General features: G+C 52.9%; 37 protein-coding genes and 4 pseudogenes. 23 read left to right on the plus strand and 18 right to left on the minus strand.

Annotated elements, in window-relative coordinates:
- The 7 genes and pseudogenes from HPC37_RS08075 to nudE form a co-directional block, all read right to left on the minus strand.
- A pseudogene (locus tag HPC37_RS08075) lies at positions 1-308 on the minus strand (hypothetical protein); the annotation flags it as partial.
- Between the two features lie 15 nt (positions 309-323).
- Positions 324-596, minus strand: coding sequence for a hypothetical protein (locus HPC37_RS08080; protein ID WP_208122650.1), 273 nt, complete (start codon positions 594-596; stop codon positions 324-326).
- A gap of 251 nt (positions 597-847) precedes the next feature.
- Positions 848-2,316: pseudogene (gene gnd / locus HPC37_RS08085) on the minus strand (decarboxylating NADP(+)-dependent phosphogluconate dehydrogenase).
- Between the two features lie 4 nt (positions 2,317-2,320).
- Positions 2,321-3,031 carry a 6-phosphogluconolactonase gene (gene pgl, locus HPC37_RS08090; protein WP_208122651.1) on the minus strand — a complete coding sequence of 237 codons (711 nt, stop codon included), beginning with the start codon at positions 3,029-3,031 and terminating at the stop codon, positions 2,321-2,323.
- 1 nt (position 3,032) lies between these two features.
- Positions 3,033-4,532: a glucose-6-phosphate dehydrogenase gene (gene zwf, locus HPC37_RS08095; RefSeq protein ID WP_208122652.1), complete on the minus strand. Its 1,500-nt coding sequence runs from the start codon at positions 4,530-4,532 to the stop codon at positions 3,033-3,035.
- A gap of 126 nt (positions 4,533-4,658) precedes the next feature.
- Positions 4,659-5,474, minus strand: a complete 816-nt coding sequence (gene cysQ, locus HPC37_RS08100; protein WP_208122653.1) for a 3'(2'),5'-bisphosphate nucleotidase CysQ — start codon at positions 5,472-5,474, stop codon at positions 4,659-4,661.
- The gene (gene nudE / locus HPC37_RS08105; protein WP_208122654.1) at positions 5,462-6,025 is read right to left on the minus strand and encodes an ADP compounds hydrolase NudE; all 564 of its coding nucleotides are present in this window, start codon (positions 6,023-6,025) and stop codon (positions 5,462-5,464) included. Before nudE ends, cysQ begins: the two co-directional genes overlap by 13 nt.
- Before the next feature lie 78 nt (positions 6,026-6,103).
- Here nudE and yrfG point away from each other — a divergent pair, with 78 nt between their 5' ends.
- The 10 genes from yrfG to ygfZ all read left to right on the plus strand — a co-directional run bounded on the left by yrfG (position 6,104) and on the right by ygfZ (position 15,415).
- Entirely contained in the window at positions 6,104-6,766 is a 663-nt protein-coding gene (yrfG, locus tag HPC37_RS08110) for a GMP/IMP nucleotidase (RefSeq protein ID WP_208122655.1), read from the plus strand.
- A gap of 71 nt (positions 6,767-6,837) precedes the next feature.
- Complete coding sequence (gene pstS, locus HPC37_RS08115) at positions 6,838-7,884, plus strand: phosphate ABC transporter substrate-binding protein PstS (RefSeq protein WP_208122656.1); 1,047 nt, start codon at positions 6,838-6,840, stop codon at positions 7,882-7,884.
- A 45-nt stretch (positions 7,885-7,929) separates the two neighbouring features.
- Complete coding sequence (gene pstC / locus HPC37_RS08120; protein WP_208122657.1) at positions 7,930-8,883, plus strand: phosphate ABC transporter permease PstC; 954 nt, start codon at positions 7,930-7,932, stop codon at positions 8,881-8,883.
- Positions 8,880-9,740, plus strand: coding sequence for a phosphate ABC transporter permease PstA (pstA, locus tag HPC37_RS08125; RefSeq protein WP_208122658.1), 861 nt, complete (start codon positions 8,880-8,882; stop codon positions 9,738-9,740). The genes pstC and pstA overlap by 4 nt, the downstream gene beginning before the upstream one ends.
- 12 nt (positions 9,741-9,752) lie before the next feature.
- The gene (gene pstB, locus HPC37_RS08130; protein ID WP_208122659.1) at positions 9,753-10,517 is read left to right on the plus strand and encodes a phosphate ABC transporter ATP-binding protein PstB; all 765 of its coding nucleotides are present in this window, start codon (positions 9,753-9,755) and stop codon (positions 10,515-10,517) included.
- Between the two features lie 9 nt (positions 10,518-10,526).
- Positions 10,527-11,210, plus strand: coding sequence for a phosphate signaling complex protein PhoU (gene phoU / locus HPC37_RS08135; RefSeq protein WP_208122660.1), 684 nt, complete (start codon positions 10,527-10,529; stop codon positions 11,208-11,210).
- Between the two features lie 47 nt (positions 11,211-11,257).
- Entirely contained in the window at positions 11,258-11,650 is a 393-nt protein-coding gene (hslR, locus tag HPC37_RS08140) for a ribosome-associated heat shock protein Hsp15 (protein ID WP_208122661.1), read from the plus strand.
- Positions 11,651-11,708: 58 nt separating this feature from the next.
- Positions 11,709-12,578, plus strand: a complete 870-nt coding sequence (hslO, locus tag HPC37_RS08145) for an Hsp33 family molecular chaperone HslO (RefSeq protein ID WP_208122662.1) — start codon at positions 11,709-11,711, stop codon at positions 12,576-12,578.
- 157 nt (positions 12,579-12,735) lie between these two features.
- Positions 12,736-14,367, plus strand: a complete 1,632-nt coding sequence (gene pckA / locus HPC37_RS08150) for a phosphoenolpyruvate carboxykinase (ATP) (RefSeq protein WP_208122663.1) — start codon at positions 12,736-12,738, stop codon at positions 14,365-14,367.
- 106 nt (positions 14,368-14,473) lie between these two features.
- A complete protein-coding gene (gene ygfZ / locus HPC37_RS08155) occupies positions 14,474-15,415 on the plus strand; it encodes a tRNA-modifying protein YgfZ (protein ID WP_208122664.1) in 942 nt (313 codons plus the stop codon).
- 55 nt (positions 15,416-15,470) lie between these two features.
- Here the strand turns inward: ygfZ and proS are convergent, their stop codons facing one another.
- The 5 genes from proS to HPC37_RS08180 form a co-directional block, all read right to left on the minus strand.
- Complete coding sequence (gene proS / locus HPC37_RS08160) at positions 15,471-17,192, minus strand: proline--tRNA ligase (protein WP_208122665.1); 1,722 nt, start codon at positions 17,190-17,192, stop codon at positions 15,471-15,473.
- An 87-nt stretch (positions 17,193-17,279) separates the two neighbouring features.
- Positions 17,280-18,743 (minus strand): surface lipoprotein assembly modifier, encoded by a 1,464-nt coding sequence (locus HPC37_RS08165; RefSeq protein ID WP_208122666.1) that lies wholly within the window; start codon positions 18,741-18,743, stop codon positions 17,280-17,282.
- Between the two features lie 79 nt (positions 18,744-18,822).
- Positions 18,823-19,719 carry a transferrin-binding protein-like solute binding protein gene (locus HPC37_RS08170; protein WP_208122667.1) on the minus strand — a complete coding sequence of 299 codons (897 nt, stop codon included), beginning with the start codon at positions 19,717-19,719 and terminating at the stop codon, positions 18,823-18,825.
- A gap of 303 nt (positions 19,720-20,022) precedes the next feature.
- Positions 20,023-22,191: a DNA helicase II gene (gene uvrD, locus HPC37_RS08175; RefSeq protein WP_208122668.1), complete on the minus strand. Its 2,169-nt coding sequence runs from the start codon at positions 22,189-22,191 to the stop codon at positions 20,023-20,025.
- A 100-nt stretch (positions 22,192-22,291) separates the two neighbouring features.
- The gene (locus HPC37_RS08180) at positions 22,292-23,011 is read right to left on the minus strand and encodes a tRNA1(Val) (adenine(37)-N6)-methyltransferase (protein WP_208122669.1); all 720 of its coding nucleotides are present in this window, start codon (positions 23,009-23,011) and stop codon (positions 22,292-22,294) included.
- A 74-nt stretch (positions 23,012-23,085) separates the two neighbouring features.
- On the opposite strand from HPC37_RS08180, the pseudogene srmB reads away from it, so the two are divergent.
- The 9 genes and pseudogenes from srmB to ftsX all read left to right on the plus strand — a co-directional run bounded on the left by srmB (position 23,086) and on the right by ftsX (position 32,103).
- Positions 23,086-24,391: pseudogene (gene srmB / locus HPC37_RS08185) on the plus strand (ATP-dependent RNA helicase SrmB).
- A 202-nt stretch (positions 24,392-24,593) separates the two neighbouring features.
- Positions 24,594-25,292 (plus strand): transferrin-binding protein-like solute binding protein, encoded by a 699-nt coding sequence (locus HPC37_RS08190; RefSeq protein ID WP_208122670.1) that lies wholly within the window; start codon positions 24,594-24,596, stop codon positions 25,290-25,292.
- 173 nt (positions 25,293-25,465) lie between these two features.
- Positions 25,466-26,470 (plus strand): ABC transporter substrate-binding protein, encoded by a 1,005-nt coding sequence (locus tag HPC37_RS08195; protein ID WP_208122684.1) that lies wholly within the window; start codon positions 25,466-25,468, stop codon positions 26,468-26,470.
- Positions 26,445-27,464 (plus strand): FecCD family ABC transporter permease, encoded by a 1,020-nt coding sequence (locus HPC37_RS08200; protein ID WP_208122671.1) that lies wholly within the window; start codon positions 26,445-26,447, stop codon positions 27,462-27,464. The genes HPC37_RS08195 and HPC37_RS08200 overlap by 26 nt, the downstream gene beginning before the upstream one ends.
- The gene (locus HPC37_RS08205) at positions 27,457-28,245 is read left to right on the plus strand and encodes an ABC transporter ATP-binding protein (protein ID WP_208122672.1); all 789 of its coding nucleotides are present in this window, start codon (positions 27,457-27,459) and stop codon (positions 28,243-28,245) included. The genes HPC37_RS08200 and HPC37_RS08205 overlap by 8 nt, the downstream gene beginning before the upstream one ends.
- Positions 28,223-28,951, plus strand: a complete 729-nt coding sequence (locus HPC37_RS08210; protein ID WP_208122673.1) for a substrate-binding domain-containing protein — start codon at positions 28,223-28,225, stop codon at positions 28,949-28,951. The genes HPC37_RS08205 and HPC37_RS08210 overlap by 23 nt, the downstream gene beginning before the upstream one ends.
- Positions 28,952-29,035: 84 nt before the next feature.
- Entirely contained in the window at positions 29,036-30,496 is a 1,461-nt protein-coding gene (gene ftsY / locus HPC37_RS08215) for a signal recognition particle-docking protein FtsY (protein ID WP_208122674.1), read from the plus strand.
- A gap of 8 nt (positions 30,497-30,504) precedes the next feature.
- Positions 30,505-31,164 carry a cell division ATP-binding protein FtsE gene (ftsE, locus tag HPC37_RS08220; RefSeq protein WP_208120881.1) on the plus strand — a complete coding sequence of 220 codons (660 nt, stop codon included), beginning with the start codon at positions 30,505-30,507 and terminating at the stop codon, positions 31,162-31,164.
- A gap of 9 nt (positions 31,165-31,173) precedes the next feature.
- Positions 31,174-32,103 (plus strand): permease-like cell division protein FtsX, encoded by a 930-nt coding sequence (gene ftsX, locus HPC37_RS08225; RefSeq protein WP_208122675.1) that lies wholly within the window; start codon positions 31,174-31,176, stop codon positions 32,101-32,103.
- Between the two features lie 7 nt (positions 32,104-32,110).
- On the opposite strand, the gene HPC37_RS08230 is transcribed toward ftsX, so the two are convergent.
- The 3 genes from HPC37_RS08230 to HPC37_RS08240 are packed head-to-tail and all read right to left on the minus strand — an operon-like array spanning position 32,111 to position 35,532.
- A complete protein-coding gene (locus tag HPC37_RS08230) occupies positions 32,111-33,250 on the minus strand; it encodes a glycerate kinase (RefSeq protein WP_208122676.1) in 1,140 nt (379 codons plus the stop codon).
- 9 nt (positions 33,251-33,259) lie between these two features.
- The gene (locus tag HPC37_RS08235; protein ID WP_208122677.1) at positions 33,260-34,069 is read right to left on the minus strand and encodes a Cof-type HAD-IIB family hydrolase; all 810 of its coding nucleotides are present in this window, start codon (positions 34,067-34,069) and stop codon (positions 33,260-33,262) included.
- 53 nt (positions 34,070-34,122) lie between these two features.
- On the minus strand, positions 34,123-35,532 hold the full coding sequence (locus tag HPC37_RS08240; protein ID WP_208122678.1) for a glycoside hydrolase family 1 protein: 1,410 nt from the start codon (positions 35,530-35,532) through the stop codon (positions 34,123-34,125).
- A 190-nt stretch (positions 35,533-35,722) separates the two neighbouring features.
- Between HPC37_RS08240 and HPC37_RS08245 the strand changes: the two genes are divergently transcribed.
- Entirely contained in the window at positions 35,723-37,684 is a 1,962-nt protein-coding gene (locus HPC37_RS08245) for a bifunctional 2',3'-cyclic-nucleotide 2'-phosphodiesterase/3'-nucleotidase (RefSeq protein ID WP_208122679.1), read from the plus strand.
- A 19-nt stretch (positions 37,685-37,703) separates the two neighbouring features.
- Here the strand turns inward: HPC37_RS08245 and narQ are convergent, their stop codons facing one another.
- The 3 genes and pseudogenes from narQ to lptM form a co-directional block, all read right to left on the minus strand.
- On the minus strand, positions 37,704-39,404 hold the full coding sequence (gene narQ, locus HPC37_RS08250) for a nitrate/nitrite two-component system sensor histidine kinase NarQ (protein WP_208122680.1): 1,701 nt from the start codon (positions 39,402-39,404) through the stop codon (positions 37,704-37,706).
- Positions 39,405-40,657 (minus strand): annotated as a pseudogene (gene lysA / locus HPC37_RS08255) (diaminopimelate decarboxylase). It lies immediately after the preceding gene.
- Positions 40,658-40,665: 8 nt separating this feature from the next.
- Entirely contained in the window at positions 40,666-40,800 is a 135-nt protein-coding gene (gene lptM / locus HPC37_RS08260) for an LPS translocon maturation chaperone LptM (protein ID WP_208122681.1), read from the minus strand.
- Positions 40,801-40,921: 121 nt separating this feature from the next.
- Here lptM and cyaY point away from each other — a divergent pair, with 121 nt between their 5' ends.
- From cyaY to recQ, 3 genes are read left to right on the plus strand one after another with little or no spacing between them, the layout of a single operon-like run.
- Entirely contained in the window at positions 40,922-41,230 is a 309-nt protein-coding gene (gene cyaY, locus HPC37_RS08265) for an iron donor protein CyaY (RefSeq protein WP_208122685.1), read from the plus strand.
- Between the two features lie 7 nt (positions 41,231-41,237).
- A complete protein-coding gene (gene pldA, locus HPC37_RS08270; protein ID WP_208122682.1) occupies positions 41,238-42,092 on the plus strand; it encodes a phospholipase A in 855 nt (284 codons plus the stop codon).
- Positions 42,079-43,911 carry a DNA helicase RecQ gene (gene recQ, locus HPC37_RS08275; protein WP_208122683.1) on the plus strand — a complete coding sequence of 611 codons (1,833 nt, stop codon included), beginning with the start codon at positions 42,079-42,081 and terminating at the stop codon, positions 43,909-43,911. The genes pldA and recQ overlap by 14 nt, the downstream gene beginning before the upstream one ends.
- Positions 43,912-44,410: the final 499 nt, after the last annotated feature.

Below are 44,410 nucleotides of genomic sequence, written 5' to 3' on the forward strand. Positions count from 1 at the left end.
TCAGCCATCAAAATTGTATAATTTGATCTTCCAAGTGCATCTACAAAACTCACACTTAGGATAAGATCTCTCATGTGTTTATCTATCTCTTTAGTCACTAATTTATTCATAAGTTTATTGGCATCAGCATAAGTTAGCCCTTGTAGTTGGGGATACTGACATCCTAGACGACCAAAATAAAGTTTTAACGCCTGCTCTATTTCTTGATCGGTTGCCTTATATTTCGGCGTCGGAGAATAATTCATAAAATTCGAGCCACAGCCAGTTAATAGCAGCGTAGTTAAACCTAATATGATTGCCTTTTTCATCATTTTGTCCTCGCATTAATTAAAGTGAAACATTTGCTCTTCAGTATCCAACACAGCCTCTTTACCTACTTGTATAAGTGGAAATTTATTTCTAGGCAGCCTCAAATCAGGATCCCATAAAATAGGATCATCTCGTTCACGCATTTTTGTTATACAAGCATCAACTTCTGCTTGTTGCTGTGGGTTGATTGCTCTAACTTTATCAAAGCAATGCTTATTTGAGATTTCGCCATTAACTGCATTAAATTTATTTTCATAAACATCCACTGTAACCTTTATCATAGCCATAGCGTACTCCAATAAAGAATTGATTGTTTTCCAAGGTTTGTTTGTTTTATCTGTAAAGATAAAACAACAAGGAGTATACTCCTTCGATTTAATAAATTTATTTATATATTAATGAGATAAAATACATTAAGGCGAAAACATAAGATATGTTTGAAGGATTTAATGATACTTTTGTCAATAGCACAGAGATAGAAACGAGAAGATAATAAAAAAGTGCGGTATTGACCGCACTTTATATTTTGCGTTAACAACTACACATCATACGTAGTTGATGCAGTGTCGCCGCCTTTGCCTGTCCAGTTGGTGTGGAAGAACTGGCCGCGTGGTTGGTCGACGCGCTCATAGGTGTGGGCGCCGAAGTAGTCGCGTTGGGCTTGCAGCAAATTGGCTGGCAATTGTGCGCTGGTGTAGCCGTCTAAGAACGTGATAGCGGAGGCCATGCACGGCATTGGCAAACCGATTTCCACCGCTTTGGCCACCACTTTACGCCAAGCGCTCAGTGAATTTTCAAGAATGTTTTTGAAATACTCATCCGCGCCGAGGAACTGCAAATCTGGGTTTTTGGCATAGGCATCGCGGATGTTGCCCAAAAATGCGCTGCGGATAATGCAGCCTTCACGCCATAAAAGTGCGGTTTGACCGTAGTCTAAATCCCACTCAAATTGCTCTGAGGCCTCACGAATGAGCATAAAGCCTTGGGCGTAAGAGATGATCTTTGACGCCAGCAGCGCTTGGCGCACCGCGTCGATCCATTGCGCTTTGTTGCCGTCCACGTGGCCGAGTTGTTTGTTGAACAATTTTTGGTTTTCAACGCGTTGTTGCTTGAATGAAGACACGCAACGGGCGAACACCGCTTCGGTGATCAGCGTCAACGGGATGCCTAAATCCAAGGCGTTGATGCCAGTCCATTTGCCGGTGCCTTTTTGGCCGGCGGTGTCGAGGATTTTTTCCACCAGTGGCTCGCCGTTATCGTCACGGTAGCCGAGAATGTCGGTGGTGATGTCGATAAGGTAGCTATCTAGCTCGGTGGATTTCCAGCTGCCGAACACGTCGTGGAGCTCATCATAGCTCAAGCCTAAACCTTCGTGCAGGAATTGGTAGGCTTCGCAAATCAGCTGCATATCGCCGTACTCAATGCCGTTGTGCACCATTTTGACAAAGTGGCCGGCGCCGTTTTTGCCCACCCAGTCACAGCATGGCTCGCCTTCTTGGTTTTGGCGGAAATGGCTTGCAAAATCGGTTTGACATAAGGCCACGCCTCTGGGTTGCCACCTGGCATGATAGACGGCCCAAAGCGCGCGCCCTCTTCACCGCCAGAGACACCTGCGCCAATAAAACGGATGCCTTTTTCGGCCAAGTCTTTCGTGCGGCGGGTGGTATCTGGGTAGTTGGAGTTGCCGCCATCAATGATGATGTCGCCTTCGTCTAAATACGGCAACAAACTGTCGATAAATTTATCCACCACTTCGCCGGCGCGCACCATCAGCATGATTTTGCGCGGTTTTTCCAGTTTGTCGGCGAGGTCTTGCAGTGAATACGCGCCGATAATGTTGGTGCCTTTAGCAGCACCGTTTAAAAAATCGTCCACTTTGCTGGTGGTGCGGTTGTAGGCGACGACCTTAAAGCCGTGGTCGTTCATGTTTAAAATCAGGTTTTGCCCCATCACGGCAAGGCCAATTACGCCAATATCACCTTTCATACTATTATCCTTTTGTGTCATTAAATTAATTGAGTTGGAACGCCGCATCAGCGTCTAAATACCATTCGGTTGTGCCATTTTTCGCTTTGATTCGCGCCGCCGGGTAGGGCAGCTCGCTGCCTTCGCTTTGCTGAATTTCATGCAGCAAATCCGCCTTGCTCGCACCTGTCACCAAGTAGGTGATGCGTTTGGCGTTTTCAATCAAAGGCGCGGATTTTGACACCCGCCATTGTTGGCTTTGCGGCTGTTTGGCCACAATCGCCAGCTCTTGGGTGTCAAAGTCCACCTGCAGCGGGAAGAGTGAAGCGGTGTGCCCGTCGGTGCCCATGCCGAGAATAATCCAGTCAAATTGCGGCATACCGTTGGCGCTTGGCACTTTTTCTTGCATTTCTTGCGCAAAGCGCTTGGCCTCAAGCTCTGGGTCATCTTCACCGTGAATGCGGTGAATGTTGCCGGCTGGGATGATGATGCTGTCAAGCAGCAGGCGTTTCACCTCACCGTAGTTGCTCTCTTCATCGTCTGGCGCCACGCAGCGCTCATCGCCCCACCAAAAGTGCAAATTCGCCCAGTTGATGCTGTCGCGATAGTCGCTGGCGAGCGTTTTAAACAGCAGTTTCGGGGTGCTGCCGCCAGAGAGTGAAATATTCACCACGCGCCCTTCTTGGCTGTAGGCTTGCAGCTCTTGTGCGATTTTTTCAACCGCACTTTGTGCATTTTCAAATTTAATGTATTTCATATTACAACTCACAATATTCTGTATCGGTTAAGTTTTTGCATGGAAAGCGCCAGGCGCGGCCTTTCACTTCCATCATCTCATCGGCCTCTTTCGGCCCCCAAGTGCCACAGGCGTAGCCATAAAGTTTCGGGTTGCCTGCTTTGTAGTCTAAAATCGGTTGCACAAACTTCCAGCAGGAGCGCACCGCGTCACTGCGTGAGAACAAGGTAGCATCACCTTGCAGCGAGTCGAGCAGCAAGCGTTCATAAGGCCCGATGATATCAGCATCAGCCAAATCTTCGTAGTGGAAGTCCATCGACACCTGTTTGGCGTGAAAGCCAGCACCGGGCTCTTTGAGGCCAAATTTCATCACAATGCCTTCGTTTGGCTGAATGCGGATGATCAATTTGTTCTCAGGCGCAGTTTGGCTGAACACCGGGTGCGGTGTTTTCTTAAAGTGAATCACAATTTCGGTCACGCGCGTTGGCAGGCGTTTGCCAGTGCGGACATAAAACGGCACGCCGCTCCAACGCCAATTATCGATTTTCAGTTTCAACGCCATGTAGGTTTCGGTGCGTGAGTCTTCTGCCACGCCCTTTTCCTCACGGTAGCCTTTTTGGTATTCGCCGCGCACTTTCGCACCAGTGTATTGGCCGAGCACCAAGTTTTTGTCTAAATCAGCTTCGCTTAATGGGTGCAGGCTTTGCAGCACTTTTTGCACCTCATTACGCATTGACTCAGCGTCGATAATCGCTGGGCTTTCCATCGCGATCAGCGCCAGCACTTGCAGCAGGTGGTTTTGGAACATATCCCGCATCGCACCTGCGCCATCGTAATAGCCGCCGCGCTCTTCCACGCCGATGGCTTCCGCGCCTGTGATTTCCACATAATCAATGTAGTTGCGGTTCCACAATGGCTCAAACAAGCCGTTGGAAAAACGCAGCACCAAAATATTTTGCACCGTTTCTTTGCCCAAGTAGTGGTCGATGCGGTAAATTTGCGACTCGTCAAAATTTTGGTGCAGGCTTTCATCAAGCTCAATCGCTGATTGCAAATCATAGCCAAACGGTTTTTCCACCACCAGCCGTTTCCAGCCGTGCTCTTGCGAATTGAGCCCATGTTTGGCCAAACATTGCGGGATCACGGGGTACAAACTCGGCGGGGTGGAGAGGTAAAACAGCGTGTTGCCGCCCGTGTTGTGCGCTTTTTCGAGCTCCTCCAACCGCACTTTGACTTTGTTGTATTCGTCTTCTTTGGCGGTGTCGATCGGCTCGTAATAAACGTGGGCGAAATAGTCGTCGGCTTCTTGCTCGCTGCACTGTTTGCGCTCAACGAGCAGGCCTTTTAATTTGTCGCGAAATTCTTGGTCGCTGTATTGTGTGCGGCTCACACCAAGGATGGCGAAATCGTCCGACAAGCGGCCACTTTTATAGAGGTCATAAAGCGCGGGGATCAGTTTGCGGTGGGTTAAGTCACCAGAGGCACCAAAAATCACGATGGTGCTGTTTTCAGGTTTTTTCATTGTAGTTAAATCCTTAAAATATCAAAGTGCGGTTTGCGCTTATTATGGGGCTGTTTGCGTATGAATACTTATTTTGCAGTCTAAAAAATAACAGCGTAAAGTGTCAATCCCCTCTCGCCTATTGCTTTAATCGGCCGCAAAGCGCAACACCGCGCGCCAGTCGCTGCTTGCCGAGCAGCGCATGACAAAATCAGGGTTGATTAAGCTCTCGCGCTGGTTGTAGCTTAACGCCTGGCCGCGCAAATCGCAAATGTCGCCACCCATTTCGCGCAAAATGCACTCCAGCGCGGCGGTGTCCCACTCGCCGGTTTTGCCCACGCGCATGTAGCACTCGCTTTCGCCGGTGGCGACCATCACGCCTTTGATGCCGCTTGAGCCACAGCGTTGAATCTCAACCTTGGCATTGGGCTGTAAATACGGCTGCAAGCGCGCCACATCACTTGTGTTGCCAATCACCAACCGCACTTTTTGCCCCGCACTCAACGGCCGAGGTGAAAGTGCGGTCAACACATCACCACACAGGCGATAAGCGCCCGCGTTTTCCATCGCGTAAACCACCTGATCACTTATCGGTGAATAAACCACGCCCAGCCGCGGCTGGTTGTGTTGCACCAAGGCGATCAGCACCGAAAATTGGCCTGTTTTATCCAAAAATTGCTGGGTGCCGTCGAGCGGGTCCACCAGCCAATATTGCGCCCACGCGCGCCGCTTAGCAAACGGGATGTCGCAATTTTCCTCTGAAAGCACCGGCACATCAGGCGTTAAACGAGACAGTGCAGCGCATAAAAATTCGCTCACCGCCAAATCCGCCGCGGTCACGGGCGTGTTGTCGGCTTTGATTTGCTCGGGCAAATCCTGCTGATAAAACGCCCTGAGCATGCCACCGGCTTGCTTGGCGATGGAAATCACGCTGGCGAGCAGTTGGTCGTTCAAACTTTGCATGGCGCCTCCTTGAGGTAGTCGCGCAGCAGGTAAAGTGCGGTCAAATTGCGCGCCTCGTTGAAGTCCTCGCGGGCAATCAACGCGTCGAGTTGCGCCAGTGGCACGCGCACCAATTCCAGCGGTTGCGGCTCGTCGCCGGCCAAGCGTGAGGGGGTGAGATCGCGCGCCAAAAAGATGTGCATCGGGCTGTTCATATAACCTGGGTTGGTGCTGAGCGTGCGCAAAAATTGCACGATGGCTGGCTTATAGCCGATTTCTTCTTGCAGCTCACGCACCGCACTTTGCTTGGGCGTTTCGCCCTCATCAATCCGCCCTTTAACAAAGCCCAGCTCGTAGCGCTCGGTGCCGACAGAATATTCATTAACCAGCAATAAATCGTCGCCGTCAATGGCCACCACCGTGACCGCCCCCCGCTGGCTTGGTCGCAGGCGCTCGTAGGTGGTGCACACGCCATTGGCGAAGCGCAAATCCACCGCTTGCACGCAAAACAGCCGCGTTTTCGCCAGTTCTCGCACGTCAAGAATGGCTGGGTTTGGGTACTTGTTGGCCATAACGCCCCCTTATTTTACAAAGTGCTAGCATAACGATACCATAGCAGGCAATAAAAACAATAAAAGAGACGCATTCCCATGTTGAAAAAGCTAAATTGGGCCGCCATCGACACCGTGATTTTTGACCTCGACGGCACGCTGATTGACCTCGCGCTGGATTATGAATTTTGGAAAACGATTGTGCCACAAGCCTACAGCGCCACCCACGCGGTGGCTGATGCCGCCGCCGAGCAGCTGCTTAGCGCGCACTACGCGCGGATTGAGCACTCGATGCAGTGGTATGATGTGGACTACTGGGCCGACACGCTGCAGCTGCCGATTCGCGAGATGCTGCATACGCACGTGCAAAACATCAAAGTGCGGTCGAACACGCAAAAACTACTCACGGCGTTAAAGCGCGCGGGCAAGCAGCTGATGTTGCTGACCGACTCGCACCCTTACAGCCTGCAAGAAAAGCTCGCCCAGTGTGATTTGGCGCCGTTTTTCGACATCATGGTGTCCTCCCATGAGTTCCAACACCCGAAAATGACCGATGCCTTATGGCGTGAGCTGATAGCGACCTATGGGATAATCCCTGACCGCACTTTGTTGATTGATGACATGCAACCAGTGCTCGATTGCGCGCGCGCCAACGGCATTGGCCACACGCTGGCCATTCGCACGCCTAACTCTTTAGCGGGCGAAAAGCACTTTGACGGCCATGAGAGCATCAGCGATTTTGCTCAATTGCTTGAGGATTAGGCTGTCATAATTCTGTCATATTTCTCCGTTAGAATGAGCTCAACAAAAAGTGCATTCGAAAGGAGAACATTATGCAAAAATCACACGTTATCCGCCGCAGCCTGTTGGCCGCAAGCCTTGGTGCGTTCGCCCTCGCCACACCGGCGCTCGCCCAAGACATCACCGGCGCAGGCGCGTCCTTCCCAGCGCCTGTGTATAGCCAATGGGCCACCGATTACCAAAAAGTCACCGGCACCAAAGTCAACTACCAAAGCATTGGCTCCTCCGGTGGGGTGAAACAAATTAAAGCCAAAACCGTCGATTTTGGCGCGTCCGACGCGCCAATGAGCGACGATGAGCTGGCCAAAGAGGGCTTGTTCCAATTCCCAACCGTGATTGGCGGCGTGGTGCTGGCAGTCAACGTGCCTGGGATCAAATCGGGCGAATTGGTGCTTGATGGCAAAACCTTAGGCGAGATTTATTTAGGCAACATCAGCAAATGGGATGACCCGGCCATCGCCAAGCTCAACCCATCATTAAAACTGCCATCGCAAGATATTCAAGTGGTCTTCCGCTCCGACGGCTCGGGCACCTCTTATGTGTTCACCAGCTATTTGGCGAAAGTCAACGATGCATGGAAGGGCCAGGTTACCAAATCCTTCCCAGAGCCTGAAAAAGGCTACGCCGCGGGTGCCAAAGGTAATGAAGGGGTTTCGGCCACCATTCAGCGCCAAAAAGGCTCGATTGGCTATGTGGAATACGCCTACGCCAAGCAAAACCAATTGCCGTTCGTGAAATTAATCTCTGCCGACGGTGAAGTGGTCAGCCCAAGTGCGGAGAGTTTCTCTAATGCCGCCGCAGGCGCTGATTGGGACCGCACTTTTGCCCAAGATTTGACCAATCAAAAAGGCAAAAACGCTTGGCCAATTTCCGCCACCACCTTTATTTTGCTGCACAAAACCCAGCAAGACGGCAAAAAGGCCAGTGCGGTCTTGAACTTCTTCAACTGGGGCTTGACCGAGGCCACCGCGCAAACCCAAGCGCTGGACTACGCACCGTTGCCAAACTCCGTGGTGCAAACCATCCAAAATGCCTGGCAGGCTAACATTAAAGACAGCCAAGGCAATAGCGTGAAATAACCCAACCCGCCCCAGTACGCTGGGGCGCATTGAGAGATTGTGCCTATGTCAAAACCCACCTCACCTGCCACCGCCGCGCGCCAAGATGCGGCCTTTGCGCTGCTGGTGAAAGCCGCCACACTGTTCACGCTCGTGCTCTTTTCGGGCATTATCGTGTTTTTGATCAAAGACGCGATGCCAACACTCGATAAATACGGCCTGTCGTTTTTGTGGCAAAAAACTTGGAGCCCCTCGCGTGAAACCTTCGGCGCCTTAGTGCCGATTTACGGCACACTGGTCACCTCGTTTATCGCGTTGTTAATCGCGGTGCCAATCAGCTTTGGCATCGCCTTTTTCTTAACCGAGATTTCACCACCGTGGTTGCGCCGCCCGCTGGGCACCGCCATTGAGCTGCTGGCTGGCATTCCCAGCATTGTGTATGGCATGTGGGGCTTTTTTGTCTTTTGCCCGTTTTTTGCCGAGTTTTTCCAAATCCCGGTGGGGGATTTGCTCGGCGATTTGCCGATTGTCGGCGTGCTGTTTAGCGGCCCGCGCTTTGGCATTGGGCTGCTGGCTGCGGGCATTGTGCTGGCGATTATGATTATCCCGTATATCGCCTCGGTGATGCGCGATGTGTTTGAGCAAACCCCTGCGCTGATGAAAGAATCGGCCTACGGCATTGGCTGCACCAAATGGGAGGTGATGTGGAAAATCATCCTGCCCTTTACCAAATCTGGCGTGGTCGGCGGCATTATGCTCGGTTTAGGCCGCGCACTGGGGGAAACCATGGCAATCACCTTTGTGATCGGCAACTCTTATCGTCTGACGTCAGCGTCGTTGTTCACGCCAAGCTCCACCATCACCTCCGCCATTGCCAATGAGTTTGCCGAGGCCGACTCCGCCTTGCATATTTCGGCACTCATGGAGCTGGGGCTGATTTTGTTTTTAATCACCTTTGTGGTGCTGGTGCTCTCCAAATTGCTGGTGCGCGCCATTGCGAAGAAGGAGGGCACAAAATGAGTGCACACAACGTTCGCCACGCCCTGCAACGCAAACGCCGGATTCAAAACGCCATTGCCCTGGCTTGCGCCTTGTGCGCGCTGGCCTTTGGCTTGGTGTGGCTGATTTGGATTTTAATCACCATCGTCCAGCACGGCTTCAGCGGGCTGTCGTGGTCGGTATTTACCGAAATGACACCACCACCAAGCGGTGAGGGCGGGCTGTCGAATGCGATTATCGGCAGCCTAATGATGGTCGGTGTGGCCACCTTGCTTGGCACGCCGCTGGGCATTTTGGTGGGAGTTTATTTGGCTGAATATGGCCGCGGCGCCAAAATGGCCAACGTAATGCGCTTTATCAACGACGTGTTGCTCTCCGCGCCGTCGATTGTAATCGGCTTGTTTGTCTATGCCTTGCTGGTGGCGCCGATGGGCAACTTTTCGGGCTGGGCGGGCGCGTTGGCGCTGGCCTTGTTGCAAATCCCGATTGTGATCCGCACCACGGAGAATATGCTCAATTTGGTGCCCAACACCTTGCGCGAGTCAGCCTATGCGTTAGGCACACCCAAATGGAAAATGATTGTCGCCATCACGCTCAAATCTTCCCTGGCGGGCGTGGCCACGGGCGTGCTGCTCGGGGTGGCGCGCATTGCCGGTGAAACCGCGCCGTTGCTGTTTACCGCACTTTCAAACCAGTTCACCAGCACCGATTTGAGCCAGCCGATGGCCAGTTTGCCGGTGACCATCTTTAAATTTGCCCTCAGCCCGTTTGAAAATTGGCAAGCGCTGGCCTGGGTTGGGGTGTTGATTATTACCTTTACCGTATTGCTGCTTAACATCATTGCGCGCGTGGCCATCAGCAAAGGGCGCAAATCATAACGAGGCGAGATTATGCATTCACAACAACCGATTATTCAAGTTAAAAACCTCGACTTTTATTACAACGATTTCAAAGCGTTGAAAAACATCAATCTTGATATCGCCGAGAAAAAGGTGACCGCCTTTATCGGGCCGTCGGGCTGTGGCAAATCCACCTTGCTGCGCACCTTCAACAAAATGTACGCGCTCTACCCCGAGCAGCGCGTGGAGGGGCAAATTTTGCTCAACGGTGAAGATATTGTCACCAGCAGCCAAGATGTCGCCGCCCTGCGCGCCAAAGTGGGCATGGTGTTCCAAAAGCCGACACCGTTCCCGATGTCGATTTACGACAACATCGCCTTTGGCGTGCGCTTGTTTGAAAAGCTCAGCAAGCCTGAAATGGACGACCGCGTGGAGTGGGCGCTGACCAAAGCAGCACTTTGGAATGAAACCAAAGACAAACTGCACAAAAGTGGTTACAGCCTCTCCGGCGGCCAGCAGCAAAGGCTGTGCATCGCCCGCGGCATTGCCGTCAAGCCGCAAGTGCTGCTGCTCGATGAGCCTTGCTCGGCGCTTGACCCGATTTCAACCGGCTTAATTGAAAACTTGATTTTTGAGCTGAAAAAAGACTACAGCGTGGTGATTGTCACCCATAATATGCAACAAGCGGCGCGCTGCTCGGATTACACCTGCTTTATGTATCTTGGCGATGTAATCGAGTTTGGCGAAACCGACGTGCTATTCAACCAGCCGCAAGATCAACGCACCGCTGATTACATCACTGGGCGTTTTGGATAAGGAGAGAGTATGTTAGAGCAGAAAAAACACACCAGCGGCCAATTTGACCTAGATATGCAGCACTTATTTTCGCTGCTGTTGACCATGGGCAAGCTGGTGGAGCAGCAACTAACCAACGCCATGCGCGTGATCCGCGGCGATGAGGGCGTGGATGCACAAGCGGTGATCAAAGGCGATAAGCAAGTCAACGCGATGGAAGTGGCGATTGATGAAGCCTGTGTCACCCTGATTGCCCGCCGCCAGCCCGTGGCGCAGGATTTGCGCTTTATCATCACGGTGTTGAAAACCGCCTCCGAGCTTGAGCGCATTGGCGACACGGTGGACAAACTCTGCCGCACCCTGTTACACAACGACATCGCCAAAGAGCACGTGGTGCTTGAGAAAATGCAATTGATGGCACAACAGGCGATTGCGATGCTGCACAACAGCCTCAACGCGCTCAATGAGATGGATCTCAACTACGCCATTGAAGTCTACGCGCAAGACCAGCAAATCGACCAGCAATACCGCGCGCTGAAAAGCGAAATCACCGATCTGATGCGCGCCAACCCCGATGAGCTTGAGCGCTTTATCACGGTGTTGATGTGTACCCGCGCGCTTGAGCGCATTGGCGATCGCAGCCAAAATATTTGTGAATTTATCTACTATTACCTCAAAGGCCACTTCCCGCGGCATAACGACATCCAAGCCTAGTCACGCTAATGCAAAGTGCGGTATGATAATGCCTCCAAGGAGGCATTATGGACACCAATTCCCCCGCTGTGCGCCTAGACAAATGGCTATGGGCGGCGCGCTTTTATAAAACCCGCAGCCTCGCCCGCGAGATGATTGATGGCGGCAAGGTTCACTACAACGGCCAGCGCAGCAAGCCGAGCAAAATCGTCGAGCTTGGCGCGCACATCACGCTGCGCCAAGGCAGCGATGAAAAAGAGGTGATTGTGCAAGCGCTGAGTGACAAGCGCGGCGCGGCCAGCGTGGCGCAAACGTTGTATCAAGAAACAGCGCAAAGCGTGCAAAAACGTGAGGCGATGGCGCTGGCGCGCAAGGCCAATGCGCTGTCGATGCCCAACCCTGAGCGGCGCCCAAACAAGAAAGAGCGGCGCGATTTGCTGAAATTTAAATATCAACGCTGACCTTGTATTCGCGCAATTTGGCGCCATATAAAGCACATCAAAGCAAAAAAGGCCGATTATGACAACAGCAAAACACGATAACGACAGTTTATACCGATTTTTATTCCAAAACCGCGCCGTGCGCGGCGAATGGGTGCGCCTAAACCGCACGTTTACTGACACCCTCAACACCCACGATTACCCAACCGCGGTGCGCAACTTGCTCGGCGAAATGATGGTGGCGACCGCACTGTTAACCGCCACCTTGAAATTTGAAGGGGAAATCACGGTGCAAATCCGTGGCGACGGGCCGCTGAAATTGGCGCTGATTAACGGCGACGACCAACTGCAACTGCGCGCCCTGGCCCGCTGTGACGGCGAGATTGCCGACGACGCCAGCTTGCACGCGATGGTGGGCAACGCCGTGTTGTTAATTGCCATCAACCCGCGCCAAGGCGAGCGCTACCAAGGCATTGTCGAACTCGGTAAGCCGAGTGTGAGTGAGTGCTTACAAGACTATTTTGAGCGCTCCGAGCAATTAAAAACCGCACTTTGCATTAAAACTGGCGTTTATGACGGCGAAAGTGTCGCCGCCGGCATGTTGCTGCAAGTGATGCCCGATGGCATCGGTGAGCAAGACGATTTGCAACACCTGCAAGTGCTGATGGAAACCGCCAAGGCTGAGGAGCTTTTTGGCCTTAGTGCGGAAGAGATGCTCTATCGTCTCTATCACGAAGAAGAGGTGGAATTATTTCCGAAAAGTGCGGTGCGCTTTCACTGTGGCTGCTCGCAAGAGCGCAGTGGCGGCGCGCTGATGCTGCTCAGCGACGATGAAATTGATGACATTCTCGCCGAGCACAATGGCAGCATAGACATGCGCTGTGAATGTTGTGGCACCCATTACTATTTCAACAAAGACACCATTGCCCAAATGAAACAGCAGCACTAGCAAAAACCCCGCACAATGCGGGGTTTTATTTGTTTTATTTTTTATAAAATTTTGTGATCAACTTCTCAGACTTTGATCAAGCTAACAGTTTTACAAAACTTTTTGCCGTAGAATGTCACCATTATTTGGTATTTAATCTTCAACTAACGAGGTAATTATGAGCAGTGTAGAACAAGTCGTTCAAGACTTAGCAAAATTGGGTATTCACGACGTTAAAGAAGTGGTTTACAACCCAAGTTATGATCAACTTTTCGCCGAAGAAACCAAAGACGGCCTTGAAGGCTTTGAAAAAGGCCAAGTGACCGAACTCGGTGCCGTGAACGTGAAAACGGGCGTTTACACCGGCCGCTCACCAAAAGACAAATTCTTTGTCAAAGACGAAACCACTGAAAACACCATTTGGTGGACATCCGACGAGTACAAAAACGACAACAAACCTGTCAGCAAAGAAACTTGGAAAGAAGTGAAAAAACTCGCCACCGAAGAGTTGAGCAACAAACGTTTGTTCGTGGTGGATGCCTTCTGTGGTGCCAACGAAAGCACCCGCTTGAAATTGCGCTTTGTGATGGAAGTGGCCTGGCAAGCGCACTTTGTAACCAATATGTTCATTCGCCCAACCAAAGAAGAATTGGCCAACTTCGGCGAGCCAGATTTTGTGATCATGAACGCCTCTAAAGCGAAAGTGACCAACTACAAAGAACTCGGCCTCAACTCTGAAACTGCCGTGGTGTTCAACTTGACTGAAAAAGTGCAAGTGATCTTAAACACATGGTACGGCGGGGAAATGAAAAAAGGTATGTTCTCTTACATGAACTACCTGCTGCCACTCAACGGCATGGCTTCTATGCACTGCTCGGCTAACACCAGCAAAGACGGCAAAGAAACCGCGATTTTCTTCGGCCTTTCAGGCACGGGTAAAACCACCCTGTCAACCGACCCTAAACGTTTGTTGATTGGTGATGATGAACACGGCTGGGACGACGACGGTATCTTCAACTTTGAAGGCGGTTGCTACGCGAAAGTGATCAATTTGTCTAAAGAAAACGAGCCAGACATCTACAACGCCATCAAACGCGATGCGTTGCTTGAAAACGTCACCGTGGATGAAAACGGCAAAATCGACTTCACTGATAAGAGCGTGACTGAAAACACCCGTGTGTCTTACCCAATCTATCACATTGAAAACATTGTGAAACCGGTGTCAAAAGCGGGACACGCCAACAAAGTGATCTTCTTGTCGGCTGACGCCTTTGGTGTGTTGCCACCGGTGTCTATCTTGACACCAGAGCAAACCAAATACTACTTCCTCTCTGGCTTCACCGCCAAATTGGCCGGTACAGAGCGCGGCGTGACTGAACCAACCCCAACCTTCTCAGCGTGTTTCGGCGCGGCTTTCTTGAGCTTGCACCCAACCAAATACGCCGAAGAATTGGTGAAAAAAATGGAAGCCACTGGCGCCAAAGCTTATCTAGTCAACACCGGCTGGAACGGCAGCGGCAAACGTATCTCCATTAAAGATACCCGCGGCATCATCGATGCAATTTTAGATGGCTCAATCGACAAAGCCGAAACCAAAAATATCCCAATTTTTGATTTCAAAGTGCCAACCGCACTGCCAGGCGTTGACCCATCAATCCTTGACCCACGCGACACTTATGCCGACAAAGCAGAGTGGACCAAACGCGCTGAAGACTTGGCAGACCGTTTCGTGAAAAACTTCTCGAAATACACTGGCAACGAAGCCGGCAAAGCGTTGGTCAGCGCAGGCCCTAAAAATAATCAGCTTTAAGCTCTTCTCCAACCGCACTTTGCACAAAGTGCGGTTTTTTTTGCGCGCTGAAAAATGAACGTGTACAATCTAGCCATAATCATTCTTATTTGTATTCGAGGTTTGTATGACCGCACTTTGCCCCCACACCCAGCTCTCCGCCCAGCATGGGCTGCTCAGTTGCCCTTTAAACCAATTCCAACTGATTGATATTGAAGGCGCGGATGCGCAAACCTTCCTGCAAGGGCAGCTCACCTGTGATGTCAACAAACTTGCTGTGGGCGAAAACACCTTGTGTGCGCACTGCGACCCGAAAGGCAAAGTGTGGGCGGTCTATTGGCTGGTGAAATTCAGCGAAACGCATTTTGCGCTGCTGGTGAGAAAGGCTTTGTTGCCACAAGCGTTGCAAGAACTGAAAAAATACGCCGTGTTTTCAAAAGTGACCTTCACCGAGCGTGAGGCAGCGCTCTTTGGCCTGGCGGGCAGTGATGCAGCCGAGGCACTGGGCGCCCACCTTGAGGCACCGAATAGTGAAACGCCGCTCAGCCAGCGCGGCGAGCTGCACGCCTGCTACCTTGCCTGCCCACAACCGCGCTTTTTGCTCATTGCACCCGTTGAGGGTTTCACGCTTAAGACAACGCACGATGCAACGCTGTGGGATGTGCTTGACCAGCAAGACGGCGTGCCCGTGCTCTCTGGTGCCAGCCAGCAGGAATTTATCCCGCAGGCGCTGAATTTGCAACACTTAGGCCGCGCCATTTCCTTCCAAAAAGGCTGCTACATCGGGCAAGAAACGGTCGCCCGCGCCAAATACCGCGGTGCGAATAAACGCGCGCTGTTCACCCTGATTGCAACAACCCCTGTGCAAGCCGAACTTGGCACCAGTGTGGAGCTGGCACTTGAGCAAAACTGGCGCAAAACCGGCCATATTGTAAGTGTAACCTGCCATAACAACACGCACTATGTGCAAGTGGTGCTACCGAAAGACACCCAAGCCAGCGCCAAGCTGCGCCTAGGCGAGGTGCCTTTAGCGGTGCTGCCCCTGCCGTTTGAGCTCAACGACGAATAACAAAAAGCCCCTTGCTCTTGAAGACCAAGGGGCTTTTCACTGACGTATAAGTCAATTATGCCTTGACCGCACTTTGGATAAAGTCTAACAGTGCGTCTTTGGCGATCATGCGTTTTTCGCCGCTGCGGCGGTGTTTGTATTCAATCTCGCCGTTGTTGAGGTTCTTCTCGCCGATCACAATCGTGTGCGGGATGCCAATCAACTCCATGTCGGCAAACATCACGCCTGGGCGCTCTTTGCGGTCATCAAACAGCACCTCAATGCCTTGGGCACTCAAAGTGCGGTAGAGCTCTTCGGCGTAGGCCTGCACGGCGGGGGATTTGTGCATATTCATCGGCACAATCGCCACTTGGAACGGCGCGAGCGCATCTGTCCAGATGATGCCGCGCTCGTCGTGGTTTTGCTCAATCGCGGCGGCCACCACACGGCTCACGCCAATGCCGTAGCAGCCCATTTCCATGGTTTGCGGCCGGCCGTCTTCGCCTTGCACAGTGGCATTCATCGCTTTGGAGTATTTTTCACCGAGCTGGAAGATGTGGCCAACTTCAATCCCACGTTTGATTTGCAGCACGCCTTTGCCGCACGGGCTTGGGTCGCCTTCCACCACGTTGCGCAAATCTGCCACCTCAGGCTCTGGCAAATCACGCCCCCAGTTGATGCCAAAATAGTGCTTGCCGTCAATGTTGGCACCGGCGGCAAAGTCACTCATTGTCGCCACGCTGCGGTCAACAATAATTGGCAGTGGCAAATTCACTGGCCCCAGTGAGCCAACGCCTGCGCCAATCGCGGCTTTGATCTCTGCCTCGTCAGCGAAAGTCAGCGGCGAGCCGACTTGTGGCAATTTCTCAGCTTTCACTTCATTGAGCTCGTGATCGCCGCGCACCATCAGCGCGACCAAACCGCACTTGCCGTTTTCGTCTGCCACGCCGCGCACAATTAGAGTTTTCACGGTTTTTTCAATTGGCAGATTAAACTGCTCAACCAGTTGTGCGATGGTTTTCGCATTCGGCGTATCCACCTCACGCATCGCCTCACTCGGCGCGCGGCGCTCGCCTAATGCCAAAGCTTCCGCCAGCTCAATATTGGCGGCGTAATCGGATTCAGTTGAAAAAACAATATCATCTTCACCGCTGGCGGCCAGCACTTGGAACTCGTGGGAGGCGCTGCCACCAATCGAGCCGGTGTCCGCCTGCACAGGGCGGAAATCGAGCCCCAAGCGGGTGAAAATGTTGCAATAGGTTTGATACATCACATCATAGGTTTCTTGCAAGCTAGCTTTGTTGATGTGGAATGAGTAAGCATCTTTCATCAAAAACTCGCGTGAGCGCATCACCCCAAAGCGAGGGCGCACTTCATCGCGGAATTTGGTTTGAATTTGGTATAAATTGATCGGCAACTGTTTGTAGCTAGTCAGCTCACGGCGCGCGAGATCGGTTATCACCTCTTCGTGAGTGGGCCCGAGCACAAAGTCACGCTCGCCGCGGTCTTTAATGCGCAAAAGCTCAGGGCCGTATTGCTCCCAGCGACCTGATTCTTGCCACAAATCCGCTGGCTGCACCACCGGCATCGAGACTTCAATCGCGCCACTTTTGTTCATTTCTTCACGCACCACGCGTTCGACTTTTTGCAACACCCGCAGCCCGGTTGGCAGCCAAGTGTAGAGGCCGGCGGCCAGTTTGCGCACCATGCCTGCGCGCAGCATCAGTTGAATGCTGACAATTTCCGCGTCATTGGGGGTTTCTTTTAAGGTTGATAATAAATATTGGCTTGTTCGCATAGATTTGTTCCAAGGGTGAAAATGGCGCTATTTTAGCACCAAAGTGCGGTTGGTTGGTATAAAAATCCGCGCAACCGCACGTTTTGATCAAAAGCGCTTGCTCAGCTCAAGGAAGATGCGGCTTTTGTCGTAGGTGTAAAACGGGTGGTTACTTTTCACGTTTTGATAACTCCAGGTCACGCGCGGGGTGATGCCCCAAAAGTGTACGCTGCGATGCCATAGGCTGACATTGGCGGAGTATTCATCGTCTTTTTGCGCCACGGTCAAAAACCGCCCAGGCGCTTTGTATTCGCGCTTGCCGTAGCCCAGCACCACGCGAGTTGACAGGCCCCATTTCCACTCTTGCCCCCAGCCTAGGCGCAAACCTTTGCGATCGGAGGCGTCGTCTTTGTCGCGCGCGTTGTCACGGCTGTAATCGGCGCCGAGTAGCCAATACTGATTGCCGCTTGGCATATAAAGCAAGGTGTTGGACCACAAATAGTTGTTGCCGTTTAAGTGCTTACGTTCTTGGTAGCGCTGCTCGCCGTATTCCAGCGCGCTGGAAATTTGCCAGTGCGGGCTGAGCCAATAGCTCGCATCAAGCCGCGCGCCGGTGGTTTTTGAAAACTGTTTTAACGCATCGCCACCGCTTGAGCCGCCGCCATACCAGCGTTTTTCAAAAAACGGCGTAAGGCTGATTTCACTGCGCGCGGTTTGAAAGCCCACGCCTGCGCCCACGCGTGCGGTGACTTGATTGTATTTTTTGTTATCCCAATAGTATTTGCCATAAACATCACCGCTGAGCTTGGTGAACCAGCCACCTTGCAGTGACCATTTTTTATCCACGCCAAAATTGTAACTCAGCCCTTGCGCATCTTCGCGATCCCAAGCGGTGAACTTGCGCCCGTTGACATCAAGCGTGGTGCCCGCTTTGGGCGCGTTGTTAATGTTCGGCTCACGCATATAACTCACGCCACCGTTGAACGACCACGCATCGCGCTGATTGAGCGCTTGCAAATATTGATCAATCACCTCTTTGGCCTCAGCAGGCAGCTTTTCACTGCGCAGCTTTTCAAATTGATCTTTCGCCGCGTCGTTTTCGTTGTTTAAAAACAGCGCCTGCGCCATTTGAAAGCGCACTGGCAGCACTTGCGGATTTTCAGCAAACAGTTGGCGATAAAGCGCCACCGAGCGGGCATAATCGCCTTTTTCGCGCGCCAAAATCGCCTCGCCCCATTTCACCAACAGTGGGTCATGTTTATCAAAAGTGCGGTACATCGGCAGCAACAGCGCCACGCCATCGGCGTTGTTTTGCACCAAGGCTGGCACCAGCGCGCGCACCACCAAATCAGGGTGTTTGGCCAGCTCTTCTTTGCTGATCGACAGCGTTTTGTCGTCCTTTTCGCGCGCCACGGCAGGCGCCTTTTTCGGCGCAACAGGGCGGGCAACGTCAAGCTGAGTTTCGGGCAAATCGCGCGGCTCAGGCTTGGCCTCTTGCGCCAAAGCAGGCGCGGAAATCAAAAGTGCGGTCGCCAGCAGCGACAAGGGTAATTTGCTGATGTGATACGTCATACGGCTCCCTAAAATAAATAAAGCTATCCATGCGAATAGCTTTATTGTAACAGGTTAAATAAGAATGTTTATCACTTTATCATTTTTGCTTTTCAGCAGCAAACACCACGCCCCATTTTTCATTGTGCGCAATACCTGCCACATTTGCGGCATTTGGCCCGTAGAATGCGCCATTTAATTGCGCTGTTTTTTCTGCTTCAGATTGCAAATTAGCGCGCTCAATATCGGCTTTATCTAGGTTAACCAAGCTTGCTGTACCCGCAAATTTGTTGCCTTTGATGTCTGCTTGAAGCGTCACCATTTCTTTTCTGTCTTTATCATTGGATTTGGTTGATGCATAAATGCTACCAGTGAGTTTTTTAGCATCGAAATCAGCGGTCAGCTCAGGTGAGAAGTTCATGGCTCTCAATGCATCTTTTTCTTTGGTTCCATCAAGATCAAACAGCCCTACCATCGCGGAGTTTGTTGTGGCGTATTTCACTTTGTTTGATTGAGGAATATCCTTAAGTGCGGTCAACTCACCGTTGTAATAAGCAATCGCGTTATTACCTTTGACGGTGTAACCCACTTGAACGTAATCTAACACGTTGCCGCAGCAAACAGCCTCGTTATTGATAATCATCCAGCGGCCAGAATAAATGCCTGAATATTGATTCTGTTTTAACACAGACATTTCTTTGCCATCGACTTTGATTTTACCGTAATCATTTGAGCTGACTGCGGCATATATCGCATTGGCAGGCTTGCCGTCTTCAACGTTCAACGTCACGCTGCCACCATGATATTTATCGCCCGCAGCTTCAACTTTATTGACAACGTCTTTCGCCTTATCTTCTACCTTTTTCGCGGAGTTTTCGACTTTGTTCACGGCAGAATCGCTGCTGCTGTCGCCGTCACCGCCGCTGCTGCCACAAGCGGTTAACACTAATGCGGCCAGTGCGGTTAAGCTGAGTTTGATGAGTTTCTTCTCTAACATAATATGCTCCTTATGGTTGTGTTAATTGAATGAATGGGGGAACATCACGCACGGCAACGCGCACAGCGCATCAGGCCGTGGTGAAGGGAAAAGAGTACAAATAAACGCGGGAGAAAGGCGCTCGAGAAAGCGCGCCGTTAGGTGGCGGTCGGTCGGTCGGTCGGTCGGTCGGTCGGTCGGTCGGTCGGTCGGTCGGTCAGAAATTATCATGGCCTGGGCGTTTCCTGTAAATAGTCACCTGCCTATACTAATGCAAACCGCACGTTGTCGCGAGCGAAAAGTGCGGTTTTTTTGTGCGCGGTGTCACAGTTTTTCCAATTTGGCGATATGGGCGATCAGCCACTTGATGCCTTGGTTTTGAAAGGCGATTTGCAGTCGGGTGTTTTTGTCCGCGCCTTCCACGTTGATGATGGTGCCTTGGCCAAATTTGTTGTGCTGGACTTTTTGCCCCACCTTCCATTCGCTCTCACCAAACGCGCTGACCGCACTTTGGCTTGGCTGGAAGGTGCGGGTCACGCTGCCGCGCAGGCGGATTTCTTGCACGCACTCTTTCGGCAATTCGGCGACAAAGCGCGAGAGGGTGTGGCGCTCCTCTTTGCCATAAAGGCGACGGCTTTCGGCGTAGGTGAGGGTGAGTTTTTGCATCGCACGGGTGATGCCAACATACGCCAAGCGGCGCTCTTCCTCCAGCCGGCCGGGCTCTTCTAGCGCCATGCGGCTTGGGAAGATGCCCTCTTCCGCGCCGACAATAAACACCCGTGGGAACTCCAAGCCCTTGGCGGAGTGCAATGTCATTATCTCGACGCACGCCTGATGGCTGTCGGCTTGGCCTTCGCCGGCCTCAAGCGAAGCGTTGGTTAAAAACGCCGTCAAATCGCTGAGATCTTCCGCCTCGTCGGGTTTGACAAAGCCGCGCGCGGCGGAGACCAGCTCCTCTAAGTTTTCGATCCGCACTTCGCCTTTTTCGCCCTTTTCTTGCTGATACATAGCATATAGCCCTGAGTGCTTGATCACATAATCGGTTTGTGCAAACAGTGGCATTTCTTGCGTTTCTTGATCAAGGGCGTTGACCAGCTCGGTGAAACGGAAAAGTGCGGTCAGCGCGCGGCCGGCGAGCAGGTTTTCATGAAAGGCGAGGTTAATTGTCTGCCACAGAGTCACGCCGCGCTCGCGGGTGATTTCTCGCAGGGTGTCTAAAGTGCGGTTGCCAATGCCGCGCGCAGGGGTGTTGACCACGCGCTCAAAGGCGGCATCGTCGTGGCGGTTGGCAATCAATCGCAAATAGGCCAGCGCGTCTTTGATCTCTTGGCGTTCAAAAAAGCGCACGCCGCCATAGATGCGATAAGGCACCTTGGCTTGGATAAACGCCTCTTCAAGCACGCGCGATTGGCTGTTGCTGCGGTATAAAATCGCGCAGTCGGTGTATTGCCCGCCGTCGTCGACCCATTTTTCCACCTGAGAAACCACAAAGCGCGCTTCATCCAGCTCGTTAAAGGCGCAATAAATGCCCACCGGCTCGCCCTCGCCGCCTTCTGTCCAGAGCTTTTTGCCCAGCCGCTCGGCGTTGTTGGCGATGAGCTCATTGGCGGCGCGCAAAATGTTGCCGGTGGAGCGGTAATTTTGCTCCAAGCGGATGGTTTGCGCGTTGGGGTAATCTTGCAAAAAGCGCTGAATATTCTCCACTCGCGCGCCACGCCAGCCGTAGATTGATTGGTCGTCGTCGCCGACAATCATCACCTTGCCCACGCCGCCTGCCAGCAGCTTGATCCAAGCGTATTGAATGGTGTTGGTGTCTTGGAATTCATCGACCAAAATATGGCCAAAGCGCTGTTGATAACGCTGCAAAATCAGCGGCTTTTTCAGCCACAGTTCATAAGCGCGCAGCAACAGCTCAGCAAAGTCCAGCAGCCCCGCGCGGTCGCACGCGTCTTGATAGAGTTTATAAATCTCAACCCATTCGCGCTCTTGATAATTGGCGTGATCTAAGTGCTGCGGCCGGCGGCCTTCGTCTTTTTGGTGGTTGATGTACCACGCCACCTGCTTGGGCGGGAAGTTTTTTTCGTCGTAATTGTGCAGCTTCAGCAGCCGTTTAATCATGCGCTGCTGGTCTTCACTATCCATAATTTGGAAATCTTGCGGCAGGTTGGCGTCTTCATGGTGGGCGCGCAAAATGCGATTGGCAATGCTGTGAAAAGTGCCAATCCACATGCCGCGATTGCCTTGATAGCTCTCGCGCTGCAAAGTGGCAAAAATGCGCTGGCGCATCTCGGCAGCGGCTTTGTTGGTGAAGGTCACCGCCAAAATCTCGCCCTCTCGCACGCCCTCAACGCCAATCAGCCAGGCAATGCGGTGGGTGAGCACCCGCGTTTTGCCCGAGCCTGCGCCCGCCAATACCAAATAGTTACCCAACGGCGCCGCCACGGCCTCACGCTGGCGCGCATTCAATCCATCAAGAAGCTCTGAAAATTCCATCCCAACCGCACTTTTACTGGTTATTTATCCAGTGATTATACTGCCTTTTGCGCCGTAATAAAATGCCAAAATACAAAGTGCGGTCACGCGCTTTATCCCATCAAAAGCGCAGATAAAACGCGCGGGTGAGTTGGCGGTAATCAGCGCTGTAATCGCCGTTGTCGTGAATGGTGAGGTTGTGGTGCGCGCAGGTGCTTTGTTGTTCGGTAAAGCTCAGCAACATGCGCTGTGGCGCTTTGCCGGCGGTGGTGGCCACATCAAGCCGCGCGTGGTTAAAAAGGCCGTGGGCGCAAGCGGCATCAATTAAATCAAGGCCGGCGTGAAACGGCAGCACCAGCGCAATGCGGCCGTTGGGCGCCAAGCACTGTTTGGCGCACAGCAGCCAGTCAAGGTGCGAGGCCAGCGCACTGTGGCCGATGTAGCGCGCGGTTTGCCGGCGGGCGTTGGCGCAAGCAACCCCGAGCGGGAAATACGGGGGGTTGGCGACAATCAAATCAAAAGTGCGGTCAGCGTGCGCGCAAAAGCTGGCGACATCGCCTTGGTGCACCGCAATCTGCGCCGCCCACGGGCATTGCGCGGCGTTCTCGCGCGCTTGCGCGCAAGCGTTGGGCTCAATGTCAACGGCGGCAATAGCAACGTGCGGTTGCGTTTGCAGCCGCTGGGCGAGCATTAAACTTAAAATGCCGCAGCCGCAGCCCATGTCCAGCACCGAGCGCACGCTATCCAGCGCCACCCAGCTGCCGAGCAAAATGCTGTCGGTGCCCACCTTCATGGCGCAGCGATCGTCTTGGATAAAAAACTGTTTAAACTGAAAGCTCATCGGATTCTCGCGATAAAAAAAGTGCGGTTTGCCACCAACACCGCTATAATCAGGGCAACATAAAAGGATACCCTATGACAACATTTGACGAATTTGATTTACACCCCGCGCTGCTCAAGGCCATTGCCGCCAAGGGCTATGCGCGCCCAATGGAAATTCAACGCCAAACGCTTGAGCCGGCGCTCGACAAGCGCGATATTTTAGGCTCTGCGCCAACTGGCACGGGCAAAACGGCGGCGTTTTTGATCCCCGCCATTCAGCATTTGCTCGACTTCCCGCGCAAAAAGCCCGGCGCGCCGCGTGTGCTTATTCTAACACCAACGCGCGAGTTGGCTCTACAAGTGGCTGAACAAGCGACAGCGTTATGCCAGTTCACGCCGCTGAAAGTCACCACCATCACCGGCGGCGTGGCGTTTTTAAACCACGCTGAGGCCTTTAGTGAAACGCAAGATATTGTGGTGGCCACCCCAGGGCGGCTGTTGCAATACATCAAAGAAGAGCATTTTGATTGCCGCGCGGTGGAGATTTTGATTTTTGATGAAGCTGACCGCCTTTTGGAGATGGGCTTTGGCCAAGATGCGGAAACGATTGCGGCAGAAACCCGCTGGCGTGGGCAAACGCTGCTCTTTTCTGCCACATTGGAGGGCGAATTACTGCACGATTTCAGCACGCGATTGCTCAATGACCCCGTGACCGTGGACGCTGAGCCAAGCCGGCGTGAGCGCAAAAAAATTCACCAATGGATGTGCCATGCTGATAGCAAAGAGCACAAATTCAAGCTGCTGGTGCGCATCATTGAAAACGAGCAAATTGCCCGCGCCATTGTGTTTGTGCGCAAGCGTGAAGACGTGCGCCCACTTAGCGAGATGCTGCGCAAACGCAACGTGCGCAGCACCTACCTTGAAGGCGAAATGGCGCAAACCCAGCGCAACAACGCCATCGACAAGCTCAAAAACGGCGTGGTCAACGTGCTGGTGGCCACCGATGTGGCCGCCCGCGGCATCGACATTGACGATGTGGATTATGTCTTCAATTACGATTTGCCTTATAGCGCCGACGTTTACCTCCACCGCATTGGCCGCACTGCGCGCGCAGGCAAAAAGGGCGCGGCGGTGTGCTTGGTGGAAGGGCACGACTACAAACTGCTGGGCAAAATCCGCCGCTACACCCAGGAGCTCATCAAACCACGCGTGATTGAAGGCCTTGAGCCGCGCACCAAAGCGCCGAAAGACGACGGCAAAAAATCCCCGAGCAAAAAACAAAAAGCACGCGCTAAAGCGAAAAAAGCCGGAAAAAAAGACGACGCAAAAGAAAATCAAGGTGCGCCATCGCGATCGCAAAAACATCGGCAAGCCAAAACCGAAGGGCAAAGCCAAGTAAAACCAAAAGTGCGGTTAATACCGCACTTTGCTTATCACTTCCCTTTTTATTTATTCAACTGAAAGTCACATTTGTAAACTATATATATCAAAAAGTATTCACAAAAAAGACATTTGATCCCAAATGGTATATTTGCTATGCTTTCATAGACGTTTGAAATCGCACATTTCAAATTACCATAACAACAATTGGAGGATATCCTATGAAGCGTACTTATTTAGCTCTGGCATTAGTTGCATCTTTAGGTCTTGCCGCGTGTAGCAGCAGCGACGACGACAAGAGCACAGAAGATCAATTGAAAGACAAATACACTCAATTGGAAGACTCTTTCAAAGATGGCGTCGAATCAGTTAAAGGTAAAATTCACTCAATCAAAATTGGTGACAAAACCTATGATTTAACTGACGCTAAAGGATCAAAAGAATTTAAAGATTTCAAAGAGAAAAAAGAAGATTCAACAACAATCATCACAAGTGATGGTTATGAAGAAAGCAATTTCGGTGTCGTAAAACTGGCTAATCATGGCAAATTCTTTAGCTATGGTGTGCCGACAAAAGATATGCCTGATGAAGGTAAAGCAAACTACTTTGGTGGTGCGTTATTTACCCAAGATGGTGGCAAAACATTAGAATCTGGTCGCGCAAATATTGGTGTGGATTTTGGTAAACGTGAGATCGATGGTGAAATCATCTCTGACAAAAATAAATCCATCACCTCATTCAAAACTGACTTTGCGAAAGGCTCAAGCAAATTTAGTGGAGACGGTGTAACTGGTGGATTCTACGGTGATAACGCGGCTGAAATCAGTGGTAAATTTGATAAAGGCGGCTACACTGGTGTATTCGGCGGTAAAAAAGAAAATAATCATTCTTTTATTCCATCTTCAAAGCCACTCGTTTGAGTGGCTTTTTTATTGCCGCACGTTGGCCTGTCACAGCAATTTTTAAAAAATAAACAAACTCGTTTCACATCGCGATAAACTTTGTTATCGTTATATGGTTTTTTAAATAACGATGGAGTTGCTATGAAAAAATTAAAAGTGCGGTTTTGCTTACGCTGGCCTTTGCCTCAACCATGGCGTGGGCCGATCGCCAAATTACCGACCAACTAGACCGTCAAGTGACGATTCCTGACACCATCAGCCGCGCGGTGGTGTTGCAACACCAAACGTTGGATATTGCCGTGCAGCTTGACGCAACCGACCAAATTGTTGGGATTTTGTCCACTTGGAAGAAAAATCTCGGTAAAGATTATGTCCGTTTGGCACCACAATTGGAAAAAATGGCCATGCCTGGTGAGCTGACCAAAGTGAATATCGAAAGCCTGCTCTCACTCAAGCCTGATGTGGTATTTGTCACCAACTACGCGCCACCTGAGATGATTAAACAAATCTCTGACGCGGGCCTGCCGGTGATTGCTATTTCACTGCGGGTGTCGCCAAAAGATGAGCAAGCCAAGCTCAACCCAACCTTGCAAGATGAAAACGAAGCTTACAGCGAGGGGCTCAAACAAGGCATCGCACTGATTGCTAACGTGTTCAACAAGCAACAAAACGGTGAAGCATTGATCAAAGCCGCCTTTGCCAACCGCCCATTGCTCAAAGCCCGCTTGGCCAATGTGCCCAAAGGTGCGCGCGTGCCAACCTACATGGCTAACCCTGATTTAACCACCTACGGCTCGGGCAAATACACCGGCTTGATGATGGAGCACGCGGGCGCCAACAACGTGGCAGCCAGCACCATCAAAGGCTACAAACAAGTGTCAATGGAGCAAGTGCTGAGCTGGAACCCAAGCGTGATTTTTGTGCAAAACCGCTACCCAGACGTGGTGCCTGAGATTGTCAACGGCACGCAATGGCAAAATATCCAAGCGGTGAAAGACAAAAAAGTCTATTTAATGCCGCAATATGCCAAAGCGTGGGGCTACCCAATGCCTGAGGCCGTCGGTTTAGGCGAGTTGTGGATGGCGAAAAAGCTCTACCCTGAGCGCTTTGCAGACATTGATTTAGATAAAATGGTTAACGATTATTACCAAAAATTCTATCGCACCCACTATGTCCCAACCCCAGCTAAACAGTAACCGCACTTTATGGCTGCTCGCCCTTGGGCTGCTGGCAACCGTCCTGATCTCACTCGGTCTGGGGCGGTATGCCTTATCCCTTGAGCAAATCCTCACTTTGTTGTACCAGCGCATCACCGCGATGCCCATGCCCGCCATTGAAAGCCAAGTGCTGTTTGATGTGCGCCTGCCGCGCATTTTAACCACTGGCCTTGTCGGCGCGGGCTTGGCACTCAGCGGGGCGGTACTGCAAGGCGTTTTTCGCAATCCGTTAGTCGATCCCCACGTGATTGGTGTCAGCTCAGGCGCGGCCTTTGGCGGCACATTGGCGATCTTTTTTAGCCTGTCCACCTTGGCGCTGTTTGCCAGCACCTTGACTTTTGGCATCGCCACCTTAGTGCTGGTGTTTTTGTTCAACCGCCGCGTGGCCAGTGGCAGCTTGTTGATGCTGATTTTAACCGGCATGATTTTAAGCGGCTTTTTCGCCGCGCTGGTGAGCCTGTTGCAATACATTTCCGACACTGAAGAAAAGCTGCCGAGCATCGTTTTTTGGCTGATGGGCAGCTTTGCTACCGCCAACGGGCAAAAACTGTTCTTTTTCGCCCTGCCATGGGCGCTGTGCTCGGCGGTGTTACTTGGGCTGCGCTGGCGGCTCAACGTGCTGTCACTCAACGATCGCGACGCCTGCGCCCTGGGCGTCAAGGTCGCTCCTTTGCGCTGGTGCGTGCTGTTTTGCGCGGGCACCATTGTGGCCTGCCAGGTGGCGATTAGCGGTAGCATTGGCTGGGTGGGGCTGATTATCCCTCACATCAGCCGGATGTTAGTGGGCGCTGACCACCAAAAATTGCTGCCCACCGCCATGCTCGTGGGCGCGATTTATTTGATTGTGATCGACGATCTCGCGCGCACTTTAACCGCCAGCGAAATCCCGATCAGTATCCTCACCGCACTTTTAGGCGCGCCGGTGTTCGCGCTGCTGGTCTATCGTTTACGACGGCAGGTGCACGATGAATAAGACCGCACTTTGCCTGCATAAATTGGGCTTTCACTACCCGCGCGCGCCTTGGCTGTTTGAGGATTTATCCTTTGCCTTAGCCCAAGGAGAGATTTTAGCCATTCTTGGGCCTAATGGCTGCGGCAAAAGCACGCTGCTTTCCCTGCTGCTCGGCCACCTCAAGCCGCGCACAGGCACGCTGCAAGTGGCCTCCACCATCGGCTTTGTGCCGCAATTTTTTACCGCCGCGTTTGATTACACCGTGCTGGACATTGTGCTGATGGGCCGCGCCCAACATATCCGCACATTTGCCACCCCGCGCGCGCAAGACCGCCAAGCCGCACTGGCCGCACTGGCGCAAATGCAATTAAGCGCGCTGGCGCCACAAAGCTTCAACACGCTCTCTGGCGGGCAAAAGCAGCTGGTGCTGATTGCCCAGGCGCTGGCCAGCGAGTGCCAGATAATGATGCTCGACGAGCCAACCTCCGCGCTGGATCTGTTCAACCAAAATCAGGTGCTCAATTTGCTCGCCGAGCTTGCGCGCGAGCGCCGCATCAGCATTGTGTTCACCACCCACCAGCCCAACCACGCCTTGGCAATCGCTGACAAAACATTGCTGATGCACCCCGGCCAACCGCACTTTGGCGCCAGCAACGCGGTGCTCAGCGCTGAGCAATTAAGCCGGCTGTTTACATTGGCGATGTCTCGCCACCGCGTGACCGAGCACGGCGTGCGCTTTGAGCATATCATCCCACTATTTGACACCTTGGTAACGCCACATGAACACACTGACTATCCTTAGCGCCGGCAGCTTTCGCCGCGCCTTAAACGCCTTGGCTGACGCCTTTCACGAGCAAAACCGCACGTTGACTATTGATTGCCACTTTGGCCCAGCAGGCTTGTTGCGTGAGCGGATTGAGCAAGGCGAGCACTGTGATATTTTCATCAGCGCCAATCTTGAGCACATCGACACCTTGAGCGCGCAGCACAAGGTGCTTGAGCGCGCCACCATCGCCCACAACTGCCTAGGGCTCACCGCCAAGCGCAGCCCTCAAACCGAGGGGCGCGATGCCTTGAGTTTGTTGTTTGACCGCACTTTGCGCCTGGGCACCTCAACCCCGAACGCCGACCCTTGTGGTGATTACGCCTGGCAGCTGTTTGAGCGGATTGACGCGCGCTACCCAGGCGAAGGAAAAAGCCTCAAACAGCGCGCGCTGCCTTTGGTGGGCGGCAAAACCACCGCGGCGATTCCTGAAGGGGAGATTGCCTCACGCTATTTGCTCGCTCACAATAAGGCTGATCTTTTCCTCGGCTACGCCCATTACGCCCCACTTTTGGCCGCTGACCCAGCACTCATCACGCTAGCGCTGCCAAGGGATCTCAATATCATCGCCGATTACGGCTGCGCACGGCTGCAAGCAAATGGTGCAGCAAGTGCGTTTTTCACCTTTTTACAAAGCGCACAGAGCCAGCGCATCATCGCCGCGCACGGCTTTATTGGCGGATAACATTTCACAAAAATCCCCCATCGGTGGTAAACTTAGCCAATTATGGAAAAATAATGCAAAGTGCGGTCACAAGAGAGAGCAGCAATGGCAGAGAATAAGAAAAAAGGTGGGTTTTGGTCTTGGCTGGGGTTAGGCAAAGACAAGCCGCAACCAGCCGAAAACGAGGAAGCGTCATCACAAGCGCAAGCAGAAGAACAAGCCGAACATGAGGCAGAAGCACAACGCTTAGCCGAAGAACAAGCGGCGCGTGAGGCAGAAGCACAACGCTTAGCCGAAGCGCAAGCGGCGCGTGAAGCAGAAGAAAAGCGCTTAGCCGAGGAACAAGCGGCACGCGAGGCAGAAGAAAAGCGCTTGGCTGAAGCACAAGCGGCGCGCGAAGCAGAAGCGCAACGCATAGCCGAGGAACAAGCCGCGCGCGAGGCAGAAGCACAACGCTTAGCCGAAGAACAAGCGGCGCGTGAAGCGGAAGAGAAACGCTTAGCCGAAGAACAGGCCGCGCGTGAGGCAGAAGCGCAACGCTTAGCCGAGGAGCAAGCGGCACGTGAAGCGGAAGAAAAACGCCTAGCCGAAGAGCAAGAAAAAAGACAAAGTGCGGTCGAGCAAGAAAAGCCGAGCCAAGGGGGCTTTTTCAGCCGCTTGTTAAAAGGCCTGGTGAAAACCAAGCAGAACCTAGGCAGTGGCTTTCGCAACCTCTTTCGGGGCAAAAAAATCGACGATGAGCTGTTTGAAGAGCTGGAAGAGCAGCTGTTGATTGCCGACATCGGCGTGCCGACTACCACCAAAATCATCAACAACCTCACCGAACACGCCAGCAAAAAAGAGCTGCGCGATGCTGAGCAACTCTATCAAAAACTCAAACAAGAGATGGCGGCGATCCTCGAGCCGGTGGCCAAGCCCCTTGAAATCACTGACAAAAAACCGTTTGTGATTTTGATGGTGGGCGTCAACGGCGTGGGCAAAACCACCACCATCGGCAAGCTGGCGCGGCAGTTCCAGCAACAGGGCAAATCGGTGATGCTGGCGGCAGGTGACACCTTCCGCGCAGCAGCGGTGGAGCAATTGCAAGTGTGGGGTGAGCGCAACAACATCCCTGTGGTGGCGCAAAGTACCGGCTCTGATGCCGCGTCGGTGATTTATGACGCGATGGAATCGGCGCGTGCGCGCAACATTGATATTCTTTTGGCGGATACCGCAGGCCGGCTGCAAAACAAAAACCACCTGATGGATGAGCTGAAAAAAATCGTGCGCGTGATGAAAAAGCTCGACCCAGACGCCCCGCATGAAATCATGCTCACCCTTGATGCGGGCACCGGCCAAAATGCCATCAGCCAAGCCAAGTTGTTTAACGAGGCCACAGGGCTGACGGGCATCAGCCTGACCAAACTCGATGGCACCGCCAAAGGCGGCGTGATTTTTGCCATTGCTGATCAATTTAATGTGCCGATTCGCTACATCGGGATTGGCGAAAAAATTGAAGATTTGCGCCCGTTTAACGCGCAAGAATTTATCGATGCACTGTTTAGCCAAGAACAAGACGAAGAATAAGGGCCGATATGATCCGATTTATTAACGTTAGTAAAGCCTACCTTGGCGGCAAACCTGCCTTGCAGGGCTTGAGCTTCCACCTGCCGGTGGGCTCCATGACTTATCTCACCGGCCACTCTGGCGCGGGCAAAAGTACGCTGTTGAAGCTCATCATGGGCATTGAGCGCGCCAATGGCGGCTCGGTCTATTTCAACGGGCACGACATCACCCGCTTAAGCGATGATCAAATCCCGTTTTTGCGCCGCCAAATTGGCATGGTGCACCAAGACTACCACCTGCTGACTGACCGCAGCGTGCTGGAAAATGTCTCTTTGCCGTTGATTATCTCGGGCATGCACCCTAATGAAATCAAGCGCCGCGCCTGTGCTGCGCTTGATAAAGTCGGGCTTTTGCACCGCGCCAATCACCTGCCGCTGCATCTCTCTGGCGGTGAGCAGCAGCGCGTTGACATCGCCCGCGCGGTGGTCAACCGCCCGCAATTGTTGCTGGCCGACGAACCTACGGGTAACCTGGATAAAACGCTATCGCGTGAGATCTTCCGCTTGTTTGAAGAGTTCAACCGCGTGGGGGTGACGGTGCTGGTCGCCACGCACGATCACACCATTGTGCAGCAATATCCAAAACCGACCTTAGTGCTTGAGCAAGGTCATCTTCGTGCATTTCAATAAGGAGATTCTATGAGCTCACGCCCAACCCAAGCGCCGTTTTGGATGCAAACCCAATATGTGTTGAAATCCGTGTTCAATGACCTGTGGCTAAAACGTGTTGGCACCGCGCTGACGGTGCTGGTGATCGCGGTGTCGTTGACCATTCCGACCATCAGTTATCTGCTGTGGAAAAACACCAAAGAGGCGGCCACCAAGTTTTACCCTGAGTCACAAATAAGTGTTTACTTACATAAAACCTTAAGCGAGGCCGATGCCAATTTGGTGGTGGACAAAATCCGCCAAGAAAAGGGCGTGGCGGAGCTCAGTTACATCTCGCGCCAGCAAAGTTTGGAGGATTTCCGCCAATGGTCGGGCTTCAATGATGAGCTGGCGATGCTCGACGACAACCCGCTGCCGGCGGTGGTGATGATAACCCCAACGGAGGCGTTTCAAACCAGCGCGAAGCTCACCGAGCTCAAGCAAACGCTGATCAAAATCAAAGGCGTGGATGAAGTGCGGCTAGACACCGACTGGATGGAAAAACTCGGCGCCATCACCTGGCTGGCTGGGCGCATTGCAGTGGTGTGCACCTTGTTGATGTTGCTGGCGGTGATTTTGGTGATCGGCAACAGCATCCGCTCGGATGTGTACAGCGCGCGCGCCAACATTGAGGTGATGAAGCTCCTCGGCGCCACCGAGCACTTTATCCTGCGGCCGTTTCTCTACACAGGCTTGATTTATGGCATTATCGGCGGCGTGCTGGCCACTTTGTTGAGCGGCTTGACGATTGCCTATTTCTCGACGGCGATTGACTATGTCGCCAATATTTTTGCGGTGAAATTTGAGCTCAACGGCATGAATGTTATCGAAGTGCTGTTTATCATCGCCCTGGCCGCCTTTACCGGCTGGTGCGGCGCGCTGATTGCGGCGAAAAAGCACATTCACCGCTTGGAAAATTGATTAAAACCTAAAGTGCGGTTGCCAATTTGTACAGCCGCGCGACATTCTCGGCGCAGGATTGCAAGTTTTGCGCACCGCACTTTAAGGTGTTCTCAAGGCTGTCGAGTTGCTGAATAATCGGGAACACCGCATCAATGCCGTGATCGTAAACGGCGACATAATCCGCGCGCAAGCAGCCGACAAGGGCAATCACGGGCTTGTTGTGCGCTTTGGCGCAGCGCGCCACGCCAATCGGCGTTTTACCGTGTACCGTTTGCCCGTCCATGCGCCCTTCACCGGTGATGACCAAATCGGCTGACCGCACTTTGCTCTCCAGCCCCACGGCGTTGAGCATAATCTCCACCCCAGAGCGCAACGCAACGTTAGGCAATAGCATCAATCCTGCGCCCATGCCGCCGGCGGCACCTGCGCCTTTGACGTCATTGATGGCTTTGTTAAGCTCACGCTCAACCACCTCGGCAAAATGGCCAAGGGCATGATCAAGGCGTTTGATCATCGTCTCATCGGCGCCCTTTTGTGCGCCAAACACCGCCGCCGCGCCGTGCTCACCTGTCAGTGGGTTATCGACATCACAGGCAACGGACAACCGCACTTTACTTAGGCGCTCATCCAGCTGTGATAAATCCACTCTCGCCAGGCTTGCCAGCGCAGCACCGCCGAAAGCGAGCTCGTCACCGTTGTCATCATAAAAATGCGCGCCAAGGGCTTGCAGCATGCCGATGCCGCCGTCGTTGGTGGCACTGCCGCCGATGCCGAGAATAATGTCCTCCACCTCGTGGCAAAGTGCGGTTTTGATCAGCTCGCCGGTGCCAAAGCTGGTGGTGTGCTCAGGATTGCGCTTATCCATAGGGACTAAATGCAGCCCCGAGGCGGCGGCCATTTCGATGATCGCCGTGCGCCCGTCGCCTGAAAGCCCCCACTGGGCTTGCACTGTTTCACCCAGTGGGCTTTTGACCGCACTTTGCATTAACTTGCCGCCGGTTGCGTCCACAAACGATTGCACCGTGCCTTCGCCGCCGTCGGCCATCGGCACCAAAGTGTAGCTAGCATCAGGGAAAATGCGCGCAAAGCCTGCTTGAATGGCCTGCGCCACCGCTTGGGCGGTGAGGCTTTCTTTGAAACTGTCTGGTGCAATCACAATGTGCATAGGCACTCCTTATAACACGTAGCGCTCAATCGCTTGCGCCACGCCTGAGTCGTTGTGGTGGCCGGTGATGGCATCGGCCATCGCTTTGAGCTCGTCGGTGGCGTTTTCCATCGCAATGCCAAGGCCGGCGTATTCCACCATGTGGGCGTCGTTGCCAGCATCACCCATGCAAATCACATCCCGCGCCGCGATGCCCAAAAACTCCGCCAGTGCCGCAATGCCGCTGCCTTTGTTGGCTTTCGGGTGGAGGAACTCCATAAAAAACGGCGTGCTTTGCACCACGGTGAACTGTTCTTTGAGCGTTGCTGGCAAGGTTGTCATCGCGTGGGTGACTTTTTCACTATCATCGGCATAGAGCACTTTGATGATCGGCTCCTCGTCGCTCAGCTCGGCAAAATCCAATTGGTTGAGCGTGATTTTGTTGATCTCCGCCTCGTGCTGGCTGCACGGCCCGCAATCAGGCGAGATGAGCCCACGCCTAGGTGAAAAGGCGTGCAGGTTGATGCCGATGGATTTTGCATGATCAGCGAGCAGCTTGGCCTCACGGCCAGTGAATTGGAAATCTTGAATGATCTTTTCATCACTGATGCGCTTGACCTGCGCGCCGTTAAAGCACAATACATAATCCTCGGGGCTGGTCATTTCAAGCTGCTCAAAATAGTGCTTGAGGCCGGCAAACGGGCGGCCTGAGGCCAGCACCACACGCACGCCGCGGTTTTTGGCGGCCAAAATGGCTTGACGGTTGCGCTCGCTGATGCGTTTTTGGCTATCAAGCAGCGTGCCGTCCATGTCTAATGCAATTAATTTATAGTTGTTCATAATATCCTCATGTGAATTTGCACTAGCATACCACAGACCGCACTTTGCCTGCACTACAAGGTGGCGCCATTGTGGGCAATCAGTTTTTGATACCAATAAAAACTCTTCTTCTTGCCACGCGCGAGGTCTTTGAGGTCAAATTCATCGCGGTTAACGTAAATAAAGCCGTAGCGCTTGCTCACCCCTTGGTGGGTGCTGACCAAATCAATCGCCGACCATGGATTATAGCCAAACACTTCCACCCCGTCGGCAATCGCCAGCTGCAGCTGCTGGAGGTGCTTTTTCAAATAATCGATGCGGTAGTCATCGTTAATGCTGCCGTCGTCTTCCACTTCATCAAAGGCACCAAGGCCGTTTTCCGTCACCAGCAGTGGCAAGGCGTAGCGCGAATAAATGCGCCGCATCGTAGTGCGAAAGCCCGCGGGGTCAATCTCCCAGCCAAATTCGTTGACACTTAAGTGCGGGTTTTTGCCGCCGCGGAAAAAGCCCGATTCGCCCACGGCAAGTTGCTGGTCACCACTTGAGCCGACGTCATCGCCGTCACCGTGGCTGGCGGACACGGTCGCCGAGCTGTAATAGTTAAACGCGATGAAATCAGGCTTGGCGGCTTTAAGCAGCGCCATGTCGCCCTCGGCGATGTCTGGGGTGGCATCGCGGGATTGCAAAAACGCCCACGCTAAGTGGTTGTATCGGCCATAAACGGCCATGTCGAGATAGAGCCAGTTGCGCAGCGCTTCAAAGTTATCCGCCGCGATGATATCTTCAGGTCGTGCACTGGCAGGATACACACAGGCAATGTTGATGGCCGGCGCAATTTTGGCGTGCGGCAGCATCTCATGGCATTTGACCATCGCTTTGGCCTGCGCCACAAACATATTGTGATTTTGCTGATAAATATCTTTCATTGGATTCTCGCCCTTGCCGCCGCCGGTGCCAAGCGCGTTGGGGTGCAAAATCATCATATTTTGCTCGTTAATCGTCAGCCAATAGCTCACGCGATCGCCCAAGCGCTCATAAAGTGCGGTGCAGTAGCGCTCAAAGGCATCAATGGTGGCGCGGTTTGACCAGCCGCCTTTTTGCGCCAAGGCATAAGGCAAATCAAAGTGATAAAGGGTGACAATCGGCTCAATATTGTGCGCGCGCAGCTCGTCAATTAACGCGCTGTAAAACGCCAAGCCCTTTTCATTGAGCGCGCCGTCGCCGTCGGGGAACACGCGGCTCCAGGCAATCGAAAAGCGATAGGCTTTCAGCCCCAGCTCGGCAAACAGCGCCACGTCTTCTTTAAAACGGTGGTAGTGATCCGCGCCCACTTTGAAATCGCTGGTATTGGGCACAACTGACGCCATATCAATCACTGACGGGCCTTTGCCGTCTTCGTCCCAAGCACCTTCAACTTGGTAGGCCGAGGTCGACGCGCCCCATAAAAAGTGCGGTGGGAAGGGGGTGCCATTGTGATGCTGCATACATTCTCCTTATTGTTATTGCTGCAAGATAATTGCTTAAGATACACATAAATGCGCAAAAAAACGAAAGTTTATTGCAAGAATGTGATCTTGGCTGGAATTCTTACATTCTCTCGCCCGCGCTACTTTTCATGGCTTGGGCAATTCCCGTAAAATTGGGCTGATTATTCTAATAACAAACGGAGTGTTTATGAAAATCACGTTTAATCAATTACATCTTGCCATGATGACCGCACTTTGCTTGCCTGCGTTGGCGAGCGCGGCGGATATGGACCTGCGCATTGTGGAAACCACCGACTTGCACGCCAACATGATGGATTATGACTACTACAAAGACAAACCGTCAGAAAAAATCGGGCTGGTGCGCGCGGCGGATTTGGTGCAAAAAGCCCGCGCTGAGGTGAAAAACAGCGTGTTGGTCGACAACGGGGATTTGATCCAAGGCAGCCCAATGGGCGACTGGGTGGCCTCCAAAGGCTTGAAAGAGGGCGAGCTGCACCCGGTGTATAAAGCGATGAACTTGCTCGATTATGATGTGGGCAATATCGGCAACCACGAATTTAACTACGGGCTGGAATTTTTAGACCGCTCAATTGCCGGCGCCAAATTCCCGTATATCAACGCCAATATTTATGTTGCTAACGGCAAAGACGACAAGCACTATTTCACGCCGTATATCATCAAAGAGTATGACTTTGTCGACACCGACGGCAACAAGCAACAGCTCAAGGTGGGCTACATCGGCTTTGTGCCGCCGCAAGTGCTGATTTGGGATAAGAAGAATCTTGAAGGCAAAGTGATCGCCAAAGACATCACCGAAACCGCCAAGCAGCTGGTGCCGAAAATGCGCGAAGAGGGCGCGGATATCGTGATTGCTGTGCCACACTCTGGCCTGTCTGCCGAGCCGTACCGCACTTTGGCCGAAAACTCTGTGTATTACCTCTCAAAAGTTGAGGGCATTGACGCCATCGCCTTTGGCCACGCGCACGCGGTCTATCCAAGCAAAGAGTTTGCCGAGATTCCAGGTGCGGACATTGAAAAGGGCACCATTAACGGCGTGCCGTCGGTGATGCCAGGGCGCTGGGGCAGCCACATTGGTGTGATTGACCTCAAGCTCAATAATGATTCGGGCAAGTGGAAAGTGGTCTCTGGCACCACCGAGGCGTTGCCGATTTATGACAGCAAAAACAAAACCGCCATCGCCAAGCAATACGTGCCGATTTTGGACGTGCTGAAAGACGATCACAAAAGCACGCGCGATTATGTCAACGCACCGATTGGCAAAGCCGATGACAAAATGTACAGCTTCCTCGCGCTGGTGCAAGACGATCCAACCATTCAAATTGTCAATCTCGCCCAGCAAGATTATGTCCAACGTTTTGCCCAAGGCGACCCAGATTTAGGCAACCTGCCAGTGCTCTCGGCAGCGGCGCCATTTAAAGTGGGCGGGCGCAAAAATGACCCAAGCAACTACACCGAGGTCGAAGCAGGCCAGCTGACCTTCCGCAACGCGGCGGATTTGTACCTCTACCCTAACACGCTGGTGGCGTTGAAAGTCACCGGCGAAGAGGTGCGCGAGTGGCTGGAGTGCTCCGCCGGCCAATTTAACCAAATTGACCCAACCAAGGCGGAAAAACAAAGCTTGATCAACTGGGACGGCTTCCGCACGTATAATTTTGATGTGATTGATGGCGTCAATTACCAAGTGGATGTGACCCAACCTGCGCGCTATGACGGCGAGTGCAAGCTGATTAACCCTGACGCGCACCGCATTGTTGATCTCACCTTCAACGGCAAGCCGATTGATGTGAAACAACACTTTTTGATTGCCACCAACAACTACCGCGCCTTTGGGGAAAAATTCCCAGGCACTGGCAGCGCGCACATCGCCTTCTCAGCACCGGATGAAAACCGCACTATTGTGGCCGATTACATCCGCCGCGTGAGCCAAGAGCAAGGTGAAGTGAAAGCCACCGCCGATAACAACTGGCGCATCAAAGCCATCCCTGACAACAAAGCGCACGTCTTCTTTGAAACCTCGCCGTCAGACAAAGCCGCGGCGTTTATCAAAGAAAAAGCCCAATACCCAATGCAAAACATCGGGCAAGACGACAACGGCTTTGCGTTGTATCAGTTGGATTTGAGCAAATAAGCCAAAAGCCAAAGTGCGGTTAGGCCAGGCAATTCGACAGGCACAACCGCACTTTTGTGCCCCCTTGTGGGCGCGCTGTGATGCTCAATGTGGCATTGAGCTCTTGCGCGCGCTCGCTCATGATATTCAGCCCGTAGTGGCCGCTCGGTTCGTTGAGTGAGGCAATACCCACACCGTCGTCTTGCACAATCACTTCGTTTTCACCGTCATCATTGGCGCGCGCAATCACTTCAATCACGCTGGCATTGGCGTGTTTAATGCTGTTGAGCACCGCCTCGCGCACAATTTGCAGCAGGTGAATTTGCTGCTGAGCACCAAGAATTTGCGACGGCAATGCGCACTCCAGCGTGATTTTGGCGTCACTGTTAGGCTGCAGGCTGTCAATCACCTCTTGCAGTGCCAGCGCAAGGTTGGATTCGTTCACGGTGAGGCGGAAGGTGGCCAGCAGCTCGCGCAGCTGGGTGTAGCCATCAGACAGCGCGGTTTCAAACTGGCTGACAATTTGCAGGCTTTTTGGCGCATTGTCGCCCATTTCTCGCTCAATCGCGCGTTTGAGCAGCGTTAGCTGAATTTGCAAAAACGCCAGCACTTGCGCCAATGAGTCGTGCAATTCCCGCGCGATGATGGAGCGCTCTTGCATCAGCAAAAGTTGCTGCTGCTGCTTGGCCAATTGCGCCGAATGCAGCGCGCGGCCGAGCATTTGCGCGATGTTTTCAATCGTGCGCAAATCAGGGTACCCCTGCCCGCGCTGCCAATGGAGCTGGCCGAGATTTTTATCCCCAATGGTGATGCGTGTGGTGTGCCACGGTTTGGACTCGCTCACCTCGCCCACGTCCATGCTCCACATCTCATTGCCGTTAAGTTGCAGCCGCAGCGCTTGCAGGGATTCGTTTTGCCGCAGCGAGGCGAGGATAATATGCAGCCCCTCGCGGTTGACCTCACTGGTGCTTAAGCGCTGGGAGGCGAAATAGAGCATCGACAACGTGCGGTTGATTTGCGTTAAACTGTGGGTTTTTTCATTGACTTGATGCTCAAGGCAGTCGTAGAGTTTTTTCAGCTCTTTGGCCATTTGCGTGAACCCGCGCGAGAGCACGCCGAGCTCGTTGTCGCTGTCGACATCAAGCTGGAGGTGTTCAAATTGGCCGTTTTGCACCTGTTGGCTGGCGGTCACCAGCCGCCCTAAGGGCTCGACCACTTTTTTGCGGCTATAACCGAGCAGCAACAAGCCCAAGGCGGCCATCAGCAGCAGTGCGCAAATGTTGGAATAAATCGCCACCATCAGCTGGCGCTCGGAAAATGTCTGCAACACGCTAACAAAATGGTCAACTTGGTTGACATAATCGCCCAACTGCTCACGATAGCCCGCTTTGTCGCCAGCGAGAATAAAACGCTCCATCACCTGCCAGCGCGAGAGCAAAGTGCGGTACGCCATTTGCACCTCATCGGGCACATAAATGTGATTAAGCCGCACCAATGTGGGCGAGCGCAACGTCTCACGATAAAGCGCCACGCCCGTTTCAACCGCCTGTGGCTGGTAGTCCATATCATGCAGCAGGCGGTAGCTTTGCATCCGCAGGGAGCCGGAGACGTTAATCATCTCCGCATCGGATTGATTGCCCACCATAATCAAGGTGGTCACACCCGTAGCCAGCCCCGAGAGCAGCATGATCGAGAGCACATACAAGGCCAGGCGTTTGGTTAAAGAGCGGTGAAACTGCATTTATTCACGCACCAGCTGCTCATGCGCCCACAGCTCAGGCAACGTTTCACGCCGGCGGATCAAGTGCGCTTTATTGCCGTCTACCAGCACTTCCGCCGCGCGCGGGCGGGTGTTGTAGTTTGACGCCATGCACGCGCCATAGGCACCGGCCGAGCGCTGCACCAGCAAATCGCCTGCGGCAATGGCCAAGGTGCGGTCTTTGCCCAAAAAATCACCTGTTTCACAAATCGGCCCCACCACGTCATAAACCGCACTTTGGCGATCTAAAGTGCGGTCGGCCTCGATGATTTGCATATAGGCTTGATACAGCGAAGGGCGAATCATGTCATTCATACCCGCGTCCACAATCGCAAAATGGCGCTGCTCATTGCTTTTGATAAATTCTACTTTGGTCACCAGCACGCCGGCATTGGCAACAATCGCCCGCCCAGGCTCAAGGATGATTTCAAGCTCAGGGTAATCCTTGAGCTTTGCCAGCAGCGCTTTGGTGTATTCGCTCGGTTGCGGGGGCGTTTCGCCGTTATAAGGCACGCCCAAGCCGCCGCCAAGGTCAAGGTGCTCGATGGTGATGCCGTCTTCTTTGAGCGCTTGCATCAGCACCAACAAGCGGTCGGTAGCGTCTAAAAATGGCTGCAATTCAGTGATTTGCGAGCCGATATGGCAATCGAGCCCGACAATTTTCACGTTGGGCAGCGTGCGCGCGTGCCGGTAGGCGCTGCGCGCTTGCTTGACGCTAATGCCGAATTTATTTCTTTCAAACCGGTTGAAATATACGGGTGGGTTTTGGCGTCCACATCAGGGTTGACGCGCAAAGAAATCGGCGCGATTTTGCCCATCTCGCCTGCCACGGTGTTGATCAGCTCAAGCTCGGGCAAGGATTCCACATTAAAGCAGCGAATGCCAAGATCCAGTGCGCGCGCGATTTGCTCGGCAGTTTTTGCCACACCTGAAAACACCACTTTGTGCGGCTCGCCACCGGCGGCCAGCACGCGCTCAAGTTCGCCAAGCGAGACAATATCAAACCCCGCGCCCATGTTGGCCAGCTGGTTTAAAATCGCGATGTTGGAGTTGGCCTTCACGGCATAACAAATCAGGTGCGGGTGTGTGCCAAAGGCATCATCAAAGGCGCGGAAATGGCGCACCAGCGTGGCCTTGGAATAGACGTACAGCGGCGTGCCAAACTCGCTCGCCAGCGCGCTAATGGCGAGCTTTTCAGCGTAGAGTTGATTATCGTGGTATTGAAATAAATCCATGCCAATCCTTAATTTAGTGCTTGCGTGGTGCTTTGCTCAGCTTTTTGGTCGTCAGCGGGGAAATAAAGCGGGCCTTTCACGCCACAACTGGCGAGGCTACACAGGCAAAAAGCCGCAAGTGCGGTCAAAATTGCAGTTTTCATAATCTGTCCTTGTTGAATGATTTTGGCTATTTTAACCATTAATATCGACAATGTGCTATCACTATTGTTGGAAAGTTGTAAAATGCTATAATTTAGAGCCATTATGCGTGGAGAGCAAATCATGAATGTAACACAATACCATCAGCAAGTTGAGCAAACCTGGGCTGAAATTGAAACCGCCCTTGACGAGCAAGAAATTGATGTCGATTGCGATATTTTAGGCTCGGTGTTTTCCATCACCTTTGCCGACGGGCAACAGATTGTGATCAACAAACAAGAGCCGCTGCTTGAGCTGTGGCTGGCAAGCAAACTCGGCGGGTATCACTTCAAGTTCCATTCAGGGCAATGGCTCACCGCCGACAATCAAGAATTTTTCCAATTACTAACCGATGCATTGGCCGCCTATGGCGAGCAGGTGCGTTTTAAATGAGAGAGTTATGCGTAAACTGATTATCCTAACCGCACTTTTGCCGCTGTCAGCCATGGCGGCTGATTTGGCCACCAGCGAGTCGCCAGTCTATCACTCGAAAACCGAGCTGATGCTGCGCAAAAGCAAAGACAACTTCTTCTCGCTCGCGCCGTGTGAGCAAAACTACATTATGGAAACCTTCAGCAACGGCAATTTCGACATGCAAGACGGCAAAGAGAAAAAGCATGACGAAATCAAATTCCAAATCAGCCTTGGCTTGCCGATTTGGCGCGGCATTTTGGGCGAAAACTCGCTGCTCGGTGCCAGCTACACCCAACGCTCGTGGTTTCAACTGAGCAACACGATTGAATCCTCGCCGTTTCGTGAAACCAACTACGAACCACAGCTCTTTTTAGCCTGGTCAACCAAATACGCTCTGCCATGGGGCTGGACGCTCAACGACATTGAAACGGGCTTCAACCATGAATCCAACGGCCGCAGCGACCAATTTGAACGCTCGCGCAGCTGGAACCGCCTCTATGCCCGCGTGTCTGCGCGCAAAGACAACTGGATGGTGGAATTTAAACCGTGGTGGCGCATCCCTGAAAAAGCCGAAGACGACGACAACCCAGACATCACCGCCTATCGCGGCCACTCTGATTTGACTGTCGGCTACAAATACAACGAGCACCAAGTCAAGCTCACCGGCCACTATAACTTCAAAAGTGCCAAAGGCGGCATTTTGGCCAATTATAGCTACCCAATCACCAAGCAAGTGCGGTTTTATGTGCAGTATTACGGGGGCTATGGCGAGTCACTGATTGACTACAACCGCCGCATTCACCGCGTAGGGCTTGGCATTTCGTTAAATGACGTGTTCTGATTTGCCCGACGGTGATGCAAAGTGCGGTCAAGCGGCCGCACTGGCCGTGTTGCGCCAAGTGTTTGGCTACCAAAGCTTCCGCCACGGCCAACAACACGCCATTGAAGCCGCCCTGCAAGGGCGCGACAGCCTGCTGGTGATGGCCACCGGCTCCGGCAAATCATTATGTTACCAAGTGCCCGCGCTGTGTTTTGACGGGCTGACACTGGTGATTTCGCCACTGATTTCGTTGATGAAAGACCAAGTGGATCAACTCACCAGCAACGGTGTGGCGGCCGCCTTTCTCAACTCCAGCCAAAGCAGCGATGAGCAACAACAAGTGCAATCGCGCGCGATAAACGGCAGCTTAAAACTGCTTTACATCTCGCCTGAAAAGGTGATGACCAGCAGCTTTTATCATTTCGTCAGCCAGTGCAAGCTGAGCTTTATCGCCATTGATGAGGCGCACTGCATCTCCCAATGGGGGCACGATTTCCGCCCTGAATACAGCCTGCTCGGCGGGCTAAAACGCAGCTTTCCCACCGTGCCGATGATGGCGCTGACCGCCACCGCCGATCGCACCACGCGCGAGGATATTCTCCAGCTGCTTAAACTTGAAGACCCGTATGAATACATCGGCAGCTTTGACCGCGCCAATATCCGCTACACCTTGATGGAAAAATACAAAGGCGTGGAGCAAATGTGCCAGTTTGTGCTCTCGCAAAAGGGCAAGTGCGGTATTGTCTATTGCAACTCGCGCGCCAAAACCGAAAAACTCTGTGACAGCCTCAAGCGCCGTGGCATCAACGCCGCGCCCTATCACGCCGGCTTAAGCCAGCAGCAGCGCGAGGCCACCCAACGCGATTTTCAACACGACAATATTCAAGTGGTGGTCGCCACCGTCGCTTTTGGCATGGGCATCAATAAATCCAACGTGCGCTTTGTGCTGCACTTTGACCTGCCGCGCAGCATTGAGGCGTATTATCAAGAAACCGGCCGCGCTGGGCGCGATGACCTGCCAGCACAGGCCGTGCTGCTCTATGACCCGGCCGATTACGCCTGGCTTAATAAAATCCTGCTGGAAAAGCCCGAAGGCCCGCTGCGTGAAATTGAGCAACACAAGCTGCAAGCCATCGGCGCCTTTGCTGAGGCGCAAACTTGCCGGCGGCTGGTGCTGCTCAACTATTTTGGCGAAAGCCGGCAAACGCCGTGCAACAACTGCGACATTTGCCTCTCGCCCCCAACCCACTACGATGGGCTGCTAGATGCACAAAAGGTGCTGTCGGTGATTTATCGCACCGGTCAGGTGTTTGCGATTCATTATGTGGTGGCGGTGTTGCGCGGGCTGAATAATCAGCGGATTAAAGACAACGGCCACGATAAGCTCGCGGTGTATGGCCTAGGGCGTGATCAATCGCAAGAATATTGGATTAATGTGATTCGCCAGCTGATTCATCTCGGGTTGATTGAGCAAAATATCACGCATCACAGTGCGCTGCGCTTAACCGAAGCGGCGCGCCCTGTGCTGCGGGGGGAGAGTGCCCTCTCGCTGGCCACGCCGCGCACGACGCAGTCGGTGATGCGTAAGGTGCAATCGCAGCGGGTGAAGAACTACGACAAACATTTATTTGAGCGGCTGCGGTTTTTACGTAAGCAATTGGCGGAGAAGGAGTCGATTCCGCCGTATATTGTGTTTAATGACGCAACGTTGCAGGAGATGGCGCAGTTTAAGCCGACCAGTCAGGCGGCGATGTTGGAGATTAATGGAGTCGGTGAGCGGAAATTAGCGCGCTTCGGCGCGGCCTTTTTGGCGTTGATTTGTGACTATCAGGCACGCTAACCGCACTTTGGGGTTTTTTCTTTGTTTTCTTTCATGACGCCGTCATCTCTATCGTTTTTCTTCGTTCTGAGCTGGCGCTCGGCGCGCTTGTTCATAACTCCGTCATGACTATCGCAGTTCCGCCTTCGGCGGCTTAGGGGCTTGTTTGCGCAAGCACCTCCAAACCCAACGCACTCCAGGTTCGCCGCTGGTCGTGCTGCGCTACGTGGTTATTTAACCGTTCGAATTTTTAACTTGCCCGCTGCGCGGGCTTCGGACACGAAAAATTCTCACTGATAACCACTGCGCTCCGCACTAGCGGCTCTATGGGGCCCAAAAACACCACAGCCGTTCACGAGGGTTAAAACACAAAGTGCGGTTAAAAGCTTTTTAAAAGTGCGGTGACCGCACTTTACCTTTTCAAAAAACAAAACTTAATGATGCGATCCGCCCCCGGAATAAGATGCTGAGCGTGTGCCTAAAGTGCTAGGCGAGTGAGGGTTTGATCCCGAATGAGCCG

The organism is Spirabiliibacterium mucosae (genome assembly GCF_014884965.1).
In the GTDB taxonomy this organism is placed as follows: Bacteria; Pseudomonadota; Gammaproteobacteria; order Enterobacterales; family Pasteurellaceae; genus Spirabiliibacterium; species Spirabiliibacterium mucosae.

Coding starts and splice junctions, on each gene's coding strand:
- proS (WP_208122665.1), bottom strand. CDS start 17,192: ATGCGAACAAGCCAATATTTATTATCAACCTTAAAAGAAACCCCCAAT.
- HPC37_RS08165 (WP_208122666.1), bottom strand. CDS start 18,743: ATGACGTATCACATCAGCAAATTACCCTTGTCGCTGCTGGCGACCGCA.
- HPC37_RS08080 (WP_208122650.1), bottom strand. CDS start 596: ATGGCTATGATAAAGGTTACAGTGGATGTTTATGAAAATAAATTTAAT.
- pstA (WP_208122658.1), top strand. CDS start 8,880: ATGAGTGCACACAACGTTCGCCACGCCCTGCAACGCAAACGCCGGATT.
- lptM (WP_208122681.1), bottom strand. CDS start 40,800: ATGAAAACTGCAATTTTGACCGCACTTGCGGCTTTTTGCCTGTGTAGC.
- zwf (WP_208122652.1), bottom strand. CDS start 4,532: ATGAAAAAACCTGAAAACAGCACCATCGTGATTTTTGGTGCCTCTGGT.
- hslR (WP_208122661.1), top strand. CDS start 11,258: ATGGACACCAATTCCCCCGCTGTGCGCCTAGACAAATGGCTATGGGCG.
- yrfG (WP_208122655.1), top strand. CDS start 6,104: ATGTTGAAAAAGCTAAATTGGGCCGCCATCGACACCGTGATTTTTGAC.
- pstB (WP_208122659.1), top strand. CDS start 9,753: ATGCATTCACAACAACCGATTATTCAAGTTAAAAACCTCGACTTTTAT.
- HPC37_RS08205 (WP_208122672.1), top strand. CDS start 27,457: ATGAATAAGACCGCACTTTGCCTGCATAAATTGGGCTTTCACTACCCG.
- HPC37_RS08195 (WP_208122684.1), top strand. CDS start 25,466: ATGGCGTGGGCCGATCGCCAAATTACCGACCAACTAGACCGTCAAGTG.
- pstS (WP_208122656.1), top strand. CDS start 6,838: ATGCAAAAATCACACGTTATCCGCCGCAGCCTGTTGGCCGCAAGCCTT.
- phoU (WP_208122660.1), top strand. CDS start 10,527: ATGTTAGAGCAGAAAAAACACACCAGCGGCCAATTTGACCTAGATATG.
- HPC37_RS08235 (WP_208122677.1), bottom strand. CDS start 34,069: ATGAACAACTATAAATTAATTGCATTAGACATGGACGGCACGCTGCTT.
- narQ (WP_208122680.1), bottom strand. CDS start 39,404: ATGCAGTTTCACCGCTCTTTAACCAAACGCCTGGCCTTGTATGTGCTC.
- recQ (WP_208122683.1), top strand. CDS start 42,079: ATGACGTGTTCTGATTTGCCCGACGGTGATGCAAAGTGCGGTCAAGCG.
- HPC37_RS08190 (WP_208122670.1), top strand. CDS start 24,594: ATGAAGCGTACTTATTTAGCTCTGGCATTAGTTGCATCTTTAGGTCTT.
- HPC37_RS08180 (WP_208122669.1), bottom strand. CDS start 23,011: ATGAGCTTTCAGTTTAAACAGTTTTTTATCCAAGACGATCGCTGCGCC.
- cyaY (WP_208122685.1), top strand. CDS start 40,922: ATGAATGTAACACAATACCATCAGCAAGTTGAGCAAACCTGGGCTGAA.
- ftsE (WP_208120881.1), top strand. CDS start 30,505: ATGATCCGATTTATTAACGTTAGTAAAGCCTACCTTGGCGGCAAACCT.
- HPC37_RS08245 (WP_208122679.1), top strand. CDS start 35,723: ATGAAAATCACGTTTAATCAATTACATCTTGCCATGATGACCGCACTT.
- HPC37_RS08170 (WP_208122667.1), bottom strand. CDS start 19,719: ATGTTAGAGAAGAAACTCATCAAACTCAGCTTAACCGCACTGGCCGCA.
- ftsX (WP_208122675.1), top strand. CDS start 31,174: ATGAGCTCACGCCCAACCCAAGCGCCGTTTTGGATGCAAACCCAATAT.
- HPC37_RS08240 (WP_208122678.1), bottom strand. CDS start 35,532: ATGCAGCATCACAATGGCACCCCCTTCCCACCGCACTTTTTATGGGGC.
- pgl (WP_208122651.1), bottom strand. CDS start 3,031: ATGAAATACATTAAATTTGAAAATGCACAAAGTGCGGTTGAAAAAATC.
- hslO (WP_208122662.1), top strand. CDS start 11,709: ATGACAACAGCAAAACACGATAACGACAGTTTATACCGATTTTTATTC.
- cysQ (WP_208122653.1), bottom strand. CDS start 5,474: ATGCAAAGTTTGAACGACCAACTGCTCGCCAGCGTGATTTCCATCGCC.
- HPC37_RS08230 (WP_208122676.1), bottom strand. CDS start 33,250: ATGCACATTGTGATTGCACCAGACAGTTTCAAAGAAAGCCTCACCGCC.
- HPC37_RS08210 (WP_208122673.1), top strand. CDS start 28,223: ATGAACACACTGACTATCCTTAGCGCCGGCAGCTTTCGCCGCGCCTTA.
- nudE (WP_208122654.1), bottom strand. CDS start 6,025: ATGGCCAACAAGTACCCAAACCCAGCCATTCTTGACGTGCGAGAACTG.
- pstC (WP_208122657.1), top strand. CDS start 7,930: ATGTCAAAACCCACCTCACCTGCCACCGCCGCGCGCCAAGATGCGGCC.
- HPC37_RS08200 (WP_208122671.1), top strand. CDS start 26,445: ATGTCCCAACCCCAGCTAAACAGTAACCGCACTTTATGGCTGCTCGCC.
- pckA (WP_208122663.1), top strand. CDS start 12,736: ATGAGCAGTGTAGAACAAGTCGTTCAAGACTTAGCAAAATTGGGTATT.
- pldA (WP_208122682.1), top strand. CDS start 41,238: ATGCGTAAACTGATTATCCTAACCGCACTTTTGCCGCTGTCAGCCATG.
- uvrD (WP_208122668.1), bottom strand. CDS start 22,191: ATGGAATTTTCAGAGCTTCTTGATGGATTGAATGCGCGCCAGCGTGAG.
- ygfZ (WP_208122664.1), top strand. CDS start 14,474: ATGACCGCACTTTGCCCCCACACCCAGCTCTCCGCCCAGCATGGGCTG.
- ftsY (WP_208122674.1), top strand. CDS start 29,036: ATGGCAGAGAATAAGAAAAAAGGTGGGTTTTGGTCTTGGCTGGGGTTA.